Origin of the sequence: Arenibacter catalasegens (assembly GCF_002909235.1) — a bacterium.
GTDB lineage: Bacteria > Bacteroidota > Bacteroidia > Flavobacteriales > Flavobacteriaceae > Arenibacter > Arenibacter catalasegens.
In genome coordinates this window covers 1-57,671 of sequence record NZ_PHQQ01000024.1, presented here as the reverse complement: position 1 = coordinate 57,671, position 57,671 = coordinate 1, and the positions used below count along the sequence as shown (strand labels likewise).

The window sequence follows — 57,671 nt, the reverse complement described above, 5'->3', positions numbered from 1 at the left end:
GTGTGTATGTCATGTACAAGAACAATAAATTTTGAGTAGGACAACCTAAATAGATAAGTTGTGGATGGGGATTACTTCCCCTGGGGTTAAATTGGCCAATTTAATGTCCCCAATACGTATCCGAATCAATCTTAGCGTAGGAAAGCCTACAGCAGCTGTCATTTTACGGACCTGACGGAACTTTCCTTCGGTAATGGTGATGCTTATCCATGAAGTTGGCCTATGTCTCCCTATTCTCAATTTTTTGTCAGGTTCGGGCAAGTCGGGGATTATGGATAACTTGGATACGATTGTGGTTTTTGTTATATATTTCTTGCCGTGGAATCCTATTTCCACTCCATTCTGTATTAATTCGATGGCCGCATTGGTTATTTCTCCATCCAACTGTGCATAGTATTCCTTTTCTACACCTGAACGGTTTACTAAATCGCTCAGTTTTCCATTTGTTGTCAGTAAGAGTAATCCCTCCGATTTTTCATCCAAACGGCCAATGGGCATAATACCTTCGGGAAAATTATGGAGTTCACTTAAGAATCGTTTGTTGCGAGACTCTTTGGCGTCATTAGAATGCAACTGACTCAGCATTTCGAATGGCTTGTAAATCTTAAAATGAAGATGGGCAAGTTCCAGCATGTGCCAAAGTTACATTGTTTTAGCATGGATTAGAATCCCATAATTCTTATTCTTTCTGTTTACTACAATTTATAACAACAGTGTAAACTGCTATTCTGTGGCATATTTTCTTACTCCCCATGCCAGGCCTATAAGGACTAATTGTATGGGCAAGCGAATCATAGCTGCTTCCGGACTACCTATGGCAGGTTGGTCCGAAAATACATCCCAAATATGTATGGGTAGAAAAAGGAGCATGAGCCATAAAATACCGGTAGCTCCCAATTTAGCAAATTTGGGAAGGAGGAGAAGTATTCCCACAACCATCTCTAAAACTCCCGAAAAATAGATAACCCCCAATTTAAAAGGTAAAATTGGGGGCACGAAAGGCAGGTAGAAGGTGGGTTTTAAAAAATGTTGCACCCCTGCATATATCATAAAAAGGGCCAATAATATTTTAATAATTTTCCAGAATAGCCTCATTGCCTGATTGTTAAAAAAATGTGTATTATAATATATTGAAAATAGGGTTGAGTTTAAAACCCCCATTAGATGTTTTAGGGCGTTGGATTGGCATGTAAGAGCTCCATACCTGTTGAAGATCGCGGCTTAAATCCGGTCCAATCCTTTTCATTGGAATTTTCCTGTAGCTCCAAAAATTTCGAATAATCCTTTTGTTTTAAGTGAATACCTAAAAAGGCAGTCAGGAAATGTTGATTTACATTGTTGATTTTTCTTTGGTCCCAGCTAGGTTCTGCATATCTATAATATTCATCTATATGGTGGCCTGGCTCCAAGGATTCTTTTGGGGGTGGATTTGGAGCTACGTTGTGCCTGGCATTTTTATAGGTAAGTAAATATCTGTCAGCATTTACAGCACCAGTATAGATAGCCTTAATTCCTTTTTCGTAACCCGATATATCATCTTTGCTTCCTGCAACAAAAAAGGTGGGTACCTTTAGACCTTTTAAGCCTTCTGCATCCCAAATACCACGCTCCATTCCCCAAGGCGCAAAGGCCACAACCGCTTTTATTCTTGGGTCTACTTTTGGATATGCGGGATTGCTCATGGTTAGGTCCACTATTGCTTTACTGCCACCGGTCATGCCAGAAAAGAAACCTATAAGGCCATCGCTATAGCCAGCTCCTGCAACATTTAAGACACCATAACCTCCCATGGAATACCCTATAATGCCAATATTTTCGGAATCTATCAATCCCGACAAAAAGTTTTTATTCTTAGCCTTGCCTAGGTTCGCCATTTGGTTTAGAATAAATGTAATATCCTTAGCGCGATTCACTAAGGTACTTGGGAAAGGTGAAGCATCTTTAAAGGTGGAGTCTGTATGGTCTATAGCCACTACAACATAGCCTTTGGAAGCCAAATTCTCCGTTAGGTAGGTCATAAGGTATCTTGACCCAACATAGCCGTGTGCTACTACCAAAAGAGGAAAAGAACCATCTGTTGTCAAAGGAGAGGCATCGCGGGTAGCCCTACCTTTAAAGGTAAATGGAATTAAAGGTCTTAAGGTGTCATGCGCTGTTCCCATAACCTCGTTGTATAGAACAGATTCTTTTGTTCCTTTAGGCAATTGGGACGGATACCAGACTTCTACTTTTAACGGACGATTATAAATAGGGTCTACACCGTTTTTCGAATTTAAAACATCCACTTGTCCTTTATTAACAAAGTCCATAGTACGAACACCAACGCTATAGGTTCCGCGTGTGGATAATTCGGGTGCGTCCGGAAGTGCATCCCCGTAATGAAAGGATTCGGTTTGAGCATTTAAGACAGCATTGAAAATTAGAAAACAAAATAGTATTTGAGGATAAGTATGTCTGAGAAAAGTTGGTTTGATCATGAGTTTTTGGTTTAGATTAAAAATACAAAATATAACGGCAACTATTCAAACTGAAATAATTTTTGCAGAATTGAGAAAGGCCATTGGTATGTCGAGTAGTATTATGACCAGGTATTAGGAGTATTAAGCAAAAATAATAAAACTACTATGGATTGTGTTAAAAGAATACCATAGAAAATAATACCTTGGTGTTAATGAGAAGCTAGTTGGCAATGAACAATTAGAAAAGGATAGTTTACAAACGCTCACAGAGATTATGGAGGAAATAGAGATACAACTTAAGAAATTTGGAGTTAGACCTACAGCTATGCGCCTTTTGGTATATCAATTCATGGCCTCACAGAAGTCGGCTGTTAGTCTTACCACTGTAGAGGAGAATTTTGAAAAATCCGATAGGACTACCTTATATAGGACTTTAAAGACATTTGAAGAAAAGTGTATTGTTCATCAAATAGACGATGGGACAGGAATTCCCAAATACGCGCTTTGCGATCACGATGAGGGTATGGCAAGGCACTCGGACCTGCATTTACACTTTCATTGTACAAAATGTAATAAAACAACATGCTTAACTGAGCATAGGATTCCTCAAATTAATCTTCCTAAAAAATTTATTCCAGAAGATGTGAATATGCTGGTAAAGGGTATTTGTGAGCACTGTAACCAATAATGCACATACATTGCATGTACAATACGGTTAATTTTGCCTATAAATAACTTATCTATGAAGTCACATCAAGATTCTAAAAAGCATGACCATAATCACGACCATGGTGGAGTTTTTGGTGAAAAGACAGAACTTTATTTTGCAATTTTAAGTGGAGTGTTCTTTTTTTTAGGGTTGATTTTGTCCACCTTATTCCAGGCCCCGGAATGGGCTGTATTAGTGGGCTATATAGCCGCTTATTTCTTTGGAGGATATTTTACTCTTCTAGAGGCTATTGGCAAGATTCGGAAAGGGGAGTTTGAAATTGATTTTTTAATGATCGTTGCGGCAATAGGGGCTGCATTTATAGACAGTTGGGGTGAGGGGGCCTTATTGTTGTTTTTATTTAGTTTAGGGCATGCTTTAGAACATTATGCCATGAACAAGGCCACAAAATCCATTAAGGCCCTGGGAGAGCTTTCCCCTAAGTCCGCGTGGCTTAAAAATGGTCAGGATATTAAGGAAATTCCAGTTGAGGAATTGAAGTTGAACGATATTATAGTGGTAAAACCGAATACCAAAATATCGGCAGATGGGGTTATTGTAAAAGGGAGTAGTAGTATTGATCAGTCACCTATAACTGGTGAGAGTATTCCCGTAGACAAAACAGCGATTACCGATACCATTAATCTTCCAAATTTTAGTGAAATAAACCAGTCCCATGTCGTCTTTACAGGAACTATTAACGGGGATGCGATACTGGAGGTTCAAGTTTTAAAATTGAATGTGGATGCTACTATTTCCAGGTTGGTAAAAATGGTAAGTGAAGTAGAAACCAAAAAATCGCCCACACAACGATTGACCAAGAAATTTGAAAAATGGTTTGTACCTGCAGTTATTACTTTGGTGGTTAGTTTGTGTTTCGTTCATTTGATAATTGATGAGACCGTAAAAGAAAGTCTTTATAGGGCCATTAGTGTATTGGTAGCTTCAAGTCCTTGTGCTTTGGCCATTTCAACACCAAGTGCAGTCTTGAGCGCCATTGCTAGAGCGGCCAAAAAAGGTGTACTTATTAAGGGAGGGCGAGCCCTTGAAGATTTGGGAAGCCTAACTACCATAGCCTTTGATAAAACGGGTACGCTTACCGAAGGCAAACCAAGGTTGATAAATGTGCTTCCTATAAATGGATTTGATAAAAATGAGTTTCTGAATATGGTGGCTGACGTAGAGAGTTTAAGCAATCACCCTTTGGCGAAGAGTATTACAAAAGACCTTAAGGAGAAGTATGGCGTTGAAAACAAGCAGCGGTCCACTAATATGCAGGCCGTTCAAGGGAAGGGGGTAAAAGCAGAATATAACGATGGGTATATTTTAATAGGCAATGTACAGTTGATGAAGGATGCGGGAATCCCTATTTCTTCTGAAGCCCAAGACCAAATTAGCCAATGGCATAAGGACGGGCAGACGGTTATGTTGGTGGGTTATAAGCAAGTGCTTATTGGATTGTTGAGTGTTATGGATGTTCCCAGAAAAAGTGCCGCTGCAACCTTGGAGCGACTTAAGGAAATTGGGATTAAACAAATGATTATGCTGACTGGGGACCATCAAAACGTGGGCGACTCCATTGCAAGACAAATTGGACTTACCGAGGCCAAAGGCAATTTGCTTCCCGAGGACAAGGTAAAGGCCATACAAGAGTTTCAGAAAAATGGCGTAAAAATAGCCATGGTAGGAGACGGGGTAAATGATGCCCCGGCTATGGCTAGCAGTACGGTTGGTATTGCCATGGGGGCAGCAGGGAGCGATGTAGCTTTGGAAACCGCCGACGTGGCCTTAATGTCGGACAAGATAGAAAGCCTTCCCTTTGTAATCGGGTTAAGCAGAAAATCCAAAGCAATTATTAAGCAAAACCTATGGATCAGTATGGGCGTCGTGGCATTTTTAATTCCGGCTACGCTTTTCGGGTTTGCGAATATAGGTATGGCTGTAGCCATTCATGAAGGGTCTACCTTGTTGGTAGTCATCAATGCACTGAGGTTGCTAAGATATGATCTTGATTAAGCCTAACACATAATATAGTGTTGCAGCGGAGAGTTGAAAAACAAACGGCTACCATGGATAAACCCTGGCAGCCGTTTAGCTATAAAGAAACCAATTCATTTTCAACACCATTTTATAGGCAGTTGAAATTGGTTGGATTCTTATTTAAATCCTATTTTGATAATCCCCTTATGACTAATTTTTATAGCCTCCAAAGGTGTCATGTCAAAAGTTTTATCTTGTTCCACCATGTAGTATTTCATCCCTGATTTCTTTTTTTGTGCAAGGATCTCGGAAAAATTAATTTGCCCGTTACCCACAGGGGCAAACCTTCCTTGGTCGTCCATATCCTTTACATGCCACATTTTAAACCTCCCAGGGTATTTGTTAAAATACGTCACAGGATCTTGATTTGCTTTGGTTACCCAGTAAAGGTCCATTTGGAAATTTACATATTTTGGATTTGTATTTTCCAGTAAGTAATCATAGGGAACTACGCCATCACCCCCTTTTTCGAATTCAAAAGCGTGATTGTGGTATAGGAGTTTCAATCCAGCCTTATGACATTTTTCGCCCAGGATGTTCATGAAAGAAGCGAGTTGTTTATTGTCATCCCTCAATTCTTTGGGGGAAGAAGGAAGCACAAAGTATTTGAAGCCTGCCGCTTTAACATCGGCGATCATGGTATCTGCATTCTCTAAGGTAACTCCTCCCTGATGTGTGCTAATAGGAGATAGTCCCACTTCTTTAAGTAATTTGTTGAAATCCTTTGGGGCCAGATTATAAAATTTCCCATCCTTATACCCTGCAGCTTCAATATTTTTATATCCAGCCTCAGCAACTGCCATAAGTGTGGCTTTGGCATCCGCTCCCATATTATCTCGGACGGTATAAAGTGCCAGCCCACCTACCTTTTGTTGGGCATTGGCCATAAACATGCCAATCATCAACACTGGCAGAAATAATTTTTTTAACGTTAAGGTGAACATTGATTTTTTCATAATACGTTTTGAAATATTTTTTTTAAAAGTAATATATGTTTTGATAAATATCATGTAAATAATTTGATAAAAATTCTCAAGTACTATTTTATGGCATTTTCAACTAAGTGCTCAATCAATGTAGGTATATTGAAATATATTTTTAGGCTAATCTAAAAATATATAATTATCTTTATGGCAAAGTAAAAAAGAATGTTGTCTCAAGCGGAAGAGAATTATTTAAAAGAAATTTATGCTCTGCAAGAGGGTAGCCAAGATGAGATAAGTACCAACTCAATAGCAGAAAAAATGCAGACCAAAGCCTCTTCTGTAACAGACATGTTACAAAAGCTTTCCAATAAGGGTTAGTTAGATTATACCAAATATAAAGGAAGTCGACTTTCAAGAAAGGGAAGGGTCAAAGCTATTTTAATTGTTAGAAAACATCGTCTTTGGGAAACTTTTTTAGTAGAAAAATTGAATTTCCCTTGGAATGAAGTCCATGATATTGCTGAACAATTGGAACATATTAAATCGGAAAAGCTTACCAATAAATTAGAAGCTTACCTTGGAAACCCTCAGTTTGACCCTCATGGTCATCCTATTCCTAATGGAAATGGAGAAATTGCCAAAGTAAATAGTATTCGTCTTTCCGAGTTTAAAATTAAGGAAGAAGGAGTATTTGTAGGTGTAAAGGATTCTTCGGATAATTTTTTAAGATACTTGAATAAAAATAAAATAGCTATTGGGGATACCATGAAATTGCTGGATATTGAACCTTTTGACAATTCCTTCCTTATTGACATCAATTCCCAGCAATTTGTTATTTCAGAAAATGTGGCCAAAAATTTATATTTAAAAAGAGAATGAATACCTACAACCCTATAACCGCCCTTGCGGTATTTTCGGCATTATCTATTTTGGTGTATTTTCTTTTTAGACCCAATAAGGGGTGGTTCTGGTTGATAAAAAATAATTCAGTTTCCAACGATAAAATTGTTGTGGAGGATGTTTTAAAATTGTTATATCACAATGAGAATGCGGATAAGCATCTCAATGTGAACGATATCATTAGAACCTTAAAATACAATGACCATTTAATACTGGATTGTATTAATAAAATGTCGGACCATGAATTAATAGGTCTGCAGGGAGATACCGTAAAACTTACAAAATCTGGGAGCGATTATGCCTTGCGTATTGTTAGGGCCCATAGGCTCTGGGAAAAATTTTTAGCTGAAAAAACAGGATTTAAAGAAGCGGAGTGGCACGAAAGAGCGGAAAGAATGGAACACGAACTTTCCAAGGTGGATACTGATATTTTGGCCTCCAAATTGGGCAACCCACAATTCGACCCCCATGGAGATCCCATACCAACAAACACTGGAAAGATTGCAAAAGTCAAAGGGATTCCAATATCCCAGTTGCCTACCGGAACTATTGGGAGAATTGTCCATATTAAGGATAAACCCGAAATAATTTACAAGCAGATCCTGGCAGAAAATATACATATTGGTTCCCAGATACGGATAGTAGAAACAACAGCCGCCCGAATTGAATTTCACTCGGAAGGGGAGGCTTTTGTATTAGCGCCCATTATGGCCGGTAATATTACAGTTTCTGTTTTGGAAAAAGACAAAGTCTATGAGGAAGATTTAGCAAGATTGTCAATTCTAGGAGAAAATGAAACTGCCAAGATTATTGGGATATCCAAAGAAATTAGGGGAGATAGCCGAAGAAGGTTGTTAGATTTGGGTTTTGTTAAAGGAGCGGAAGTCAGTATAGATCTTTTAAACCCATTGGGCGACCCCAAGGCCTTTCTAATAAAGGGAACTAGTATTGCCCTGCGCCAAAATCAAGCCTCGAAAATTTTAATTAAGAAAGATTAGATTATGGAAGTTAAGCCCAAAAGTGCCTGTGAGACATGTGCTCAGTTCAATGCCGATGGACTAAAAAAATTAGGGGTCAACACCAGTGATTTTGACTTTGTTGTGGCTTTGGCCGGTAATCCAAACACAGGGAAGAGTACTGTTTTTAATGCCATGACAGGATTACGCCAGCATACGGGCAATTGGCCCGGTAAAACAGTAACTAGGGCTGAAGGTGCTTTTGAATACAATAATGAGAAATTTAAGTTGGTAGATTTACCGGGCACGTATTCCTTGCTTTCTACTTCTGAAGATGAAGAAGTAGCCAGGAATTTCATTCTTTTTGGTAAGCCCTCGGTAACAGTAATTGTAGTGGACGCAAGTAGATTGGAAAGAAATTTGAACCTCGTATTGCAAATTTTGGAAATTACTAATAACGCTGTCCTCTGTTTAAATTTAATGGACGAGGCGGAAAGAAATAATCTGGAAATTGATACCCGTACCCTATCAAGGGATTTGGGAATTCCTGTGGTGCCCACCAGTGCTAGATATAATAAGGGAATTCCAGAGTTGATCCAAACTATAAGTGAATTGGCGAATGGTAAAATTGTGTGTAATCCACACCGAATAAAGAATATACCTAAAAACATTGAGGAGGCATTGGAGAGGTTAAGTACAGAAATAAAGCAAGTGTATCCTAATATTGCAAATAGTAGGTGGATAGCCTTAAGGTTATTGGAGGGAGACAGCAATATTATTGAAACCCTTAAAACGGGTGAATTCGTATAAATAAGATTGATGGAGACTAAAAAAATAGATAATATTATTTCCCTTTCCAATGACCTTCGATGGCAAATTGGTGATGAATTTCACGACAGTCTGGCCGAAGGAATTTATGCCGATGCCGCGGAAATCGTTAAGGGCTCGGTTCACAGAAAAGATGAAAAAGGTACTTATAGGATAGATGCTAAAATAGATAAGATTATCACCAGTAAGATTTGGGGTTTCCCCCTAATGTTTTTGATATTAGCGTTGATCCTGTGGTTAACAATTGTTGGGGCAAATTATCCTTCAGCCATGCTAGCGGAATTGTTTCTGGATGCGGTTCATCCTGCTCTAAAAGGATTTGCCGCCAGCATTGGTATGCCTTGGTGGTTGGATGGTTTTTTAATTGATGGTGTATATTTGGCCGTAGCCTGGGTTATTGCCGTTATGTTGCCGCCAATGGCTATATTTTTTCCATTATTTACCCTTTTGGAAGACTTTGGATATTTACCAAGGGTAGCTTTTAATCTGGATCATTTATTCAAATTATCAGGGGCCCATGGCAAACAGGCATTGACCATGAGTATGGGTTTTGGTTGTAATGCGGCAGGTGTGGTTGCCACTAGGATAATAGACAGCCCAAGGGAGCGGTTAATCGCCATAATTACCAATAATTTTTCACTTTGTAATGGCCGTTGGCCCACGCAGATACTAATTGCCACAATTTTTGTAGGCGCCCTGGTTCCGGCTTCATTTTCAGGGTTAATTTCCTTGGCGGCCGTTATAGGAATAGCCGTGTTGGGAATGATATTTATGTTTTTGGTTTCGTGGGGCCTATCCAAAACGGTCTTGAAAGGAGAGGTGTCTACCTTCAATTTGGAATTGCCTCCCTATCGTCCACCAAGATTTTGGAAAACCATATATACTTCCATTATTGATAGGACCTTGATCGTATTGTGGCGGGCAATTGTTTTTGCCGCACCTGCAGGAGCAGTTATTTGGCTAATTTCAAACATTTATTTGGGAGATGAGAGTGTGGCCGTATGGTTAATTGGTTCTTTGGACGGATTTGGTTTTCTTTTGGGTCTTAATGGCGTAATTTTAGTAGCCTATATTGTAGCCATTCCTGCCAATGAAATTGTAATTCCTACTATTTTGATGTTGACTGTGTTGGTTACTGGTATTACGGCAGGAGCGGGAGCTGGTGTCATGTTCGAATTGGATTCGATAACGGCAACAGGAGATATCCTTAGGGCAGGGGGGTGGACCTTATTAACAGCTATTAATCTTATGTTATTTAGCTTATTGCATAATCCGTGTAGCACCACGATATATACTATTTACAAGGAAACAAAAAGTGTTAAATGGACCATTGTAGCCTCCATATTACCGGTTATTATGGGATTTGTGGTAACTTTTTTGGTGGCGCAGATTTGGAGACTGTTGGCATAGGCGTACAATCTGTGTTTTTGGACTTAGGCAATAGTGCATTGGTTCTAGATCATTTCAAAACATCATTTGGATGTACTTGTGCTCAGCCAAGATTTGAGATGTACCAAATAGCATACTTCACAGAGCAATAGTTTTTAAAAGAAGTAAATCATAGTCCTGTAGGTTTTTAACGGAACCTAAGTATTACGAAATTCGCGTACGAGCTTATAACTTGATTAAAATCACTAACTTGTTATAAAATTTACCGCTATGCCAATTTATATGGATCGTCACGATATTCCCGAAGAGATAACTGCGGCACATGTGGCACAAATGCATCGGGAAGATTTAAAGATAGAGCATCTTTACGGTTGCAAGGGTATGACCTATTGGTGCGATGAAAAAAGACGCACGGCTTTTTGCCTTATTCAAGCGCCGAATAAAAAGGCTATCCAGGATATGCATAATCATGCTCACGGAGAAGTTCCGCATAGGATTATTGAAGTAGAGGGATCTATAGTAGAATCGTTCTTAGGTAGGATCGAAGATCCAGAAAAATCACAAAAGACAGAATTGAATATAATTAATGACCCTGGTTTTAGGACTATAATGGTCATTGGTTTAAGTCAGGAGTCTTTGACAGGTGTGGACCATAAGCCAGTGAACAGGGACTTTTTTCCCTATAAAAAAGCAATTCTTTTATCCATTGAAAATTTTTTGGGGCGGGTTGTAAGGCAAAAAAACGATTATTTATTGTTGTCTTTTAATTCGGTTACCAATGCTGTACTTTGTGCACAGGAAATTCATTCCAATAACTTAAATACGAATATCCAATTAAATATTGGATTGCATGCTGGGGTTCCCGTGACAGAGAAGGATGGTATTTTTGAGGATACCATTAAAGTAGCGGAACGCTTTTGCCAAATGATTCAGGGTAAAATCGTTATTTCCCCAGAAGTAAGGGATTTGTATGAAAGTGAGAACTTGAACGTTAAATTGAATGCTGAAAATATAAGGGCCCTTAATGTTGGAGAGGAAAAGTTTGTACATCTATTGATGGATTATACAGAGAAGGAATGGACCAATGCTGCTTTCAATTCCCATGATTTTAGTAACAGTCTTGGATATAGTAAATCACAATTGTACAGAAAAATGATTGCTCTCACAGGAAAGTCCCCTAATAGCTTTATCAAAGACTATCGATTGGGAAAAGCTTTGCAGTTGTTGAACAACAATGCGAATAATATTTCTGAAACTGCTTTTAGAACCGGATTTAACAGTCCTGCCTATTTCTCAAAATGCTTTATGGACAATTTTGGAATTCTCCCCTCAGCGTATATAAAGAACTATGTTGCTTAAGGATTTTTCAATGGAAAATAAATCTATGCTTGAATTTTGTAATTAATTGAATCAATTTTAGATGTCTATTGTTTTATCCTCCCTTAATTTTATAAGAAGTAAAAAGAACAATTACAGCAAGTTCAAATTACCTGTGTGATTATAAGCAGACCAGAACAGCTGCCTGGTACTACTTGAGTTCTTGCATACTGAAACATACCCCCACCATTTGTGCCTTAAGGCATCGTAATTACTATTTCCCCCAATTAGCACCTTTATTTTATATCGTGTATATGCGATAGGATGAATTGTGCATAGCTCATAGATACAAAATAGTTGAACAGATAATGAAAAATAGGAATCCCCCTTTTAATAAAAAACTGATTAGTCACCTTTAAGAATTAAAGCCATGAAAAACAATGTAGATTTTTCTAAATTAAAAGTTGCTGTATTCATTTGCATTGTCTTGAGCGTCGGTCCTTTTTTTGGCCAAAATGACCTAAATGAAGACATGGAGAATTCATTGGTCAGAACACATACGGACAAAGATTTGCAATGGGGGCCTTGCCCATCTTTTATGCCAACGGGATGCACAATATCGGTTTTGCACGGCGATCCAACCAAAAACAACCTCGATGTCTTTTTTAAAGTGCCTGCCAATTATGAAATACCCGAACACTGGCATAATTCCGCGGAGCGTATGATTCTGGTTTCTGGCGAATTGCAAGTAACCTACGAGGGAGAAATAGAGAATACCATGAAAGTTGGCTCTTATGCTTTTGGCCCATCTTCTAAGCCTCATAAGGCCAAATGTGTGAGTGCTGATCCCTGTGTGCTTTTCATTGCCTTTGTGGATCCTTTAGATGCTTTTCCAATAGTAATAAAAGAATAGTAGGAGATAGGTTTTAATCTAGAATCTAGAATAAGGAGTTTTATAAACAATTTAAAATTAGAATTATGGAAATGGTTATAGGAGTGGATGCCGGTCAAATAGTATCCTTTAAAAAGCAAATAAAGGGAGAGGTAATAATGGTATCAGATAGTAATTACAACAGCTCTCGAAAGGTTTATAATGCCATGATAGACAAACGCCCTGGAATGATCGTGAAGTGCGCAGAGGTGGCCGATGTAATAGCTTCCGTTAATTTTGGACGGGAAAATGATTTGCTGATTGCTGTCAGGGGCGGCGGACATAATGGCGGTGGATTAGGCTTGTGCGATGATGGGATGGTCATAGATTTATCTGGATTAAAATTTATTAATGTGGATTCTTCCAATAATACAGTAAGTGTCGGTGGAGGTAATATTTGGGGCGAAGTTGATCAAGCTACCCATGCCTTCGGATTGGCAATTCCCAGTGGTATGATTTCTACAACAGGTGTAGGAGGGCTAACGCTGGGTGGGGGAGTAGGTTACCTTACTAGGAAATACGGACTTACCATAGACAATCTATTGGAGGCAGATATGGTATTGGCAGATGGTTCCTTTGAAACCGTGAACGCAAAACAGCATCCTGATCTTTTTTGGGCCATTAGGGGAGGGGGAGGTAATTTTGGTATTGTAACCTCTTTTAAATTTCAAGCCCACCCATTAAAAACTGTAATTGGAGGCCCTACCTTATGGCCAATAGAACAAACTGAGGAAATAATGGCTTGGTATGATGCATTCATTCATAAATCAACGGAAGATTTAAATGGGTTCATTGCCACAATGGTTATTCCAGGGCCACCTTTTCCCGAACATTTGCACAATAAGCAATTTTGTGGAATTGTATGGTGTTACACTGGCCATCCGGACAAATTTGAAGAATTATTTAAGCCCGTCCTCGATAAAAAACCCTTGTTTCAACATGTGGGTGAAATGCCATATCCCTCAATCCAAACCATGTTTGATGGTTTAATGCCCCCTGGACTGCAATGGTATTGGAGGGCCGACTTTTTTGATAAATTAGGACCGGAAGTTAGGGCGGGCCATTTGAAATATGGTTCAAAAATTCCGACGCCGCTTTCGCAAATGCATTTATACCCAATTAGTGGTGCCGCAAGTAGGGTTGGGAATACAGATACCCCATGGGCCTATAGGGATGCAAAATACGCAGGTGTTATTGTAGGGGTAGATCCTGATCCTGCCAATGCTGATAAAATCACAAATTGGTGCAAGGATTATTATAATGCACTGCATCCACATTCCTCGGGAGGAGCCTATTCCAATTTTATGATGGATGAGGGACAAGATCGGGTCATGGCAAGTTACAAGGATAACTACAAGCGTTTGGCGCGAATTAAAAAACAGTATGATCCCAATAATTTGTTTAAGGTAAATCAAAACATCAAACCGGGTAAATAAAGACGTTGGATTAAGCTTTGGAGACCAAAATAATTCTAGATTTGAAGGCAATGATGGATGGAAAATGGAAAAGAACCGGTATATATGTATATTTTCTGAGGACAATTTAACCAAAAAACAGTATAAAGTAACCTTGACAGACGGGAACAAGAAGAAAAAAATGATATTGAACTTTGATGAATAAATTCTTAATACTTGATCAATTTGTTAAAACCTTATTCCTCCGATAAGGTTTTTTTATGCATATTCGTCAGCTTCTTCAAGTTAATGCGAGTATGGTATTAGAGTTATTAAGGCTTTGTTCGAATAGAATTTATTGGAAGTGCCAAGTAAATAAAATTCTGCCAGTTTGATTACTTTTGCACACAAAATACCAATTGCCCGATATATGAAAAATGTTTGTTCATTATTACTATTAATAATTATATTTTCCGCCTGTAAGGATTCCAATAACAATAATAATTCAACCTCTCAAAACGCTATGATTACCATTAATAATCCACTGCTTGCTGAAAGTACTTTACCATATGGTGTGCCCGATTTTACAAAAATTAAAAACGGTCATTTCCAAGATGCATTAATGCAAGGAATGGAAGAAAAAAGAGTAGCCATTGAAAACATTGCCAATGAGACCGAAGCGGCTACTTTTGAAAATACCATACTGGCTTTGGAAAAAAGTGGCAGTTTATTAGAGCGGGTTCAAAACGTTTTTTCTGCTCTTACAGGTGCACATACCAATGATACCTTGCAGGCCGTACAAGAAGAAATGGCGCCTAAATTCTCGGAACTTAGTGATGCCATTTATCTCAATAAAAAATTGTTTCAGCGTGTAAGAACCTTACACAGTAAAAAAGAAAATTTAGACTTGGATGCGGAATCCTTGAAATTATTGGAAAACTATTTTGAAGATTTCGAAATTGCTGGAGCCAACTTATTAGCAGATGACAAGGAAATTTTAAAAGCTTATAATTCTCGCTTGGCTACACTGAGCAATACTTTCAATAAAACCCTCTTGGAGGCCAATAATGCCGGAGCCTTATTGTTTAATGATAAATTGGAGCTAGCCGGAATTTCGGAATCTGAGCTGAAATCCTTAAAAAATGGAGAAGATAAGGGTTGGAAAATACCACTTCAGAATACTACCCAACAACCATTGTTGCAAGCGTTGGAAAAAAGAGTGATTAGGGAGAAGTTATTTAATGCGGCATGGTACAGGACGGATGGTTCCGCTCATGATACCAAGGCCATTATTACGGAAATTGCGGAATTACGTGCTAAAAAAGGAGCGTTATTGGGCTTTGCCAATTATGCCGAATGGAGTCTGCAAAATACCATGGCCAAAAAGCCAGAGAATGTGAATAAATTATTCAGTGGACTTATTCCTGCTGCCACGGCCAAAGCAAAACAAGAAGCAGCGGAAATTCAGCAAATGATACTGAAAAAGGGCGGGGATTTTACCTTGGCCCCTTGGGATTGGAACCACTATGCCGAAATGGTACGTAAAGCAAAGTATGATTTGGATGAAAATCAGATAAAACCTTATTTTGAATTAAAAAAGGTATTGGAAAGAGGGGTATTCTATGCTGCAGAAAAATTATACGGAATTACCTATAAGGCTAGGACCGATATCCCTACCTATCATGAGGATGTCTTGGTCTACGAGCTATTTGAGGAGAACGGAGACCCTTTGGGCCTTTTCTACGGGGACTTCTTTTCACGCCCCAGTAAGCGAGGTGGGGCCTGGATGAGCAATTTTGTTACCCAATCTAAATTGTACCATAAAAAACCTGTAATTTATAATGTCTGCAATTACCCTAAACCAACAGAAGGGGAACCAGCACTGCTGACATATGATGAGGTCGAGACGATGTTCCATGAATTTGGACATGCCCTACACGGGTTTTTTGCCGATCAACACTTCCCATCCTTATCAGGTACTTCTGTGGCGCGCGACTTTGTGGAGTTTCCTTCCCAATTTAATGAAAATTGGGCCTTGTATCCAGAAATCCTTAAGAACTACGCTCTGCATTACCAAACTGGGGAACAAATTCCACAAGAACTTATTGATAAGATAAAAAAATCGGGCACTTTTAATCAGGGGTATAGTCTACTAGAGAATTTGGCAGCTTCCAATTTGGATATGCAATGGCATACCATTGGATCTGACACGGCAATAAAGGATGCAAATGCCTTTGAAAAGGAAGCCTTACACAAAACTAAATTGGATGTGGTTTCGGCCGTTCCCCCACGTTACAGATCTACTTATTTTGCCCATATCTTTGGTAGTGGCTATGCCGCAGGCTACTATTCCTACCTGTGGACAGAAATGCTGCACCACGATGCCTACAATTGGTTTGAAACACATGGCGGACTTACTAGGGAAAACGGTCAACGTTTACGGGATATGATTCTTTCCCGCGGTAATACCTTGCCCTTGGAAGAAATGTACAAGGAATGGAGAGAAAGCGATCCAAAAATTGAACCTATGCTAAAAGCCAGGGGTCTGCAATAATATAGGAATTAAATAAGTTATAAATCTAAATTGGAAAAGGCCCCTGCTAAGGGGCCTTTTCTATAACCATTATTTAAGAACTTATAAATTATAGCACCTTAAAAATAAGTGCACATTAGGTTTTTGAACCCCCGAGGGTATAAGAATCGAATGTATTTCATCGAAAAAACGATAAAAAATTAAGAATGTGGTAGGGTAAACGCCATCTTTGGTTGTTGTTATATATAGCCTCTAAATATGGAGGTAAACCAATAATTACTTATTATTAAAATTTATAACTATGAAATTTAAACTATTTACAAGTGCATTGCTTGTTGCATTTACCGTTTTCATCTCGTGTACGGACAGTGATGATAAGAACAGTGATTATGGACGTCTTTCCGTAAATTTAACTGACGCTCCTTTTCCCCATGATCTGGTAGCAGAAGCGAACGTGACCATTTTTAAAATAGAAGCCCGTTACAAAGGGGATATGGACATTAATTCTGAGATTGATGATAATTCGGATTCTTCTATGGAAACTGAGGAAAAAACTTCCTTTATTATACTGATGGAAGAAGAAATAGAGGTGAACCTTTTGGACCTTACCAATGGAGTTACCAAGAATTTAGCCGACCTTGATGTCCCTGTGGGTACATACGACCTGGTAAGGGTTTATGTTAAAGGGGTTAATGTAGTATTAACGGATGGCTCAACATATGACCTAAAAGTGCCAAGTGGGGAACAAAGCGGTATTAAAATCTTCATCAAACCCGGTCTTGTAGTTAATGGTGGACTAAGTGCTGATTTATTGTTGGACTTCGATGTAAGCAAATCTTTTGTAGCCAAGGGCGGCGGCAGTAATTTGGAGAATATAACAGGCTTTAATTTTAAACCAGTCATAAAAGCTTGTAATATGTCCACGGCAGGAACCTTGGCCGGAATGGTGACAACCCTTCAGGAAGTTGCATTGGAAGGGGCACAAGTGGCAGTGTTTGCAGCTGATACTTTAAATACAACAACTTTTACGGATGTCGACGGAAAATACATGGTAATGGGGCTATTGGCAGGAACCTATGATGTAGAGGTAGAATTGGGTACCTACCAAAAACAAAGGGTTGCCGATATTGAAGTAGTTGCAGGAAATAAGACCTCCCAAGATTTTATTTTGGTGGCAGGGGAATAAGAATATTTTAAATAGAGTGGAAAAGGTGGGTGTAATAGCCCACCTTTTTTTTTGATAGTAATAAGATAGACTGGATTTTCAAGACTTGGGGATTCAGTTTATGACATACTTCAAGATCAATGGTAGTTAACTTAAATAAATAGAAAACTTAAACCGTTAATAAAAAAAGCCGAACAACTATAAACAGTCATTCGGCTTTTATATACTAAAGTTGATTCTCTAATTAAGTGATGCCAGTAATTTTTCGGCAACCAATTCCGAGGATGCGGGATTTTGTCCTGTAATCAAATTACCATCCTGCTCCGCATAAGGAGCCCAATCCGATTCTTTGGAGTAGATACCGCCATTTGCTTTAAGCATATCTTCCACTAAAAATGGAACTACGGAGGTGAGTTGAACGGCTTCCTCTTCGGAATTTGTAAATCCGGTTACTTTTTTACCTTTTACCAAGGGGGATCCATCTTCATTTTTAACACCTTTTAAGGCGGCAGGAGCGTGACATACAAAAGCGATGGGTTTCTGCTGTTTATTAAAGGTTTCAATTAGACCAATCGAGGTGGCATCGTTTGCCAAGTCCCACAAAGGCCCGTGTCCTCCTGGATAAAATATGGCATCGAAATCATTCGGGTCAATCGCTGTTAATGCTAAGGTGTGTTTTATTTTATTTTGTGCTACGGCATCATTTTTAAACCGCTCAGTATCTTTTGTACTGGCATCAGGGGTATCACTACTAGGGTCTATTGGTGCAGCACCACCTTTTGGTGTAGCCAAGGTAATATCCGCCCCTTTATCCAATAGGGTATAATATGGATTGGCAAATTCCTCGATCCAAAATCCCGTTTTCCTTCCAGTATCTCCTAATTTATCATGAGATGTTAATACAAATAATATATTCATTCGTTTTTGCTGTTTTAATGTTAATTAATAATAGAATATCGGCCCTAGTAATTAGGCCTTCACAATCATTTTGCCTTCATTTTTACCTTCAAATAAATCTAAAAATGCTTGAGGGGTATTTTCAAATCCTTCTACAACGGTCTCTGTGTAGGTTAATTTGCCTTCCGCTAACCACCCTGAAAGGTGCTTCATGGCTTCTGGAAATTTATCCATATAATTCGAAACTATAAAGCCCTGCATCAATGCGCTGTTTTTAATCAAAAATGGCTGAACACTGACACTCTTTGGCGCTTCAGTATTGTTGTATACGGAAATGGCCCCACAGATAATCATTCTGGCAAATTTGTTAATATTGTAGAGTACGGCATCCGAAATAGGGCCTCCCACATTGTCAAAATAAACGTCCACACCATCGGGACATGCAGTTCTAAGGGCTGCTTTCATATCATCTGTGGTATTGTAGTTTATGGCATAGTCAAATCCAAATTTAGAGGTAAGCATTTCTACTTTTTCATCTGTACCGGCAATACCTACCACGTATAGCCCCAAAATTTTCCCTATTTGTCCTACAACACTACCCACGGCTCCAGCTGCTCCTGAAACTACCAAAGTCTCCCCGGCTTTGGGTTTACCAATTTGGGTGAGCCCACAATAGGCAGTTAATCCTGTCATTCCCAAAATACCTAAATAAGAACTGAGTGGAGCTCTGGCCTTGTCTACTTTTAATAGTCCTTCACCTTTTGAAATTTGTTGGGTTTTCCAATCCATCATTCCGGAAACAAAATCACCTTCGTTAAATTTGTCATTCTTGGAGGCGATTACTTTTGCTATTATCCCAGAGGTAATAGGCTTACCCAATTCAAAGGGCGCTACATACGATTTGGCATCGCTCATTCTTCCTCTTAAATAAGGGTCTACAGAGATGTAAGTGGCCTCCAAAAGTATTTCACCTTTTTCAATATTTAAATCTGTATCCTCTTTAATAAATTCGAAATCCGAAAGGGTAGGTTTTCCTACGGGTCTTTGTTTTAATATTATTGTCTGAATCATAATTTGATATTATTTTATTGAGTTTTATTTTTTTATACTGTCCCAAGCGGCTTGGTAGGCGTCTTCCAAATGATTCTGGTTTAATTGAAAAACACCGCGTTGCTGCATTACCATTAGAAAGGAGAGGGGATTTATAGAGTACGCATATAAAAGATAAGGCGACAAAGGTTTTATAATACCCTCTTGCTTGCCTCGTTCCCAGAGGTCAAGTAATGGTTGTAGGTGTTTTAGCCCTTCTTGTCTGCTAGCTTCATCGATCATGGGCGTATTGTCGCACTGGGCCAAAAACATAGCTTCCTGCACTTCTTTTAATTTAAAATCGGCAATGCGTTTCCAAATTATCTCAAAACCTTCCGCTACCTGGATATCCGTATTAAAATTTTTGAAGGCATAAGCCGTAAAGGCGGCCTTTACCTCTATATATACTTTGTTTACCAAATCTTGCTTATTGTCAAAATACAAATAAATTGTTGCAGGGGAAACACTCGCCATTTTCGCAATTTTCGACATTGGCGTGGCGTGAAACCCGTTATTGTTAACGAGGTTAATGGTAGCCTTTACCAAAGCATTTCGCTTTTCAATACTTTTTTGTAGTTGTGCCATTAGTTGCTTTAGGTTAATAAATGGATGCCGTTCAACACCCATGATAAAATCATAGTACAAAGATAGGGTAAAAAATGAATGTTCATTCTCTTTTAACAAATAATTAATTTACGATGTTAGCTGAGGTAGGGGTGTATGCCTTTTCAAATATGCTGGGCCGCTGCCATCAGCTATTGGATAGTAGGTGGTACAAAGGGATTAGAGCCCTATTTACTAGTTTAAGTCTTGCACGCAAAGATATAAGTAGTAGCTCTCTAAACCACAATTGTTTTTAACAGGGTGTACCCGTCCGCGGTATTGCCCGTAACGGAGTCGGCCATATTGCCCTCAATACTGTTAGAAAACACATTATCACTTGAATTCAAAGTGTCCGCCTCACCTTTATAGTTTGAAGAGCTATAAACGGTATCACATACGGATTTTGGAAAGGCAATTTGGGTTGTTCTAATAGATTTTTCACTGGAATCCAACACTTCAAGGTGTATATGGGGAGCCCTACCATTATACCAACCTGGGAATATACTGATAAAGGAAGCGTTTCCGTTGGCATCCGTAGTCTGTCGTCCCCTTAAAAAATGGACGCTGGTTAAATCGGTTGGTTGCAAGGCAATTCCACCATATTCGGAATAATAACCTTCAGCATCGCAATGCCATACGTCTACAAAAGCACCGGAAAGAGGTTTGCAATCTTCGCTTTGATCCAGCACCTTAAATGTTATAAGCAGTGCCACCCCGGTTCTATCTGAGACAATATTGGCCCTCATTAAATCCGCAGGAGTCTTTATTGGAAAAGGTCCGGCCGTCTCACTAGGCGATAACTCACAGTCCTCCGTAACTTCTTCATCATCCTTGGGATTACTATTTTTGGAACAGGCCTGTACAACCGTAGGAACGGCAACAAGGGTTCCTATTCCCAACAACCCTTTTTTAAGAAAATCGTTCCTATTCATTTCCAGTGAAGTTTAAACTTTACTAAAGTTATTCAAAAAGTAGGTCTTACTAAAGGAAATACTTGGAATTATGCATAAGATAGAATTATGGCAATCTAAAGCTAAATTTTCTCATTGGTTCCCAGTAAAAGAACCACATTATTGATAATACCGAGAACCTAGTCGGTTCAAAATAGGAATATATATCAATTACTGGCATTCCCTAGAAAACTGTGGCTATCTTTGCCGAAAATTATTATATGTCAAAGCAGTTTTCCGATTTAGGAATTAACGAACACCTACTTCAAAGTTTAACAGACCAGGAAATATCAGTGCCCTCAGATATTCAGAAAAAGGTTATTCCTGTGATTTTGGAGCAAAGCAAAGATGTAGTTGCTCTGGCAAAGACTGGAACCGGTAAAACAGCTGCTTTTGGGTTGCCTTTATTACAATTAATAGATACTGGCAGTACCAGTATTCAATGCGTAATATTGGCTCCAACAAGGGAATTGGGACAACAGATTTATGCGAATATGGTTTCCTTTTCTACCCATAGTCCGTCTATTTCCATTGCCTCCATTTGTGGAGGAATTCCTATTAAACCTCAAATTGAACGTTTAAAGACTGCTACACATATTGTCATAGCCACACCAGGTCGCCTGGTGGATTTGGTTAAAAGGAAGGCTATCAATATAAAAGATATCAAGTATTTGGTCTTGGATGAGGCCGATGAAATGGTAACTGCTTTAAAGGTGGACTTGGATAATATTATTTCAGAAATCCCAAAGTCGAGAAGAACATTATTGTTTACGGCCACCATGCCGGGAGCCTTAAAACAATTGGTCCAGAATTATATGTCCAAACATGTGGTCCAGATCGAAGCGGACATGGCTACGGTAGGGCACCAGGGCATAGAACATAGGTATGTTGTAGTAGAACCCATAGAAAAATTGGAAATTCTGCTTCATTTTTTAAAGTCCAGAGAGGGAGAAAGAGGAATTATTTTTTGCAAGACGAAGGCGGCCGTTAATAAATTGGGAAAAAACTTGGCCATCAATAAATTCCGATCAGGTGCCATCCACGGTAGTTTAACCCAAGGTATTAGAGATCGGGTGATGGGACAATTTAGGGAAGGTAATATAGATATAATGGTAGCAACCGATTTGGCTGCACGTGGTATCGATGTTAAGGAAATATCCTATGTGGTAAACTATCACTTACCCGACACCTATGACACTTATGTCCACAGAAGTGGCCGTACCGCTAGAGCAGGGGCAGAGGGATTTTCATTGAGTGTTATTCAAAAGGAGGAAGTTGAGGACATTGCCGATTTTGAAAAGGAGTTGGGAATAAAATTTAAAGAATTCCAAAAGGCGGATGCCCAAAGTATCGAAAAGAACAATGTCTTGATTTGGGCGAACAAAATATTCAAAACCAAACCCAATCGAAGTATGTCCCAGGAGTTTAGGGAAGAAATAAGAACAGTCTTCCATCACTTAACCAAAGAGGAGCTAATAGATAAGGTAGTAGCGAATTACTTGACAAAATCAACTACTTCCATCCCAAAAGAAGAAGCACCTAAAAAGAAAAAAAATAAATAATCAGCAATGGCAAATAACATTAAAGCACAGGAGGATGTTTTAGCAAAACTAAATATCCATCAGTTGAACCCCATGCAGGAGGAGGCTATTGCCATTATTGGAAAAACTACCAACACTATACTTCTGTCCCCAACGGGTACAGGAAAAACTTTGGCGTTCCTATTACCATTAATAGATACGCTTAACCCCCATATTGAAGAGGTACAGGCCTTAATTTTGGTTCCTACCCGCGAATTGGCGATACAAATAGAACAAGTGGTAAGAAATATGGGAACTGGTTATAAGGTGAACGCTGTTTATGGTGGTCGCCCTATGTCCAAGGATAAGATAGAAATTAAACATAATCCCGCTATTTTAATAGGAACACCTGGGCGTATTTTGGATCATTTTGATAGTGACCGATTCTCAAGGGAAAGTATTAAAACATTAGTGCTGGACGAGTTTGATAAGTCTTTGGAAATTGGTTTTGAAGAGGAAATGGTCGGAATTCTCAATGAACTGCCCAATATAAATAAACGCATCCTGACCTCCGCTACACCGGGAGTTGAGATTCCAAGTTTCGTAAAGTTGGATCAGCCCGTCCTTATCGATTATTTGGAGGAAAAAGCAACATCAAAATTAGCGATTAAAATTGTGTTGTCGACTGCCAAGGACAAATTGCCAAGGCTTTTAGAGCTGTTACTACACTTAGGAAATCAGCCCGGGATCATTTTCTGTAATTTTAGGGATAGTATAGAAGAGGTTAGTGCATTATTGTCGAAAAATAGAATTGGTCATACCTGCTTTTCCGGGGGAATGGAACAAAAGGATAGGGAGCGTTCCCTTATTAAATTCAGAAATGGAACCAGTCAAATTTTAATCGCTACGGATTTGGCGGCTAGGGGGATAGATATCCCTGAGCTAAAATATATTATTCATTACGAGCTGCCACATTCTTCAGAGGAGTTTATCCATAGAAATGGAAGAACAGCAAGGGTAAATGCCAAAGGTACTGCCTATGTGTTGAAATGGGATAAGGAGCGATTTCCGGAGTTTATAAAAGATTCAGGGAGCTTGGATATTTCCAAAAAAGCGGCACCAATGAAACAGTTTTGGGAAACCTTGTTTATTTCAGGAGGAAGAAAGGATAAAATTTCCAAGGGTGATATTGCCGGGCTTTTCTTTAAACAAGGGGATATCAACAAGGACCAATTAGGGGAAATAGAGTTAAAACAGGACTGCGCCTTTGTGGCCGTTCCATTATCCATAGCCAATCAATTGGTGGAAAAATTGAACAATACACGCTTAAAAAAGAAAAAAGTACGTATTACAATTCTTTAATTTATTAGGGTAAGGGCTAGATTTTATCCGCTGGAATGTATTAAAAATGAAAGAAGATCTAAAAGGGAATAAAACTACAATATCTCTTGATGAGATAGATAACTGTATTGCTCTCCTGCAGCAACTAGTGGACCATACCGATCAGATATTTGATATTCCCAAGGAAAAAAGAACTGCTTTAATAAAAGTATCGGGTCAATTTTCCAGACCCAGTAGGGAAGAATTTGCGAAAAGAAAAAAGGACGGGAAGAAAAATGCCCAAAGGAAAAAAGCGGTAAGGGATAAACATGCCCGAAAGGATACAGGTATTAGAAATGCACGTGAGGGCCACATATTTGTGGCCCCCAAACTATTGCCTTTTGCTGCATTGGTAAACCACAAAAAACAGGAATTGGAAGTTCCAAGAAATTGTTATGTCTGCAAAACGGAGTTTACCCAATTGCATCATTTTTATGATACTATGTGTACCGAATGTGGTGATTTCAACTACGCCAAACGCTTTCAAACGGCAGATGTAAAAGGGCAGGTTGCCGTTGTAACTGGCTCCAGACTAAAAATTGGATATCATATTACTTTAATGTTATTGCGTGGTGGGGCTACCGTGATAGCCACAACGCGATTTCCTGTCGACTCGGCACTCCGCTTTTCCAAGGAAGATGATTTTATGGAGTGGGGGCATCGATTAAAAATACACGGTCTGGATTTGCGGCATATCCCAAGTGTAGAAATATTTTGTAATTATATAGAGCGCCAATATGACCGCTTGGATATTCTTATCAATAATGCGGCCCAGACGGTACGAAGGCCCGCTGGATTTTACCATCATTTGATGTCCAACGAAGAAAGCCCTATTACTTTACTTCCTGCAGACGCTCAAAAAGTTTTGAGCGATCATACCAGTTGCTTACGGGAACTACAAGAATTAACCTCGGGTGCATCTCCCAATCAAAACATGCCGGTTACTTGGCATGGACCGGAAGCGGGAATTGGAATAAGAGCTTCGGCTAAGTTGTCCCAAATTCCCTATAGTTTTGATAATGTCTTGGTAGCAAAAGAGGTATTTCCTACCGGGGAATTGGATGCCGACCTTCAACAGGTAGATTTACGAAAAACCAATAGTTGGCGACTAAAACTAGGAGAAATTGAAACTACCGAAATGTTGGAAGTACAATTGGTAAATGCCGTAGCCCCTTTTGTATTGTGCAACCGTTTGGCGGAATTAATGAAGAAGGAGAACACCGGACAAAAACATATCATTAACGTTTCGGCAATGGAAGGGAAATTTCATCGTGCTTTTAAGGAATCACGTCACCCACATACCAATATGGCCAAGGCCGCACTAAATATGCTTACGCATACCTCTTCAGGAGAATTGGCCAAAGCAGGTATATTTATGAATGCCGTAGACACCGGATGGGTTACTGATGAGGACCCCGCCGAACTAGCTAAAATGAAGCAGGAAGTTTACGATTTCCAACCGCCTTTGGATATAGTGGATGGTGCTGCCCGAGTGCTGGATCCGTTAATTGACGGAATTAATACCGGAAAACATTGGTCCGGTAAATTTTTGAAGGATTACTTTCCTATTGGCTGGTAATTGTATCCAGCCAAATTACAGCTTGAATTTACTCACTAAGGGAGATTTGAATGCTCCGACGCTTGCCTGCCGGTTCCGTTCAGGCGGGCGTCGATATATTATAAGATGTTTCCTTTCGATGTCTCATGGGCTTGCCCTGAGGTAATTTACTTCGATCTGAAAAAAGCATACCAATTCACGGAAATACAAATTCTATTGTACACCATTAACTTTTTTTATCTTCGTGCTTATGAATTCTATTGATATAAGAACAGTTGATGTAGTACAATATATAAAACCATTACGGGAAGGTGGTTCCCTGCCAGCTATTGTAAAAGCTGATGATGGATTCTTATATGTTTTAAAATTCAGAGGGGCAGGACAAGGTAAGAAGGCGTTAATAGCCGAACTGATAGGAGGCGAGCTAGCGCGGGCTATTGGTCTCAAGGTACCTGAATTGGTATTCATGAACCTTGATGATTCCTTCAGCAAGACAGAGCCAGATGAGGAAGTTCAAGATTTACTTAAATTTAGTGTAGGTCTTAATCTTGGCTTACATTTTTTATCCAGTGCCATTACGTATGATCCATTGGTTTCCAAAGTAGATGCCTTGATCGCATCAAAAGTGGTTCTCTTGGATAGTATCATGAGCAATATTGACAGGACGGCAAAAAACACTAATTTATTACACTGGAATAATGAATTGTGGGTAATAGATAATGGCGCAAGTTTTTATTTTCACCATAATTGGGAAACATGGAAGAATCATCTTACAAGAACTTTTCCTCTAATAAAAGACCATGTGCTTTTAGAGTTTGCCACTGAGTTAAATATGGCGGCAACTGTGATTAAGGGTTCACTTAATACCGATAAAATTGTAGAAATCATTGGATTAATACCAGAAGAATGGTTGTTGGACGTGGCAGATGATCTAAGTCCATCTGAAATTAGAGCGGCCTATATTGAATATATAAATGCCAAACTTGCTATGATCGATACATTAGTTAAAGAGTCTGAAAATGCAAGATAAAGACAAATACGAATACGCAATTATTAGACTTGTTCCTAAAGTGGAGCGTGCAGAATTCTTTAATATTGGGGTTATACTTTTTTCAAGGCGGAAAAAATTTTTAGATGTAAAATATTTGGTAGACCCCATAAAATTACAGTGTTTTTCAAAGGAAGTTGATATTAACGCTATAGATGAATATTTAAAGGCCTGGACATTGGTATGTAAAGGGGCACCTTCCGGAGGAGCTATCGGTAAACTGGATTTAGTTGATAGATTTCGGTGGTTAACGGCCTCCAGGAGTACAATGATTCAGAGTTCAGAAACGCATTCGGGCTTATGCCATGATCCTAAAAAAGAACTGGAAAATCTATTCGAAAGTTATGTTTTGTAAGGCAATTGCATTGGGCGAGCCTTTAGTTAGGCGATATTTGAAAGAAAAATAGTAAGTTCTTCATAACCAAAAATAATGTTAATAAATATTATTAGACTAATCCGCTGTTTTCTAAATTATTAGCACGACATTTGCGAAATAATATTATAATAAATTTAATTACATTACGATGAGTAGTAAAGGAACAGTAAAATTTTTCAACGACACTAAAGGTTTTGGTTTTATCACTGAAGAAGGTGTTGAAAAAGATCATTTTGTACACATTTCAGGTTTAATTGATGAAATTCGCGAAGGCGATGAAGTATCATTTGACCTAAAAGAAGGTAACAAAGGATTAAATGCAGTAAACGTACAAGTTATATAATATATACTTCCATGTTTAATGAAAAGGCCCATCATCTCTGATGGGCTTTTTTATGTTTAAAATTTAACGAATTGTAAGAAATAAGGCGTAATTTCGCGCCCTGTAAAATACCCTGTATGAAGCGCATAAATGAGTACAAGAAATTATTTGGAATCGAAAAGGAAATCGAGCTAAAGTTGCTTAAGAAAAGTTACCGTGACTTGGTAAAGGAATGGCACCCGGATAAGTTTCAAGAAGGAGATAGTAAGCGTGAAGAGGCAGAAGTAAACAGTCGCAAGATTATTGATGGGTACCATTTTTTAGTAAGTATTGCTCCTGAAACCAAAGCATCGAACCTAGAAGCCTATACAGAAACGATCACTAATTCTGGGATAGCCGATTACCATCACAAAGGACTATTATTGGAAATTACATTTGTGGATGGATCTACTTACGAGTATTTTGGTGTTACCAAACAAGTTTATATCAAAATGGTCAATTCCAATACCGTTAATCGTTTTGCCAAACGCATGATCTACCCAAAATATACCTATAGACAATCCAAAAAACAGCTTCAGGAAGCATAGCGCTTTCTAGATTTAAAGATTCTTGGTGGTCAAGTTGGCCGAAAATAAAGAAATAAGTGAAAGCCCTTTGGGCTTTTTCTTTTTTATAATGGTCTGTGGAGAGTAGAACGGCTTTTAACCTCGATACTCTCATATACGGTCATTGGGCTGGGGTAAATTCATTTATTTTATCAATAACGAATATTTATTCGATTTTAGTATTTATATTTGCGCTATGAGAGTCAAGGATGCAACCAAACAATTAGCCATTATGGAGAACACCCTGGATGTAGTTTTCGAAAGGGGCTTTGCTGGGATTAAGATGGCGGATCTAGCCAAACGCCTTGGTCTTTCTGTTTCTACCTTGTATGTTTATTATAAGAATAAAGAAGATTTAATAGTTTCCATTGCCGTTGATCTAATAGCTAGGGAGACCCAGAGAAGCGAACAGGAGATATCGGAAAACCTGCCATATAAGTTAAAATTAAAAACATTATGGTTATTCTGGATCAACTTCAGTATCAACCACAGAAAGGAAAAGAGTTTCTTGGAACAGCTCAAGAAATCGCCCTATTACGATAAAGTACCAGTGTCCGTAAAGGAGAATAAAAGTAAGTTGGCCATGCAGCTCATAGATATGGGTAAGCAGGAAGGTTTACTTAAGAATATTGATAACAATATCCATTTTGCAGTTATCGGGGCAATAATAAGGGAAACAGTAAAGTTGATTATGGATAAAAAACTGGAATTGAACAAAAAAGATATGGACCTCATGTTTGCTACAGTTTGGGATGCTATTAAAAGTTAATTATTTTTTGGATTATAATAGAATATATATTCGATAATAAAGCAAAAGTGTCGCCAAGGGGACAAAAAGTATGAATCAATTAAAGAAAATAGTAAAGAAAATGAGCATAATTATTGGCAGTGGACTTCTTTTAATAATCGTGATTGGGGTTCTATTTTTGTATTTAAGCCCTGAGTTTGGAGGCTCACCTACCATGGAGAAGAAGGCAATCTATCTTAAATCGCCCAATTATAAGGATGGAAAGTTCATCAACAAAGGCCATGTAAAATTGGATATGAGTATGCGGGATATGGGCAAAAGTTTGGTGGGTTATTTTGGTGCTTCACCACTTACCAAACCCAATGGGGATATTCCTGTAAAGAAATTGGATTCAATGGACATTGTAAAGTACAAAGATAGCACTCGCCTTATTTGGTTTGGTCATTCCGCTTTCCTATTGCAAATGGACAACAAAACAATTTTGATCGATCCCATGTTCGGGAAGGTAGCCGCACCGCATCCCATGTTGGGGAGCAACAGATTTAGCCGAGAATTACCTATCGCTGTAGAAAAACTTCCATCTATAGATGCGGTGATTATTTCGCACGATCATTATGACCACCTGGATTATGGTTCCATCCAGAAATTAAAGGATAAGGTTAAGATGTTTTATACCCCTTTGGGTGTTGGGGCGCACTTGCAAAAATGGGGAGTGGAAAAAGAACGTATTGTGGAACTGGATTGGTGGCAGGAAGTTAGTCAAGACGGTTTAATATTCAGATGTACTCCCGCTCAGCATTTTTCTGGAAGGGGATTTTCCGACAGGGCCAATACCTTATGGAGCTCTTGGATAGTAAAATCAGAAATCGATAATATTTTCTTTAGTGGCGATAGCGGTTATGGGCCACATTTTAAGGAAATAGGGGACAAATATGGTCCGTTCGATTTTGCAATGATTGAATGTGGACAGTATAATGAGATGTGGCCCGATATTCATATGTTTCCAGAGGAGACCGCCCAGGCAGGATTGGATGTACGGGCAGAACGGATAATGCCAATTCACTGGGGAGCCTTTAAATTGGCAATGCATCCTTGGACAGAACCTGTGGAACGTCTTTCTAAAAAAGCTAAGGAACTGAACTTGGGTTTAATAACACCAAGAATAGGGGAGCCCATTAATATAGATAAACAAAAAGCTCCCACCACAGAATGGTGGAAATAATATTAATATAGGCATGATAACAATTTTTAGGACAGATATAAGTCAGGAACAGGAATCCCGAGTAAGACAATTTTTGGATCTATTTAAGGAAATATTAAAAATAGATTTCGATTTTGAGGATTGTGATAATGTACTGCGAATTGAAACCATTGGCAATATCACATCCCATGTAGAAATCGTCTTAAATTCCAACGGTCATTTCTGCAAAGAAATTTTGTAGGGAAGTACGGTACTGTATAAAGGCTCTTATAGTGCCTAAGGCAATAGATTTATCAGGATTCAAGGAAAAAGAGAAATATATTTGGTAAGATAATGGTAGTGTTTAACTTAGTTGCCAAATTTAATTTACTATGAAAAGATTCAAAGCACTTGATGTGTTTCGGGGGTTGACTATTTGCCTGATGATAATAGTTAATTCAACTGGAGACTGGGACTTAACCTTTTCACCTTTGTTACATGCCAATTGGCATGGTTTTACTCCTACGGACTTAGTATTTCCTTCTTTTCTTTTTGCGGTTGGAAATGCTTTTGCATTTGTGAAAACCCGTTGGAATGATAAACCCCTCTCCGAAGTTTTTCAGAAAATTATTAAAAGGACTTTAATTATCTTTTTACTAGGGTATATAATGTACTGGTTCCCCTTTGTATCATGGACAGAAACTGGTGATCTTGCCTTAGTTCCTTTTAGCGAAACGAGGATATTGGGGGTGTTACAGCGAATAGCGATTTGTTATTTTATTGGGGCCACCATGATTTATTTTCTTAGCAACCGTCAGCTAATTATAGCTTCTGCACTTATCCTACTTGGGTATTGGGGGCTGTTAAGTGGCTTTGGTGACTATACCTTGGAGGGCAACCTAGTTAGAACCATTGACAGGCTTCTTCTTGGAGATGGTCATTTATACGGAGGTGATGGAATTCCGTTCGACCCTGAGGGTTTACTGAGTACATTACCGGCGATTTGCAATGTTATTGCGGGATATCTTATAGGACAATTTGTTATTCAAGGGGGAATCAATTATGAGAAGTTAGCAAAAATGTTCATGGTAGGAGCTGGCTTATTGGCCGCCGCTTATTTTTGGGATTTAAGTTTTCCTGTAAATAAGAAATTATGGACGAGTTCATTTGTGATTCTAACCATTGGCCTTGATATAATTGTGTTAGCCATACTGATCTACTCTATAGATTTTATTAAAAAGCCTGTAAACTATAATTTTTTCGAGGTTTTTGGAAAAAACTCCCTGTTCATTTATTTATTATCAGAATACCTGGCCATTACTTTACTTTTTCTTCGTGTTGGTGAGAATCAAACTTTGTACAGTTATATCTATGAAAAAGGCTTCAGTTGGATAGGACCTTATTATGGATCATTGGCCTTTGCCCTTATTTTTATGTTATTTTGTTGGCTTATTGGGTTTTGGATGGATAAGAAGAAGATTTACATTAAAGTATAGTAGAGCTGAACTATTTTTGGTTAGGCTAAAAAAACCTTCCATTATTTCAGCTATCTATCAAACTATTCTTGTAAAGGTTTACTCAATAAGTGAGATTTGAATGCTCCGACGCTTGCCCGCCTAAACGGAACGGAACTGGCGGGCCTGCCCGTTCAAGCGGGGGTCTAATATTTAAGTAGATTCCTTTCGATGCATCGTGAGCTTGCCCTGAGGTAATTAGCTAATATTATATTTTAATAATATCGGTCGGGGTTACTATTAAAATAGTTTTTTTGCCACGTAGTGCTATTGGCTGCTTCATGATTTCAGGGTTGTGTCTTATCATTTTTATCCAGTCATCGGTAGAAAAATCATGGTGGTCAAAATGTGACCTATAGGATGGATGTTCTTGATTTATCAAGTCCTTTACCTCCATATTTAAATTGTCGGCCAACTCTACAATTTGGGTTCCGGTTAGGGGTACTTTTAAAATGTCAATTTCCAATATAGGTAATCCCTCTGATTTGGCATAGGCCAAGGTTTGCTTGGCCCTGGAGGACTTGGAACTGTAATACAATGTAATCTGTCTTTCCGATGTGGCTATTTCTCCCATATTCTTTGTTTTAGGTGCATTACCCATTTTTACTATGGGTCTCTAAATGATGTTTTAATAATTGTTTTAAGCTCTGCAAATAATCCTGTAAAGCTTCCTTGTCTACATGGGGATGATCTTTTGCAGGAATGGTCAAAGGGTTTTCATCCAGAGAACGATATAATTCGGGGTAATTGGTCTCGATATTGGAAGTGATCTGGGTAATCTCACCTAATACTTTTCTTAAATCATTCATTTTAAAACAGTATTGATTACATACTATAAATATAAAGAAGTTTTATGCTAATATGCTGATGATGTTCATATAAATACAATTACAAGTCCAATAATTATGAAATGTATCCGTAGTCCGGCCGAATTTTAATTGACACCGGCTACAGGAATAAACTTAGGACTTGTTGTCAACCTAACTATTGCAAATTTTGTTTCCCAAAGTATTTCGATATCCTGTACTTCCCAATCCAGGTATTTTTCGGTAAAACGATATATTAGGGTCATTTCAGTTATATTTATGTATTAATAGTCTATAAATGACCCATAATACCCATTAATTTCACTAAATAGGGCTCCTTGTGGATAGCTATTTTTGCGATACAATGTACAGCGACAACAAAATAATATAAAAGAAAAAAATGAACGCAATAGGATTTAAACGATCACTACCCATTTCTGAAAAAGATAGTTTTATAGCTTTCGACACGGAAATACCGACCCCAACAGGATACGATCTATTGGTTAAAATAGAAGCAATTTCGGTAAACCCGGTAGATTATAAGATTAGGCAAAATGCGGCAAAGGATACCGTGTTGGACAGTCCAAAAATAATTGGTTGGGATGCTGTGGGAATCGTAGAGGCTGTAGGCGATACCACTTCAAAATTTAGCATAGGAGACCAGGTGTATTATGCCGGTGACATAACCCGAAGTGGGAGCAATGCGGAATACCAATTGATCGATGAGCGCATTGTTGGTCATAAACCAAAAAATATAAGTATTGCCGAAGCGGCGGCAATGCCGCTAACAAGCCTAACGGCCTATGAGGCGCTTTTTGATCGAATTAGAATAGATGCGGAGAAGGACAAGGGAAAATCTGTCTTGATCTTGGCAGGGGCTGGTGGAGTTGGCTCTATAGCCATACAATTGGCCAAGAAGTTAGCTAACCTAACCGTAATAGCCACAGCGTCTCGTGAAGATTCTATTAAATGGTGTATAGATTTAGGGGCCGATTTTGTGGTAAATCACCACAACCTAAAGGAGGAATTGGAAAAAATCGGGTATAACCAAGTCGATTATATTCTGGATTTTGTGGATTTGGAAGGTTATTGGGAAATGGCCACTGAAATCATCAAACCTCAGGGACATATAGTTTCTATTACGGGTAGTAGTAAACCTTTGAATCTAAATTTGCTAAAAAATAAGAGCGTAACCTTTTCATGGGAATTAATGTACACGCGTTCCATGTATACAACTGAAGACATAGAAAGGCAGCACGACATTTTAAATCATGTAGCCCAATTGTTGGACGAGGGAATTTTGAAATCTACGTTGAATACTACACTTTATGGATTTACCGTAGAAAACTTAAAGTACGCCCATGAAATGCAAGAATCTGGGAAATCTATTGGTAAAACGGTAATACTTTATTAGTTAAATCCATTAGTGTTATTTACCAGTGATAGTGATATTTATTAAGCGTTTAGCAATTAAAAAAACAATCAGTATAATTTATGACCATTGAAGAGAAATTAGATAGTTTGGGCATTGTGGTACCCAAAATAGCCCCAAGAGGGGTAGGGAATTATGTTTCTTGGACAATTAGTAATAAAACCCTATACACCTCTGGGCAATTACCTTGGAAGGATGGAGAATTTGGTGTTTTGGCATATACTGGTAGGGTAGGGAGCGACCTGGATATTAAACAGGGATATGATTGTGCACGTATTTGTGCCATCAACGCCATTGCACAATTAAAGGATGCTGTTAAAGATCTGGATCGGGTTAAAAAAATTATCCGCTTGGATTGCCATATTCAGGCCGCTGAAGGCTTTAAGGATCACTCCGATGTTTTGGACGGTGCTTCAGATGTCATGAACCAAGTATTTGGGGAAAGAGGTATCCACACCAGATCGGCAATCGGAATTTACCAATCACCACTGAATGTCCCAGTATTGGTATATTTAATTGCCGAAGTAGATTAGGTAGTGTTTTAAATAAATTTAAAAATTAAATTATTGGATTTAATATAATGCAGTAATACATTACAAATCAACCCTTTGGCCCGTTTTTGCCGCTTTGTAAATGGCATCTATGATTTTTAAATCCTTTAGGCCTTCCTCCCCATCTATAGGAACAATTGGTTGTACCCCCTCAAAAATAAGTTGAGCCATACCCTCCATTTGAAGGGTTTGATGGGTTATATGCGGCTGGGTCAATTCACCCTTATGTGTTCTGCCCTTAATAGGACCATAGCCTGTTGAGGGCTGCATTTCGGCATAACCCTTTTCTCCGTTAAGGAAGAATCGGTCCAAATGGCCCATAGCATATGTAGAAAGGCATGAGGCAGTTGCTCCACTGGGAAAGCCCATCTGAAATTGTATGGTTTCATCCACGCCTTCCTTAAATTTTACAGGATCGGTTTTGGTTTCTTGTGCCGTTACCCAAATAGGTTCTTCACCCAGCATATATCGGGCTCCATTAATAGAATAAATACCAATATCCATCATAGCACCGCCACCGGCCAGTTTTTTATTCAATCGCCATTGGGTGGGGTCACCGATGTTAAATCCGGATAATCCTTGAAAGAACTTGAGCTTTCCAAATTCGCCTGCCTTGCGCATTCGAATCACCTCCACTGTTTTCGGTTCATAATGCATGCGATAACCCACCAATAATTTTACGTTGGCATCTTTACAGGCATCTACCATTTCTTGACCCTCTTGGGCATTGATACCCATAGGCTTTTCACAAATTACATGTTTTCCCGTCTTGGCTACCCTAATCACCTGATCTTTGTGCAATCCGTTTGGGGTAATGACATAAACGGCATCGATATCTGGGTTGTTCTTGATTTGGTCAAAATTATCGTAATTATAACAATTCTTTTGCGGAATGTCATACTTGGCACGCCAATCGACCACTTTGGATGGGGTACCACTTATTAAACCAACCAACTTGGCTCTCTTACAGGATTCCATGGCTTTAGCCACTCGTGAACCGTAACTTCCGAGACCCATTATGGCAACCCTTAAAATAGGTCCTTCATAGGGTTCGCTAGAAGCTGCAAAAAGCTTTGTTGGACTATATAAAATTGGTAAACTAATAGCTGAAACGGTCAATTTTCCCAAAAAATCTCTTCTAGAACCCATAGTAATCGTATTTGTGTGTCCTAAAAATAGTTAAAATGGAGGTATGCTGCCAGTAGTTAACTATATGTTTTGTCAATAATAATCCAATAACAGAAATCTTTGTTCAATAATATGGGAGGATAAGTCGCTTAACCTGGTCCATAACAGCTTTAACCGTTATATCACCTTAGCTTTTTGATTGTTTTTGATTGTTGGGGCTATAAAGGTGAAGAATTCCCAATAAGAAACCTTATATACTAAACATGGGCTACAAAACAGCTGTGACGTTTATGCAGTACAGGCATTACGCGTTAAAAGCCTATATTCTCCATTATTTTTAAACTCGCGTATGGAGGTGCCTGCATACTTTTTAAAAGTTTTTGATAGATGGCTAACATCTGTAAAACCTAATTCATCGGCAATTTCGGTCAGGGTGAAATCGGAGTTCAATAAGCGAATTTCCACCAATTTTAATTTTGCTTTAATGATGTATTCGCGCAAGGGCATATTCACTTGCTTTTTAAAATATTCGCTTACATAGGTGGTAGACATCATAAAAACATCGGCCAGATTCTCCACCTTTAAAAGCTCGGTTTTATCAATATTCTCATTTATATAGGTGAGCATCTTTGTAATTCTTTCGTCAAAGTTTTTTTTGGGAAAATCAAAATAGCTAGTTTTTTTAATGTTCCTTATCAGTATTTCCAAAATGCTGGTCATTAAACTGGTGATCAAGTTAACAGACTCTTGTCCATAATCCCTGGATTCCTGCAAAATCATGGATATTAAACTATCCATATGCCGTCTATCCAAATCGTTCTTAATTATATCCCCAGGCAATTGATTGTAATTGGAAAGGATATAGGAAGCTTCTTTGAACCATTCGTTCCTATCAATGGACAAACCATTCATATTCTTAAAAAATGAATCAGTAAACTTTAAAAAGACAAACTTGGTGGGTTTTTTAATGCTAAAAGAATGACACTTTAAGGGAGGTAACAAAAAGATGCTACCTTTAGAATAGGCAACTTCATTATAGTTAATACACTGACTACCTTTACCTTCATTTATTAAAACCAATTCAAAGAAGTTGTTTTTAACCGGGCGTTGTTTCCATTCTGATAATTCCAGTTCTTGTATTTCAAAAGGTTTATAAGTCTCTATTACTTGCATTTTAGGCTAATTTTTAAGTAAAACTAGATAAAATACCATTAACACATCAATTATTTGGCCCATTAACCTTTAAAAATACATAAATACCCATTTTTTATACCACAAATAAGCGGTGACACCCAATTAACTTTGCCACAGAATTTAATCTGAAACAAAAAATATAAAAAATGCTGACACCAAACATTTCAAAAAAAGACATTATCAACGCTTTTCAATTTAGACATGCTACCAAGGAATTCGATGCCACTAAAAAAGTATCGGATGCCGATATGAATTTCATTTTGGAAACGGCACATTTATCCCCTAGCTCTTTTGGTTTTGAACCATGGCATTTTATAGTGGTCCAGGATAAGGAATTAAGGGAAGCTTTAAAACCTGTGGCTTGGGGCGCACCGGTAAAATTGGATACCGCGAGTCATTTTGTACTGGGATTGAGTATGAAGGCGTCCATGACCAAATGGGATTCGGCCTATATTATGTCCATGATGAAAGATGTAAAGAAATTACCTCAAGATGTCATAGAAATGTATTCCAAATTTTATAGGGAATTCCAGGAGCGGGATTTTAACTTGGACAACGATAAAAAATTATTCGATTGGGCTTCAAAACAAACTTATATCGCCTTGGGAAACATGATGACCTCAGCGGCTTTAATAGGTATAGACAGTTGTCCAATTGAAGGTTTTCATCAAGAAAAATCGGAATTCCTCTTGAAGGAAAAATTTGGGGTAGACACGGATAAATATGGATTATCGTATATGGCGGCATTTGGCTATAGAAAGGAAGAACCCGCTTTTGCCAAATCGAGAAGGAACAAAGAAGATATAATTACCTGGTTGTAGTATTCTGCTCATCAAATGTAAAAATCATAAACACAAATGAATTCAATGGCCGTTAGTAAGTATTAAATACAGTGAATAGCGGCCTCTAAATTTTCCTCATAGAATTTATCTCCAGTTTCACTTAAAAGATTAGGCCATTCACTGATTCCTTAAAATTCATGTTGTTCTAACCCACATATTTGTAGGGTAATAATAACCTAAAATGAATTTTATAATGAAAAAAGTAGGCATACTGTTTTTTATAGCAATGCAACTATTGCTTGTGTTTTCCTGTTCCGACGATGTTGCAGAAACAACGGGAGATGTTGTAGAGGTAATAGACAGCGAAGCATATGTTGAAACCTATGGGGATTCAGATTTTGAAGCTCTTGATTGGACGGGCGATACCCATAGTAAATCGGCTGACCCCAACTTTGATGAAGTTTTTGAGGATGAGGCCGTAAAGCGATTGGATATTGTAATTACCGAAGAACGTTGGCAGAGTATGTTGGATGATATGACCTCTCTTTATGGCGTATTCGGTGGAAGCGGAGGCCCTGGTGGAGGTGGTCCTGGCGGAGGAGGATTGGTAGAGGTTGATGAGGATCCTATTTTTGTACCCGGAGAGGTGTTGTACAATGGTAAGGAATGGTACAGGGTTGGAGTGCGCTTTAAAGGCAACTCGAGTTTACAGTCCAGCTGGTCGGGAGGTATCTTAAAACTATCCTTTAAGTTGGATTTTGATGAATTTGAAGATCAATACCCTCAAATAGACAATCAGCGTTTTTACGGATTTAAGAAATTGAGTTTAAAAAATAACTACAATGATAAATCCATGTTACGGGAAAAGGTTGCTACCGATATTTTTAGGGATGCTGGTTTAGCAAGTTCGCACGCAGCATTTTATACTGTTTATGTGGATCATGGCGATGGACCCACTTACTTTGGAGTATACACTATGGTGGAAGAAGTGGATGATACGGTGATCGATACCCAATTTTCCGATAATGATGGTAATCTGTACAAACCTGATGGAGACGGAGCAAGTTTTGCATTAGGTACCTTTTCCGAAGAAGTGTTTGTGAAGAAAACAAATGAAGATGAGGCCGATTATAGCGATATTCAAAGTGTCTTCACGGCCTTGCATGCAGCAAATAGAACTACGGCCCCAGAAGACTGGCGAGCCAATTTGGAGACCGTTTTTGATACCGATACCTTCTTAAAGTATTTAGCTGTTAATACAGTAATTCAAAATTGGGATACCTATGGTAGAATGACACACAATTATTATCTGTACAACAACCCGGATACGGAAAAATTATCATGGATACCTTGGGATAATAACGAGGCTTTGCAAGAGGGCAATATGCAAGGATCTTTGGCCTTGGATTTCTCGGACTTAAATGATTCAGAATGGCCATTGATCGGTTATATATATGAAGATGCAACTTATAGGGCACAGTACGATGCCTTTGTGCAGGGTGTGGTGGACAACGCTTTTAATGTTAGTACCATGCAAGCAAAATATGCAACATATGGGACATTGGTAGAACCTTATGCGAACCTTGAAGTTTCGGGTTATACATTTCTAAGTTCAAGTTCGGATTTTCAGGCTGCCATAAGCCAGTTGAATAGTCACGTTAGCGCACGTGCTACAGCAGTGAGTAATTATTTAAATAAATAGTTTTTTTGAGTTGATGAACCTGTAGGTTCATTAATTTTTATTCTAGAGGGGTAAATACCCCGAGGCTTGCCTCGCACGAAAAAAAGCAGTAAACTTGAGCGTGAGCTCAAGCACCCATATACATAAGAGCCACAACGTTTCGTTGTTACTCTATCATTTGGTTTGTTCGACCAAATACCGTCGATTGGTACTAAGTCCTAAAGTTGAAAGGATTCTGTATCATACGTGTCTAGATATTCAGTACAGGTATGAGATCCATTTTTTGGAGATAGGAACGGACAAGGATCATGTTCATTTTTTGATACAGAGTGTTCCTACGTACAGTCCGACAAAAATAGCAAGGACGGTAAAGAGTCTTATTGCTCGTGAGATATTCTTACATGCCCCAGGAGTAAAAAGGGCATTATGGGGAGGTTCTTTTTGGGGCAGTGGATTTTATATCAACTCAGTCAGTCGCTATGGTAATGAAAAGACTATTGCGGAGTACGTGAAGAACCAAGGAAAGGAAAAGGAATATGAAGTTTTACATAGAGATGGTCAATTGAGATTATTTTGAAAAATAGAATAATGCCCCGTGGGCTTGCCCCGGGGATTATTTACTGTTCCCCCGATTAAAATCCGGCTACTTACAAAAGTGGCTGGATTTTTTAGTTTTACCTTACCCTAAAAAATGGTTTCCTACTATATCAAAATAATAAAAGTAATTTTTGTTGATCCTCTGGTTTCATGAAACTTTCTTATTAGTTCTTTACGGACAACTTATAATACACTATACAAAGTGACCGACCCTATAATTTGTTTTACAGGTTATGGGGATATATGGTATCCGAATAATCAAACCAAAATAAATAAAGTCCTTATTAACAATTCGCTACCCTTTTGTGCTCAACTTTCCCTTTAAATCTGTTAAATCCAATTATTCATAGATAGAAAACCGGCAAACGTCTATTTGCTTTTATTTATCTGTAGGGCAACTATACCTTTAAACTATTAATACAAAATAGAGTCAAAGTATAGAAAGCAAGTTGAATCTTAAATCTTAGAAATCATGAAAACATTTATTAAAAGATACGCCTTATCATCATTAGTTATAATAGCTTTTGTTACACAAGCTTCAGGGCAATCGCGTGGTAACTCAAATTCAAGAACCACAAGTGTTACCAAGACCACCACAGTCAAAAAGACGGTAAGCAAAAGGGTGCCTAGTACAAAGGTTACCTATAAAACTCCAACGCGGAAAGTAGTTTCAGTGCGTTCGGTACCGAATAGAAAAATTATTAAGTATAGCGGTCAGAACTACTACTATGCCAACAACAAATATTATACGCAATCTAGAGGCCACTATATTGTAATTGCTCCAAAAATAGGATTTAGATTGAACAGCTTACCGCCAAATTATAAACGGGTTAGGTTCAATAGTTATAATTATTTTAATGCTCAAGGGATATTTTATATTCAAATAAATAATGAATATGAGGTTGTTGAGCCAGAAATAGGAACCATAGTCTATGAATTACCGGAAGATTATGAAAAAATCGCCATAGATGGATTGGCCTATTACGAATATGCGAACATAATCTACGAAAAAATACAAGTGGATGGCACCCGGGCCTACCAAGTTGTGGGCATTATAGATATGGAATAACGATAGTTAGATTGGTTGATTAGTGGAGAAAGGAGGGTAATTATTTTATAGTTATCCTCTTTTTTATTGTTTTGCATTTAAGCCAATAGATCAACACACATATGTAGTTCTTTAAGTTCGAAGTACTTATTTGTCAACGCACATACAGATTTCTAAGCGACGTTGAAAATCGATAATTCAGAAATTTTTAATGACAATTAAATTATTATTCCCATCTTTCCAGAAGAGATTTAGAAGTTGGCAATGGAATTTGTTCTTCTAAACTTAAAACCAACCGAAACCTACTATGAGAACAGTACTATTTCTTTTCATTCTTTCTATCAACGTACAGTTTGCCAATGCCCAGGCTTATAGAAACTTATTGAGCGGTAACTATTCCTACGACACCATTAAAAAATATGTGGTAAAGGACCAATCCTGGGTACCTTATCCAGAATATAAGAATCGTGAGCAATGGGAAAAGATTCCCCAAAACCTGAGAGAGGCTTACATAAAGGAAGGAGAAAGTTATTTGGAGTACAACTGGAAATATATTCCCGTTTCACACTATTTGGAATTTACCAAGAGCGGAAGTAGAACCATTATGGAGAAACCGTATAGGGAAAACATTCAGGCATTTGAAGCGCTGGTCTTGGGTGAATTGGTAGAAGGAAAGGGTCGATTTTTAAAGGATATCATAAACGGTATATTCTACTACAGTGAGCAAACTTATTGGGGCAATTCGGCCCATTTAGGACTTCAGCGTGCCGGTGCAGGATTGCCCGATGTGCTTGAACCTACGATTGACCTGGGAGTAGGCAAAGTGGCGGCCAACCTGGCATGGACACACCATTTTCTAGAAGAGGAAATAAATAAGGTTAATCCATTGATACTAAAGAGGTTAAGATTTGAAATTGATAAGAAATTATTAAAACCTTATTACACCAGAAATGATTTTGGCTGGATGGGCTATACCAATGAGAGTGTAAACAATTGGAACCCTTGGTGCAACTATAATGCCCTAAACTGTATTCTACTATTGGAGAATGATTCCATAACCCGAAGTATAAATGTGCAAAAGAGTATGCTCTCGGTTGATGAGTTTATGAATTATTACAAAGATGACGGGGGCTGTGAAGAAGGTCCATCTTACTGGAGCCATGCGGGCGGTAAGCTGTTCGATTATTTAGAACTGTTGTATAAAGGAAGCAAAGGTAAAATAGATATCTACAATGAAGAACTTGTACAGAATATAGGAAAGTATATTTATAAGGCCTATATAAACGGGGAGTATTTTGTAAATTTTGCAGATGCTTCGGCCAAACTAAAATCACGGCCGGGTACCATTTACCGCTATGGGAAACGCATTAACGATTCCATCATGAGTAGTTTTGGGGCTTTTTTGGCCCAAAAACAGCATTTTGGGGAAAGTACTTTCAAGGGTAAAATAGAATTAGCATTGGATGACCTGTTTAATTTGGATGAAATTAAAAATGCTGTGGCCAAGGAACCGCTATTGGAGGATTTATATCTGCCGAACACACAGATAATGGCAGCCCGGGAACAAGCGGAAACCCATGATGGTTTTTATTTTGCCGCAAAAGGTGGCCACAATGCCGAAAGCCATAACCACAATGATGTGGGCACATTTATTTTATACTACAATGGGAAGCCAGCCCTGATCGATGTTGGGGTAGACACTTATACGGCCACAACCTTTGGAAAGGACAGATATTCTATTTGGACCATGCAATCCGGTTATCATAACCTGCCGACCATAAACGGAATGGACCAAAAAGACGGTTTGGAATACAAGGCTCAAAATGCTTCCTATTCCGCTGAGAAAGGTAAAGTTTCGTATTCCCTCGATATCTCCGGTGCATATCCCAAAGAAGCCAGAGTGAAGCAGTGGCAACGCAGTTATACTTTGCTTAGGGGCGAAAAATTTGAAATTTCCGATTCGTATTCCCTTTTGGAAAATGTGGGCGATACACAACTTAATCTTATGGCAGCGCTAGAACCCAAAATTATAAAGGCCGGACACATAAGACTTGGGCAGCGGAAAGGCGGGTTGTTGTTAAAGTACGACCCGGAAATTTTGATACCTACAGTAGAAAATATAGCTATTGAAGCCGATTCAAAATTGTATTCTACTTGGGGTGAGCAGCTTTATCGTATAAGGTTTCAAGTATTAGGCAACAGTACTGTGCAGGAGGTAAATATTACGGTACAACCAGAAATATAACTAAAAACTTACGGTGTTGCACTCAGAATCGGCTATCATTCTGGTTCTAAGATGCCATCGAATGGGGGTTATAGGCGGAAATTTATTGGGTTTAGTGAAAGTGTTACCCGCGTTTCTTTTTATATGCTTTCAAGTGGATCGTAAACTGTAAGGAAAGTGTTTTTGGATTGAGGTAATACCAAACTATTTTCCATTGTGGGCAGTTGCGAACTTTCCGTATCGCTTTTATCGAAAGCGGTAAATATGCCCGGCGTCTTCTTGGATCGCACCATTCTATATGACTCAATAAACGTTCTTGTTCTAAATGAATCCGCATCCACATTTACTTGTTTTAGGTTGATATTAAACCACTAATTGCTTTACCGGAATTAACCGTTTATATACTTTTTGACAGCTTGTTAAACCTTATTGGTTCTTCCGTTTATTAGAGATATTATTACCAATACTAAGAAGACAAAGAATAGAATTTTGGCTATAGTTGCCGTAGCGGCCGAAATTCCACCGAACCCGAAAATTGCGGATACAATGGTGAGTATTACAAAAATAATAGTCCATTTTAACATGGTATAAATTTTAAGTTCTTGTTTCTGTAAACTTCTTACGCTTTGTCTAATTTATTCTTTAATAATTATATAATTTACCATTATCAATTTGAAAATTAGCTCAATACAATAAAAAACCTAAGTATAATAAAATAAGAGTTGGCGTAGATTATTGAAAACGAACAATACTGATTTCCTTTCTTCTAAAGGCTAGCTTTTAAACCACAAAATTGTCTTGATATTATAATTGGTTTTGCAGGGCGTCGGATTTATTAAATTTCGGAATACATTCCTTCTTACGGTAATTACTAGTAATTGGCTTGTAGCCTTCCCAAAAAAGGTAAAATTATAACTCAAAAAAAAATATTTGCTCAAATGTTATAATCCCTAAAAAGTAAGGAAATATATAAACCACCATGGATATAAAATCCATAGTGGTTTATATGTAATTAATGAGAAGTTCTAAAACTACTTATAGCATTAAATTGTCCTATGGCCATATTTTCTGCGGATTTTTTTGCTCTATTGGCAAGCACCCCTTCAAATAAAGAATCTATGGTATACTGCCATAAGGCCACCCATTGCTGAAAATGATGTTGGGCAATGGAATGATTCAAATTCTTGTCTACTGTTCTGTGGGCTAGTGTCGGATTGCCTTTAAAACACATAACACCAAAAAGCGCAGTTACCCAAAAATCAGTAAGTTTCTCTAAATGTGCAGGCCATTGTCCTTCGGTTATATGCCTATTAAAAATGGGTCCCAATAGTGCATCTTTCCTGATGCCTTCATAAAAGGTATTTACCAATAAGCTAACATCTTCTCTATCTTCTATATGTTTCATGCTATGAATTAATTTTCATGTTTTCTTTTGTAATTATATAAAGTTTCAGAAATGGTAAACCAACAGAAATAAAATATCCCAATCGAGAAAATTACATCCCCGATCATTCGAAGCCATTTTAAGGTTTGTACTACTGGTGAATACAATAGATCTGAATCCCTGGCAAAAGAATATCCTTTGGTTATTGATGTGTATGCCTGAATGATTCCTATAGGAAGTAAACTGAAAAGAACCATGGCTACCAGCCCAATATTTAATAGCCAAAATGCCCTGTAAAGCTTTTTACTTTCCCACACTCGATTTGAATAAAATCGCAAACAGATTAAAATGAAGCCCATGCCCAACATACCATATACACCAAACAAGGCGGTGTGCGCATGAACAGCGGTAGTGTTGAGTCCTTGGATATAATATAAGGCGATAGGAGGATTAATAAGAAAACCGAAAACACCGGCACCAATAAAATTCCAAAAGGCCACAGCTATAAAGAAAAATATGGGCCATTTGTATTTTTGCATCCATTCTTTGCTCTTTAAGAGATTCCAGTTTTCTCTAATTTCAAACCCCATTAGGGTTAACGGTACCACTTCCAGTGCACTAAAAGTAGCTCCCAAGGCTATGGCCTGTATGGGCGTGCCGGAATAATATAAATGATGTAATGTCCCTATTATTCCTCCAGCCAAAAAGATGGCGGCCGAAGCTACGGATACCCTACCAGCTGTTTTTTCTGAAATTATTTTCATTCTTGAAAAAATGAAGGCTATAATAACGGTTGCAAAAACCTCAAAGAACCCTTCTACCCAAAGATGGACTAGCCACCATCTCCAATAGTTGATAACTGGTAGGCTACTATTCTCACCGTACATAAGCCCGGAGAAAAAGAACATTCCAATGGCCATAACAGAAATTAAAAGAATAATTAATAAATGTTTTGAAGAGTCGTTCTTGCGGATGGCATATATAATATGTCTGCTTACCATAATAACCCAGAGTACTAATCCAACTGCTAAAAACAGCTGCCAGAACCTTCCAAGATCCATATATTCGTATCCTTGATGTCCAAAGAAAAAATTAGTGGTTAAATCCAAGAATTGATGTACACCTAACCATTCACCCAACATAGATCCCAAGACAATAATTAGCAATGCTCCAAACAAGAAATTAATGCCAAAAACTTGATATTTCATTTCTTTGCCTGAAATCATGGGCGCCAAAAATAAACCGGTAGCCAGCCAGGTAGCGGCTATCCAGAATACGGCCAATTGCGTATGCCAAGTTCGAGTAATAGAGTAAGGTAAATAGCTTGCCAGATCAAATCCGAAGAATGCCTGACCCTCCACGGTATAATGTACTGTTATAACTCCTAAAATGACTTGTAAACCAATTAAAAGCGAAATGACAATAAAATATTTTAGTACAGCCCTTTGCGATCTTACAAATTTCATTCCCGTTAAAGGATCGGTATTTGGTTTGCTGATACTTTCTCCCTTTTCATGATTTCTTAAATAATAAAAAGTAAGTATTCCAATGAACAGGAGCAACAACACGATGGATAGCCCAGACCATATAAGGGAATCTTTTGTGATAAGGTTATCAATTAAAGGTTCATGAGGCCAGTTAGAGGTATAGGTGTAGTCTTTACCTGGCCTGTTGGTACTGGCCGCCCAGGAAGTCCAGAATAAAAAAGCATTGAGTTGTTCCAATTTAACTGCATCGGTCAAAGCACCATTAGGAATGGCATATTCTTCTTTCCCTTCGGAAAAAATAGTGGTATAGTGTTCAATATTCGCTTTAATGGCGGTTAAACGCTCTTTGGAAATGGTAATAGTTTTGTTCTTTTTACTAAATGTATTAGTTTTAATATCCCTGATCAAACGCGCCTTAATTGCAGCCTTATTTTCTACATCCAAGTTGTTATAGGGCGTATTAAAATCTTTTTCGGACCAATGCTCCAATAAGAAAACAGCTTCTCTATGAAGCCAATCCGCAGTCCAATCCGGAGCAACGTAACTACCATGTCCCCAAATGGAACCCACTTCCATACCTCCAATAGATTCCCAAACGTTTTGACCAATTTGAATATCCTCTTTGGTATAAACGGTATGGCCTGTATCTTCAACTAATACCAAATCGGGAATAGGGGGTTGGGTTTGATAAACTTCAGTTCCAACCCATATTAGTACAATAAATGAGAGTACTACAACACTAATAAATGCAATCCATGTTTTTTTCATTTTGTAAATTTTATGGGGAAATATTATTGGGAAACTTGGTTAACGCGTTCTACTTTATCGAGTACAGAAATAGACAAGCGAATAATACAGTCTGTTATACAGGTCAGATCATGGGGGATATTCCCTTCTAAAGCAATGATATCACCTCTTTTTAGGGTTTGATGTTCTCTGTTTATGCCAAATTCTATTTCTCCTTCAAACAATTCAATAATTATAGGAAAGGGGGCTTTGTGTTCTTTCATGAATTGCCCTTTTTTCATTACTATTCGTATTTCTTTGGTGTTGGCCGTTTTCAGTAAAACTGTAACCACGGGCTTGTGGTCTTCGTTATAGGTGATACTCTCAATTAAAGATGCTTTGTTCATAAGGTTGTGTTTTTTAGTGTTTCTAAGTTTAAAGGGCAAACTAGGCCCATCCAAAAAGATGTTATCCTAATTGCTGATTTATATTAAAAGATATTCGGGTCTTTTTATCCATTATAAATTGATTTTCCTTCATTGATTATAAATTATGTGGCAAATGTAATCCCTAATTTAATAAAAGACTAATTTGTCCGCTATAAAAATAAATATTTCTTTTAAGTAAAAAATCCCCTTCATAATGTACATATCATTATAAGTTTAAGAATATGCCATGGCTTTGAATACAGTAGGGGTATAGAGTAGTGATTGACATAGTTTGCTGGGGGTGAAATTTAATATTCCTGTGGCAACCCTCGGGTAATGCCACGTATTCATGTTTATTCATTAAGTAAGATTTGAATGCTCCGACACTTGCCCGCCTGAACGGAACGGGCAGGCCTGCCCGTTCCGTTCAGGCGGGCGTTGAAAAATTATAAGTTGTTTCTTTTCGATGCCTCATTGGCTTGCCCTGAGGTAATTGACTAAAAAAATAGAAATCTTGGGATAAACACCGCATAATACAAGCCGACAAGATTGTCTATCGCTGTCTTTCTTGGCAAACGCCGATGGGAGGGAAGCACAATAAGTGAAAACTTAAATACAAAATTGAAAATCAATTATTCAACTATTTAACATGCTTTTCTACCAACCAACGCCAATTTAGCCTACTTTTGGAATATTCAGTATTTAGATAGCTCTTCTTTTTTTAATTTCTTACCATTTTAATCAATCTTTTGCTTTCTTCATTTTTTTTAATAGATGTAGTTGGGTCTATAAAGTGTGTGCGGTTATATCGCTTCAATATAATAGTAAGCGGTTTAAGCATCGCAACACTTCTCCTAATAGGAATGATATGCTGTTTTTGAATAAGCATTAATCAAATAAAAAGTCATATCAGAGTCAATCCAAAATTTTCAAGAGACATTAACCCCAGCTTTTCGAAAACGTTAAGAAAAAGGGTAAACACCTATTTTAAAACACATAATAAAAGTCGAAACGCCAATGCCACTATGGTGGTAAAAACGGTAATTATGTTGGCCTTATTTTTTCTCCCCTTAATAATACTGGCATCAGGTCTGGCCACAACCGTTTGGTTACTTTTTTTGCTGTATATATTAAGTGGATTAGGAATGGCAGGAATTGGCATGGGCGTTATGCATGACGCAATCCATGGTTCATATTCAAAAAATAAAAGAATTAATACACTGTTAGGCTATTCGTTCAATCTAATTGGGGCCAATGCATCTGTTTGGAAAATACAGCACAATGTCCTACATCATACCTATACCAATATTGATCATGCAGACGATGATCTTAATGCACCATTTTTCCTGAGATTCTCTCCACATGCCAAGCACTATTGGATACACCAGTATCAGCACATCTACATATGGTTTTTTTACGGAATATCAACATTATCATGGATTACCACCAAGGATTTTGTGCGCTTAAAGCGCTATAAAAACATGGGATTTTTGGACAAGAAACACGAATATGTAAAGAAATTGATCAGTATGACGGCATGGAAATTATTTTATTATTCTTATGCGCTGATACTTCCAATGATTATGTTGCCATTTTCATGGTGGGTAATATTACTGGCATTTTTAAGTATGCATTTTGTAACGGGCCTATTGGTGAGCATTGTTTTTCAGATTGCACATATTATGCCTGTCAACGAGTTTCCGCTTCCTGATGAGCAGGGTGTAATAAATGATAACTGGTATGGACACCAATTTGCCACCACTAGTAATTTTTCTCCGAATAGCAATCTTATATTTTGGCTTATAGGTGGGTTAAATTACCAAGTAGAACATCATGTACTACCGGATGTATGCCACGTTCATTACAAAAAATTAACGAAGATCGTATCAGAAACAGCGGAAGAATACGGTATGCCCTATAATGTTAAGAAATCGATCGTTCATGCCATTTGGGACCATATGAAGATGCTGCGCTTGTTGGGAAAGAAGGAAGAAGTAATTGCTATATAAGATAAATAAGCATAAATTTGAAAAAAATTAAGGAATAATGATTAAACAGTTTTTTTATAAATTATTGAATATTAATAAAGGAAGTGGTATTAAAGAGGGTACGGTAAAATTTTACAATAAAACCAAAAAATTTGGTTTTATAAGCCTTAAGGATTCGGAAGAAGAATTCTTTGTACACGCATCAAATGTTGTTGGCAAGATTAAAAAAAACGATCAGGTAACATTTGAGATAGAAAAAGGGGATAAAGGGCTATGTGCCGTAAACGTACGTACGAAGTAATACATCCAACTCGAAATTATACTTAAAAAAAACCATCTATCAAGATGGTTTTTTTTGTTTTAATATTTGATAGGCTCAAGGAACAGATCAAGTAATCATATCCACTTATGAAGGGCAAATGAAAGGCGTTATGGGTAATTTTGATGTAATCATAGACACTGTGCCCTACGCACATGATTTAAATCCGTATATCGGGACTTTAAACACCAATGGAACTTTGGTGGTTGTTGGCTATTTGGGACCTTTGAACCCAATGTTGATGACGGTGCCTATGATCATGGGGCGAAAGTCTGTTGCAGGTTCCTTAATTGGTGGGATTGCAGAAACTCAAGAATTATTGGATTTCTGAGGAAAACATAACATTACTTCAGATGTTGAAGTCATTGAAATTCAAGATATCAATAAGGCCTATGAACGTATGTTAAAGAGTGATGTACATTATCGGTTTGTAATCGACATGAAATCACTTAAAGCCTAGGTGTCACGGCCATTGAAACCCTCCTTTGCCATATATCTTTGGTGCATTCCCTCTTTATTGAAGATTGGGAAAGCCATTGGTTATAGCTTTAATTAATTACAGAATAAAATGTACTGCCTAGGCGCTGTCGGAGAGATAGGAGGGGAGTGTTCTTGTTTATGGAATTATTGATTATTTGATGGTAAGACCTTAATCAAAATGAAGCCTATAAAATAGCTCTACTTTAAAAATAGCACCATCCTTAAAACGTTCATTTAATTGGGTTCTATTATCGCCAAAATAAAAAGAACTTAAAGCCAAATCAATTTTATCATTAGCATCGAATACTTTATAATTCCTACTGATGGCATAGCATATTTTTGTGTTTAGATAGATGGATTTAATCAACTTAAACCTCAAATAGCTTACCAATTCATTGGAAGTTTTAGAAACATAGGCTCCATTGGCGCTATAGCTTTGATCATTTAAACTGTAGGTAGTGCCCAGTCCATCAAACCGCATTCCGAGCCAAGCATTATTATTTATTTGATAATTGATATCTCCAATAATTGGTAAATTTAGATTCGCTACAAATTTCTTGTTGTCGCTCATATAATATAAACCCAAAATAGGAACTACAATTAATCCGTATTTTTCGGTATTGGCATATACACCATATCTGTATTTTAGATCAGTGCTTTTTTTATTGGTGAATAGGGATAATAATCCCAGTTGAAAGTTTTCATTTGAGAGCTTAATTTTATCCGAAGCTATTTTAGAAAACGCCATAAATGTAGCGGACCATTTATCATCAAAAGTTCTATTGACACCAAAATTCAACCCCAAAACATCTAAGCTAGATCTGGGCATATCAGCATCTAATTTCACTTGTGTTTTATTTGCGACAAGCCCGGTAAGTAAAATAGTTTTGTCATTTATTAGAACGGGAAAGTTAAGTTCCAATGCCAATTCTTCCACAGTGGACCTTTTATCTGAAACTTCAAAATCGTTTGGTGTGGTATTGGTATAGGTTAAATTGAGAATATCAAAATAGTTTTGGGAGAAGCTTTGAAAAAAAATACAACTAAAGATGCCACACAAAAAATATTTCATTTTTTTTATTTTATAAGGAGTAGTAATGTACGCTATTCCATGATTGCATATTTTGTTAAATAGGCAATCTTTTTGGAGAAAATAGTCTAAACGAGTATATGATTTCCTATAATAAAGTGAATGAACCTTTATTGTTTCCAGAATAGTTTGAGATTTTTCTATTAAAATAGTTCTATCTTTGTTATCGATGCAAAAACAAATTCACATAAAAGCACTTTTCTTTTTAGGGATATTCAGCTTTATGATGTTGCATCAAGCCTTTCCTCATTTGCATCATCAACATGAGGAAACACATTCACATTCAGATATTGCACATAAGGGCGAACACCATCACAATGATGATCATTCCCAAGAAGACGAAAATTCACCTTTAGGTTTCTTTGGATTCTTTTTGGATATGCACGTCCATTCTACGGTGTCGAGCGAAATTGGCCTATTTAACAGAGACATTGTTGAAAAACAGACCATTATTGGTAAAGAGATTGCTAATGGTGTTTTTGATATTCAAGGTCTTTTTTTAATTGATGATGGGCAAAATAGAGCATCTCCTATTTATCATCCACCGAATACTTATTTTAATTCTTATCTCTCCTCCCTCGATACGCGAGGTCCCCCATCTTTAGGTTAATCGATTAGGAATACTTGCCGGAACGGTAGTAATCCTTTTTAAGATTTCAGACCTGTCTGCCGACAGGCAAGATTAAACCTAAAATTCACACACAATGAATAAACATATAGTATTCGCTATTTGCGGATGCCTGTTTTTTGTTAGTGGTTTCTCTCAAACTCGAAATTTGGCGGAATTACTTCTTAAAATAGAACAGAATAATACCGAGTTACAAGGCTATCAATCCTATATTGAAAGTCAACAGCTCGAAAACAAGAGCACCAACAATTTGCCGGACCCACAGCTCTCTGGCTATTATCTGCCCTTTGGCGATAATACCACGGATACCTATTCGGAATATCAAATATCACAATCTTTTGAGTTTCCAACGGTATATGCTGCAAGGGGTAAGTGGAACGATTTAAGATCGGAGCAACTACAAACTGTCTATACAAAAAAGAGACAGTTGGTGCTATTAAATGCGAAGGAGTTTCTTATAGAACTTGCTTACCTAAAGAAGCAAAAAGGAATTGAGGCCGAAAGAAGAGCTCAGGGCAAACAGGTATTTGATCAGATTCGAGAGCTCTATAATAAGGAGCAAGTAGGCATTTTAGATTTGAATAAAGCCAAAGTTGCCTGGATTCAGGAACAATTTGTGCTGGAACAGATCGAAAATGACATCCAAATCCTAGTATCTAAACTAAAGACCTTAAATGGCGACAAACCTTTGGATGGACTTTCATTGCTAATTGATTTGCCTGTAGAAATAGGAAGTAGGGACAACCTTTGGCGGGAAAAATTAGTACAAGACCCTGCCCTACTGGAATTAAAGACAAATGAGGTTGCTTCTTTGCGAAAAATGAAATTGGAGCAAAACAAGCTACTTCCCAATGTTGCCCTAGGCTACAACTATCAGGGTGTAAATGGCAATAATTATTCGGGATTTTACGGTGGACTTTCCATTCCCTTATGGGGCAGTAAGAACAAAGTAAAAGCTGCACAAGCAAACCATGAGTATCAGCAATCCAATTCGCAAGTAATCTTAACTACGCTTTACGCCCAATTTCAAGAATCTTTTAATCGCTACCAATTAATGCGCTCAAAGTACAATGAGTATCAAACTACGATGGGCAATTTGGAAAGTGAGAAATTACTTTTTAAGGCCTATATGTTGGGTGAGTATTCTTTTATGGATTACTATGTAGAGTTGCAGTTTTACCGAAATGCCTTCGATAAAATGCTGCAAATGGAAAAAGATTTGCATTTACTTCAAGCAGAATTATTAAAACATCAATTATAAATTTTAAAACAGAACATTATGAAAATTTCAAAAATAGTATACGCAGTAGCCTTAATTTCAACAGTGGCCTTAACTTCTTGTAGAGACACAAAATCTAAGACAGAAAGTACAGAAGAGCACGGTCATGAACACGATGCAGATGGAGGCCATATGCACGAGGAAACTATAGAACAAGAAGAGTTCCATGTTGATAAGGATTCTATGGAAATTAAACCTGAAACCCATAAACATGATGATGGTTCTGAGCACCACAATCATTAATATATAAATAGTTGTAGCAAATGAAATATATAATTATAGTGCTTGCCTTTTTGGCAATGTCTTGTAATGACAAGGCAGAAAATGCACACGCACATAATGCCGATGGTAGTCATGTTGGAGAAGAAATTCCCCGATTGGACCATACGATCTGGACGGACAAAACAGAACTATTTGTTGAGTTTCCGGCACTAATAGTGGGTCAGGGAAGTAGATTCGCCGCTCATTTTACCGAAATGGACAAACACCAGCCTGTTAGGGAAGGTTCGGTAACCGTAAGCTTAATAAAAGAAGGTAAGGGCATCAGGAATACGGTGGATGCACCTTCATCACTTGGGATATTTTCACCTGCCATTCAGCCCAAAGAAGGAGGGAACTATCAGTTGGTCTTTGAATTAAATACGCCCGGATATTCAGATAAGATCGTTATTGATGATGTTACTGTATTTGCCAATGCAGATGAAGCCATAAAGGCCTTGGGTGCAGCTAAAGATGATGGGAGCATTTCATTTTTGAAGGAACAAGCTTGGAAAATAGACTTTCAGACAGCTGCTGCGGTCAATGGTAAAATCTATGATGTTATAAATACCTCAGGTGTTTGGATGCCTTCGCCAGGCTCCGTTATGACAATGGTTGCAAAATCTAACGGTGTGGTGGATTTTGCAGTTGGCAATCTTACCGAGGGTACGCCAGTTAAAAAAGGCCAGTTATTGATCAATGTAAGCAGTCAAGGTTTGGCATCCAATAATTTGAGTATAGAAATTGCAAAGGCACGTTCCAGTTTTGAACAGGCAAAGTCCGAATATGAACGTAAAAAGCAATTGTACGAATCGAAAATTGTTCCTAAAGCAGAGTTTGAAAAAGTAGAAAGCAATTTCAATATCGCCCGATCCAATTATCAAGGCCTTGCGGCAGGAGTTGCTGGTGACAGAAAGCAAATTCGGGCACCATTTGATGGTTATATCACAGCGATAAATGTTGCCAATGGGGATTATGTAGACCAAGGCGCTGCAATGGTAACGGTAGGAACGCATCGGTCCAGGGTTTTAAAGACCCAGATTGCACCTTCTTATGGACTTACCGTGGAGAATGCACAAAGCATTTGGTATCAAACCAAGGATGGCCAATGGCGTAATGCTGCATCTTCTGGAGGTTCGATTCTTTCCATTGCTAAAGATGTAGATAACAACAGACCGCTAATTTCTGTATTTGCCCAGGTCAATGACGATATTGAAATGCCGGAAGGGAGCCTGACCCAGGTTCAAATTGCAATGGGCAACGCAACCCAAAACACAATGATTCCTGTAAATGCTCTGTTGGAAGATTATGGTAGTTATTCCGTTATGGTACAACTTTCAGGAGAAAGTTTTGAAAGAAGGCCTGTAAAAATTGGAAAGCGCAATGGGGAAAATGTAGAAATACTCCAAGGTCTAGAGATTGGGGAAGTAGTAGTAACCACAGGAGCATATCAGGTTAAAATGGCTTCAATGTCCGGTTCAACACCTGCACACGGTCACGAACATTAAAAAATCGAAGAGAAATGTTAAACAAAATATTATCAATTTCACTTCAAAATAGATTGCTCATTCTATTGGGAGCGGTTGCATTGAGCATGTTGGGTATTTACTATGCCAGGACAATGAACGTCGATGTATTCCCAGACCTTACGGCACCTACGGTAACCATTCTTACCGAAGCCCATGGAATGGAATCTGAAGAAGTCGAAAAATTAGTAACCTATCAACTGGAAACAGCCTTGAACGGCTCGCCAAATGTTCGAAGAATCCGTTCTTCATCGGCAGCAGGTATATCCATTGTTTGGGTAGAATTTGATTGGGGAACCGATATCTATCGTGCACGCCAAATTGTGAGCGAACGGATCCCAATGGTAAGGGAAAATTTACCAGAAGGAATAGGTGCGCCGACTATGGCTCCTATTTCATCCATTATGGGCGAAATAATGCTCCTGGGAGTTACTTCGGATAGCCTTTCGGCAATGGAGCTCAGAACCCTTTCCGATTGGACCATTCGACCACGTATAAAAGCAATTGGTGGTATCGCCAATGTGGTGGTTATTGGTGGTGATTATAAGCAATACCAAGTATTTGCGAACCCTGAAAAGATGAAACATTACAACGTAAGTCTTTCAGAATTGGTAGAAAAGGTTAAAGAGGCCAATACCAATGCTCCAGGTGGTGTTATCAACCAATATGGCAATCAATACATCATCAAAGGGAGTGGTAGAGCTTATGCTTTGGAGGATTTACAGGAAGCAGTTTTAAAACAAGTCAATGGTCAAACCATCAAAATTAAGGATGTGGCCACGGTGCAAATTGGAGCTGCCGATAAGATCGGGGATGGTTCATTGAATGCGAACCCGGCGGTGATCTTAACCATTTCAAAGCAACCGGATGTAAACACATTGGAACTTACAGATCGTTTGGATGAAGCTATTGCCGATTTACAAGCAACTTTGCCAAAAGGTGTAAACATCAAAAGTCAAATCTTTAGACAATCCGATTTTATTGATGCCTCGATCAGTAATTTGAATCAAACCTTAATGGAAGGTGCATTCTTTGTAATGATCATCCTTTTCATCTTTTTAATGAATTGGAGAACAACGGTAATTTCATTGCTTGCCATTCCTATTTCCTTATTGGTGTCCATTATCATCTTAAAATGGCTGGGTTATACCATTAATACCATGAGTTTAGGCGGGATGGCAATTGCTATAGGCGCCTTGGTGGATGATGCTATTATTGATGTGGAAAACGTCTTTAAACGTTTGCGCGAAAATATTAGAAAACCAAAGTCGGAACGGCAATCGACAATTACTGTTGTGCGGGACGCTTCCGTAGAAATACGAAGTTCTATTATTATCGCCACCTTGATTATCATTGTATCATTTATACCGCTGTTCTTTTTGAGCGGGATGGAAGGTCGATTATTGCAACCGTTGGGCATTGCGTTTGTAACATCTGTTCTAACTTCTTTGATCGTGGCTGTAACGGTAACCCCAATATTATGTTCCTATTTGTTGGATAATGAAAAGCTTTTGAACAAACAAGCAGAGGGCACACGGGTGGAACGTTGGTTACAGAAACATTATGGACATATTTTGGAACGTGCCACAAAAATTCCAAAAGCTGTCATTGGTGTAACGGTCATTGCCTTTATGGTAAGTCTTTTGGTTTTAACACAATTGGGAAGAAGTTTTCTTCCAGAATTTAATGAAGGTTCTTTGGTAATTAATGTGGTAGGACCACCGGGAATGTCTTTGGAAGAGAGCAACAAAACAGGAAAATTGATAGAGACGATATTACTGGATCTGCCCGAAGTTGAAGTGGTTACCCGAAGACAAGGACGAGCAGAACTGGATGAACACGCACAAGGTGTAAATGCTTCAGAAATTGATGTGCCCTTTATTTTGAAAGACAAAACCAAGGAAGAATTTTTTGAAGAAGTCCGAACCAAATTAAGCATTGCCCCAGGGGTAAATATTACTTTGGGGCAACCCATCGCACACCGGATAGATCATATGCTATCAGGTACACGTGCCAATATTGCGATCAAGATTTATGGTTCCGATCTACAACGTTTATTTGAAGTAGGCAAGAGTGTAGAGCAGAACATCAAAGATATTGATGGCTTGGCGGATGTAGCGGTAGACCAACAAATAGAAGTTCCGCAAATACGCATCAAGGCTAAACGTCAAATTTTGGCAGCCTACGGAATGACAGTTGGCAATTTAATGGAGCAGTTAGATATCGCTTTTGCCGGTGAAGAAGCGGGTGAAATTTATGAAGGTCAACAATATTTCGATCTGGTTGTGCGCTACGAAAAACCATTTAGGAATGACATTGAGAACATCAACAATACATTAGTAAGCCTTCCTAATGGCGGATACACAATATTAGGTGAATTGGCAACCGTTCAATCCGTGAGCAGTCCAAACACTATTAACCGAGAGGATGTGCAACGTAAAATTGTAGTCGCTGCCAATGTACAGGGCAGGGATTTACGAAGTGCCGTAAACGAAATAAAGGATGTTGTTGCCAGTAATGTAACAATGCCGGAAGGTTATCGGGTGGAATATGGAGGACAGTTTGAAAGCGAGTCCAAAGCATCCCAATTACTTATGTTAGCTGCAATCATTGCAATAGCTATCATTTTCTTGCTATTGTATTATGAATTTAAAGATGTAAAACTGGCATTTGTAGTATTGATCAATCTGCCTTTGGCTTTAATCGGTGGTATATTGATCGTGTACTTCACTTCCGGAATTATCAGTATCGCAGTGACCATAGGTTTTATTAGCCTTTTCGGTATCGCAACCCGAAATGGAATCCTATTGGTATCCAGATATGAGGATTTGCGAAAGGAAGGAATGAAAGGTTTTCAATTGATAAAAACAGGAGCATTAGATCGGCTAAACCCGATCTTAATGACAGCCTTTACAACAGGTTTGGCTTTAATACCATTGGCTCTAAAAGGTGAGGAGCCTGGTAGTGAAATACAAAGCCCTATGGCAGTGGTTATTCTAGGAGGATTATTATCTGCGACTATTTTAAATTTGGTCGTAATCCCTTGTGTGTATCAATTAGTGGTTAAAAGATCATTAAAAACGAATAAGTAAATGTGTGCGTTTTAGGGGAATTAGGATTTCTAGAAAAAAAGAAAGCTTACAATTTTGTTGTAGGCTTTCTTTTTTTCGAACTTGTCCCGTCCTGAAATAGTGATACACTAAAAACTTAGTGTAATGAAAACATCAGAAAATGTGGGGTATACCAGGCGTACCCAAAAAGATTACTCCATTTCTTTTAAGCTTCAATTAGTTGAAGA

51 protein-coding genes and 3 pseudogenes are annotated in these 57,671 nt (G+C 38.2%); 36 read left to right on the top strand and 18 right to left on the bottom strand.

Annotated elements, in window-relative coordinates:
- Positions 1-45: 45 nt before the first annotated feature.
- The 3 genes from CWD90_RS17255 to CWD90_RS17245 all read right to left on the bottom strand — a co-directional run bounded on the left by CWD90_RS17255 (position 46) and on the right by CWD90_RS17245 (position 2,477).
- Positions 46-633, bottom strand: a complete 588-nt coding sequence (locus CWD90_RS17255; protein ID WP_103477310.1) for a pseudouridine synthase — start codon at positions 631-633, stop codon at positions 46-48.
- 90 nt (positions 634-723) lie between these two features.
- Positions 724-1,095 carry a DoxX family protein gene (locus tag CWD90_RS17250; RefSeq protein WP_103477357.1) on the bottom strand — a complete coding sequence of 124 codons (372 nt, stop codon included), beginning with the start codon at positions 1,093-1,095 and terminating at the stop codon, positions 724-726.
- A 74-nt stretch (positions 1,096-1,169) separates the two neighbouring features.
- A complete protein-coding gene (locus CWD90_RS17245) occupies positions 1,170-2,477 on the bottom strand; it encodes an alpha/beta hydrolase family protein (RefSeq protein WP_103477309.1) in 1,308 nt (435 codons plus the stop codon).
- Positions 2,478-2,733: 256 nt separating this feature from the next.
- On the opposite strand from CWD90_RS17245, the gene CWD90_RS17240 reads away from it, so the two are divergent.
- Both CWD90_RS17240 and CWD90_RS17235 read left to right on the top strand, forming a co-directional pair.
- Positions 2,734-3,147: a Fur family transcriptional regulator gene (locus CWD90_RS17240; RefSeq protein ID WP_103477308.1), complete on the top strand. Its 414-nt coding sequence runs from the start codon at positions 2,734-2,736 to the stop codon at positions 3,145-3,147.
- A gap of 54 nt (positions 3,148-3,201) precedes the next feature.
- Complete coding sequence (locus CWD90_RS17235) at positions 3,202-5,184, top strand: heavy metal translocating P-type ATPase (RefSeq protein ID WP_103477307.1); 1,983 nt, start codon at positions 3,202-3,204, stop codon at positions 5,182-5,184.
- A 140-nt stretch (positions 5,185-5,324) separates the two neighbouring features.
- Here the strand turns inward: CWD90_RS17235 and CWD90_RS17230 are convergent, their stop codons facing one another.
- The gene (locus CWD90_RS17230; protein WP_394335826.1) at positions 5,325-6,164 is read right to left on the bottom strand and encodes a sugar phosphate isomerase/epimerase family protein; all 840 of its coding nucleotides are present in this window, start codon (positions 6,162-6,164) and stop codon (positions 5,325-5,327) included.
- 192 nt (positions 6,165-6,356) lie between these two features.
- Here CWD90_RS17230 and CWD90_RS17225 point away from each other — a divergent pair.
- The 8 genes and pseudogenes from CWD90_RS17225 (at position 6,357) to CWD90_RS17190 (ending at position 17,568) form a co-directional block, all read left to right on the top strand.
- A pseudogene (locus CWD90_RS17225) lies at positions 6,357-7,013 on the top strand (metal-dependent transcriptional regulator).
- A complete protein-coding gene (locus CWD90_RS17220; RefSeq protein WP_103477306.1) occupies positions 7,010-8,032 on the top strand; it encodes a metal-dependent transcriptional regulator in 1,023 nt (340 codons plus the stop codon). The pseudogene CWD90_RS17225 and the gene CWD90_RS17220 overlap by 4 nt, the downstream one beginning before the upstream one ends.
- A 3-nt stretch (positions 8,033-8,035) precedes the next feature.
- Positions 8,036-10,228 (top strand): annotated as a pseudogene (gene feoB / locus CWD90_RS17215) (ferrous iron transport protein B).
- Positions 10,229-10,477: 249 nt separating this feature from the next.
- Positions 10,478-11,566 (top strand): nickel-binding protein, encoded by a 1,089-nt coding sequence (locus CWD90_RS17210; protein ID WP_103477305.1) that lies wholly within the window; start codon positions 10,478-10,480, stop codon positions 11,564-11,566.
- Positions 11,567-11,954: 388 nt separating this feature from the next.
- Positions 11,955-12,437, top strand: a complete 483-nt coding sequence (locus tag CWD90_RS17205) for a cupin domain-containing protein (protein ID WP_205161266.1) — start codon at positions 11,955-11,957, stop codon at positions 12,435-12,437.
- Between the two features lie 65 nt (positions 12,438-12,502).
- Positions 12,503-13,891, top strand: coding sequence for an FAD-binding oxidoreductase (locus CWD90_RS17200; protein ID WP_103477304.1), 1,389 nt, complete (start codon positions 12,503-12,505; stop codon positions 13,889-13,891).
- Positions 13,892-14,279: 388 nt separating this feature from the next.
- Entirely contained in the window at positions 14,280-16,403 is a 2,124-nt protein-coding gene (locus CWD90_RS17195; protein ID WP_103477303.1) for a M3 family metallopeptidase, read from the top strand.
- Between the two features lie 280 nt (positions 16,404-16,683).
- Positions 16,684-17,568: a DUF4382 domain-containing protein gene (locus CWD90_RS17190; RefSeq protein ID WP_103477302.1), complete on the top strand. Its 885-nt coding sequence runs from the start codon at positions 16,684-16,686 to the stop codon at positions 17,566-17,568.
- A 219-nt stretch (positions 17,569-17,787) separates the two neighbouring features.
- Here CWD90_RS17190 and CWD90_RS17185 read toward each other — a convergent pair whose 3' ends face one another.
- The 4 genes from CWD90_RS17185 to CWD90_RS17170 form a co-directional block, all read right to left on the bottom strand.
- Positions 17,788-18,465, bottom strand: a complete 678-nt coding sequence (locus CWD90_RS17185) for a type 1 glutamine amidotransferase domain-containing protein (RefSeq protein ID WP_103477301.1) — start codon at positions 18,463-18,465, stop codon at positions 17,788-17,790.
- Between the two features lie 51 nt (positions 18,466-18,516).
- Entirely contained in the window at positions 18,517-19,515 is a 999-nt protein-coding gene (locus CWD90_RS17180; protein WP_103477300.1) for an NADP-dependent oxidoreductase, read from the bottom strand.
- 24 nt (positions 19,516-19,539) lie between these two features.
- Positions 19,540-20,118, bottom strand: a complete 579-nt coding sequence (locus tag CWD90_RS17175; protein WP_103477354.1) for a TetR/AcrR family transcriptional regulator — start codon at positions 20,116-20,118, stop codon at positions 19,540-19,542.
- Positions 20,119-20,372: 254 nt separating this feature from the next.
- Positions 20,373-21,068 carry a dioxygenase family protein gene (locus CWD90_RS17170; protein WP_103477299.1) on the bottom strand — a complete coding sequence of 232 codons (696 nt, stop codon included), beginning with the start codon at positions 21,066-21,068 and terminating at the stop codon, positions 20,373-20,375.
- A gap of 239 nt (positions 21,069-21,307) precedes the next feature.
- Here CWD90_RS17170 and CWD90_RS17165 point away from each other — a divergent pair, with 239 nt between their 5' ends.
- The 11 genes from CWD90_RS17165 to CWD90_RS17115 all read left to right on the top strand — a co-directional run bounded on the left by CWD90_RS17165 (position 21,308) and on the right by CWD90_RS17115 (position 31,319).
- Positions 21,308-22,648: a DEAD/DEAH box helicase gene (locus CWD90_RS17165; protein WP_103477298.1), complete on the top strand. Its 1,341-nt coding sequence runs from the start codon at positions 21,308-21,310 to the stop codon at positions 22,646-22,648.
- Between the two features lie 6 nt (positions 22,649-22,654).
- Positions 22,655-23,968, top strand: coding sequence for a DEAD/DEAH box helicase (locus CWD90_RS17160; protein ID WP_103477297.1), 1,314 nt, complete (start codon positions 22,655-22,657; stop codon positions 23,966-23,968).
- Between the two features lie 46 nt (positions 23,969-24,014).
- Positions 24,015-25,565, top strand: a complete 1,551-nt coding sequence (locus CWD90_RS17155; protein ID WP_103477296.1) for an SDR family oxidoreductase — start codon at positions 24,015-24,017, stop codon at positions 25,563-25,565.
- Between the two features lie 229 nt (positions 25,566-25,794).
- The gene (locus tag CWD90_RS17150; RefSeq protein ID WP_103477295.1) at positions 25,795-26,574 is read left to right on the top strand and encodes a HipA family kinase; all 780 of its coding nucleotides are present in this window, start codon (positions 25,795-25,797) and stop codon (positions 26,572-26,574) included.
- Entirely contained in the window at positions 26,564-26,947 is a 384-nt protein-coding gene (locus CWD90_RS17145) for a DUF3037 domain-containing protein (protein WP_103477294.1), read from the top strand. The genes CWD90_RS17150 and CWD90_RS17145 overlap by 11 nt, the downstream gene beginning before the upstream one ends.
- Positions 26,948-27,116: 169 nt before the next feature.
- Positions 27,117-27,311, top strand: a complete 195-nt coding sequence (locus tag CWD90_RS17140) for a cold-shock protein (protein ID WP_031444295.1) — start codon at positions 27,117-27,119, stop codon at positions 27,309-27,311.
- Between the two features lie 116 nt (positions 27,312-27,427).
- Positions 27,428-27,877 (top strand): KTSC domain-containing protein, encoded by a 450-nt coding sequence (locus tag CWD90_RS17135; protein WP_103477293.1) that lies wholly within the window; start codon positions 27,428-27,430, stop codon positions 27,875-27,877.
- A gap of 214 nt (positions 27,878-28,091) precedes the next feature.
- A complete protein-coding gene (locus CWD90_RS17130) occupies positions 28,092-28,664 on the top strand; it encodes a TetR/AcrR family transcriptional regulator (RefSeq protein ID WP_103477292.1) in 573 nt (190 codons plus the stop codon).
- A gap of 70 nt (positions 28,665-28,734) precedes the next feature.
- Positions 28,735-29,865 carry an MBL fold metallo-hydrolase gene (locus CWD90_RS17125; protein WP_239986552.1) on the top strand — a complete coding sequence of 377 codons (1,131 nt, stop codon included), beginning with the start codon at positions 28,735-28,737 and terminating at the stop codon, positions 29,863-29,865.
- 13 nt (positions 29,866-29,878) lie between these two features.
- Positions 29,879-30,085: a hypothetical protein gene (locus CWD90_RS17120; RefSeq protein ID WP_103477290.1), complete on the top strand. Its 207-nt coding sequence runs from the start codon at positions 29,879-29,881 to the stop codon at positions 30,083-30,085.
- Positions 30,086-30,215: 130 nt separating this feature from the next.
- The gene (locus CWD90_RS17115; protein ID WP_103477289.1) at positions 30,216-31,319 is read left to right on the top strand and encodes an acyltransferase family protein; all 1,104 of its coding nucleotides are present in this window, start codon (positions 30,216-30,218) and stop codon (positions 31,317-31,319) included.
- Between the two features lie 226 nt (positions 31,320-31,545).
- Here the strand turns inward: CWD90_RS17115 and CWD90_RS17110 are convergent, their stop codons facing one another.
- The 3 genes from CWD90_RS17110 to CWD90_RS23105 form a co-directional block, all read right to left on the bottom strand.
- Complete coding sequence (locus CWD90_RS17110; protein WP_103477353.1) at positions 31,546-31,911, bottom strand: arsenate reductase family protein; 366 nt, start codon at positions 31,909-31,911, stop codon at positions 31,546-31,548.
- Positions 31,912-31,930: 19 nt separating this feature from the next.
- Entirely contained in the window at positions 31,931-32,146 is a 216-nt protein-coding gene (locus CWD90_RS17105; RefSeq protein ID WP_103477288.1) for a hypothetical protein, read from the bottom strand.
- 125 nt (positions 32,147-32,271) lie between these two features.
- The gene (locus CWD90_RS23105; protein ID WP_157941263.1) at positions 32,272-32,409 is read right to left on the bottom strand and encodes a hypothetical protein; all 138 of its coding nucleotides are present in this window, start codon (positions 32,407-32,409) and stop codon (positions 32,272-32,274) included.
- Between the two features lie 134 nt (positions 32,410-32,543).
- Between CWD90_RS23105 and CWD90_RS17100 the strand changes: the two genes are divergently transcribed.
- Together CWD90_RS17100 and CWD90_RS17095 are read left to right on the top strand one after the other, a co-directional pair.
- Positions 32,544-33,557: a zinc-binding alcohol dehydrogenase family protein gene (locus CWD90_RS17100; protein ID WP_103477287.1), complete on the top strand. Its 1,014-nt coding sequence runs from the start codon at positions 32,544-32,546 to the stop codon at positions 33,555-33,557.
- Positions 33,558-33,637: 80 nt separating this feature from the next.
- Positions 33,638-34,108, top strand: coding sequence for a RidA family protein (locus tag CWD90_RS17095; RefSeq protein WP_103477286.1), 471 nt, complete (start codon positions 33,638-33,640; stop codon positions 34,106-34,108).
- 60 nt (positions 34,109-34,168) lie between these two features.
- Here CWD90_RS17095 and CWD90_RS17090 read toward each other — a convergent pair whose 3' ends face one another.
- Positions 34,169-35,275 carry a Gfo/Idh/MocA family protein gene (locus CWD90_RS17090; RefSeq protein WP_103477285.1) on the bottom strand — a complete coding sequence of 369 codons (1,107 nt, stop codon included), beginning with the start codon at positions 35,273-35,275 and terminating at the stop codon, positions 34,169-34,171.
- Positions 35,276-35,542: 267 nt separating this feature from the next.
- Positions 35,543-36,427, bottom strand: a complete 885-nt coding sequence (locus tag CWD90_RS17085; RefSeq protein WP_103477284.1) for an AraC family transcriptional regulator — start codon at positions 36,425-36,427, stop codon at positions 35,543-35,545.
- Positions 36,428-36,594: 167 nt separating this feature from the next.
- Here CWD90_RS17085 and CWD90_RS17080 point away from each other — a divergent pair, with 167 nt between their 5' ends.
- The 5 genes from CWD90_RS17080 to CWD90_RS17060 all read left to right on the top strand — a co-directional run bounded on the left by CWD90_RS17080 (position 36,595) and on the right by CWD90_RS17060 (position 42,801).
- Complete coding sequence (locus tag CWD90_RS17080; RefSeq protein WP_103477283.1) at positions 36,595-37,269, top strand: NAD(P)H-dependent oxidoreductase; 675 nt, start codon at positions 36,595-36,597, stop codon at positions 37,267-37,269.
- 214 nt (positions 37,270-37,483) lie between these two features.
- Complete coding sequence (locus tag CWD90_RS17075; RefSeq protein ID WP_103477352.1) at positions 37,484-38,932, top strand: CotH kinase family protein; 1,449 nt, start codon at positions 37,484-37,486, stop codon at positions 38,930-38,932.
- Between the two features lie 100 nt (positions 38,933-39,032).
- Positions 39,033-39,488, top strand: a complete 456-nt coding sequence (tnpA, locus tag CWD90_RS17070; RefSeq protein ID WP_103477282.1) for an IS200/IS605 family transposase — start codon at positions 39,033-39,035, stop codon at positions 39,486-39,488.
- A 492-nt stretch (positions 39,489-39,980) separates the two neighbouring features.
- Entirely contained in the window at positions 39,981-40,577 is a 597-nt protein-coding gene (locus CWD90_RS17065) for a DUF6515 family protein (RefSeq protein ID WP_103477281.1), read from the top strand.
- A gap of 286 nt (positions 40,578-40,863) precedes the next feature.
- Entirely contained in the window at positions 40,864-42,801 is a 1,938-nt protein-coding gene (locus CWD90_RS17060; RefSeq protein WP_103477280.1) for a heparinase II/III domain-containing protein, read from the top strand.
- A 398-nt stretch (positions 42,802-43,199) separates the two neighbouring features.
- Here CWD90_RS17060 and CWD90_RS17055 read toward each other — a convergent pair whose 3' ends face one another.
- The 4 genes from CWD90_RS17055 to CWD90_RS17040 all read right to left on the bottom strand — a co-directional run bounded on the left by CWD90_RS17055 (position 43,200) and on the right by CWD90_RS17040 (position 46,784).
- Positions 43,200-43,364, bottom strand: a complete 165-nt coding sequence (locus CWD90_RS17055) for a DUF1328 domain-containing protein (protein ID WP_103477279.1) — start codon at positions 43,362-43,364, stop codon at positions 43,200-43,202.
- A gap of 428 nt (positions 43,365-43,792) precedes the next feature.
- Positions 43,793-44,185: a group III truncated hemoglobin gene (locus tag CWD90_RS17050; RefSeq protein WP_103477278.1), complete on the bottom strand. Its 393-nt coding sequence runs from the start codon at positions 44,183-44,185 to the stop codon at positions 43,793-43,795.
- A gap of 8 nt (positions 44,186-44,193) precedes the next feature.
- On the bottom strand, positions 44,194-46,419 hold the full coding sequence (locus CWD90_RS17045) for a nitric-oxide reductase large subunit (protein ID WP_103477277.1): 2,226 nt from the start codon (positions 46,417-46,419) through the stop codon (positions 44,194-44,196).
- A gap of 23 nt (positions 46,420-46,442) precedes the next feature.
- Entirely contained in the window at positions 46,443-46,784 is a 342-nt protein-coding gene (locus tag CWD90_RS17040; RefSeq protein ID WP_103477276.1) for a cupin domain-containing protein, read from the bottom strand.
- 1,067 nt (positions 46,785-47,851) lie between these two features.
- Between CWD90_RS17040 and CWD90_RS17035 the strand changes: the two genes are divergently transcribed.
- From CWD90_RS17035 to CWD90_RS23490, 3 genes and pseudogenes are all read left to right on the top strand, one after another.
- Complete coding sequence (locus CWD90_RS17035) at positions 47,852-48,814, top strand: fatty acid desaturase family protein (protein ID WP_103477351.1); 963 nt, start codon at positions 47,852-47,854, stop codon at positions 48,812-48,814.
- 37 nt (positions 48,815-48,851) lie between these two features.
- Positions 48,852-49,094, top strand: coding sequence for a cold-shock protein (locus tag CWD90_RS17030; protein ID WP_285901364.1), 243 nt, complete (start codon positions 48,852-48,854; stop codon positions 49,092-49,094).
- A 91-nt stretch (positions 49,095-49,185) separates the two neighbouring features.
- Positions 49,186-49,443: pseudogene (locus CWD90_RS23490) on the top strand (zinc-binding dehydrogenase); the annotation flags it as partial.
- A gap of 318 nt (positions 49,444-49,761) precedes the next feature.
- On the opposite strand, the gene CWD90_RS17020 reads toward CWD90_RS23490, so the two are convergent.
- Complete coding sequence (locus CWD90_RS17020; RefSeq protein ID WP_103477275.1) at positions 49,762-50,664, bottom strand: DUF6268 family outer membrane beta-barrel protein; 903 nt, start codon at positions 50,662-50,664, stop codon at positions 49,762-49,764.
- Positions 50,665-50,851: 187 nt separating this feature from the next.
- Here CWD90_RS17020 and CWD90_RS17015 point away from each other — a divergent pair, with 187 nt between their 5' ends.
- The 5 genes from CWD90_RS17015 to CWD90_RS16995 all read left to right on the top strand — a co-directional run bounded on the left by CWD90_RS17015 (position 50,852) and on the right by CWD90_RS16995 (position 57,465).
- Positions 50,852-51,292: a hypothetical protein gene (locus CWD90_RS17015; protein ID WP_103477274.1), complete on the top strand. Its 441-nt coding sequence runs from the start codon at positions 50,852-50,854 to the stop codon at positions 51,290-51,292.
- 94 nt (positions 51,293-51,386) lie between these two features.
- Positions 51,387-52,571, top strand: coding sequence for a TolC family protein (locus CWD90_RS17010; protein WP_103477273.1), 1,185 nt, complete (start codon positions 51,387-51,389; stop codon positions 52,569-52,571).
- Positions 52,572-52,589: 18 nt separating this feature from the next.
- Positions 52,590-52,832, top strand: coding sequence for a hypothetical protein (locus CWD90_RS17005; RefSeq protein ID WP_103477272.1), 243 nt, complete (start codon positions 52,590-52,592; stop codon positions 52,830-52,832).
- Between the two features lie 20 nt (positions 52,833-52,852).
- Entirely contained in the window at positions 52,853-54,355 is a 1,503-nt protein-coding gene (locus CWD90_RS17000) for an efflux RND transporter periplasmic adaptor subunit (protein ID WP_103477271.1), read from the top strand.
- Between the two features lie 14 nt (positions 54,356-54,369).
- A complete protein-coding gene (locus CWD90_RS16995; RefSeq protein WP_103477270.1) occupies positions 54,370-57,465 on the top strand; it encodes an efflux RND transporter permease subunit in 3,096 nt (1,031 codons plus the stop codon).
- Positions 57,466-57,671: the final 206 nt, after the last annotated feature.

Coding starts and splice junctions, on each gene's coding strand:
- CWD90_RS23105 (WP_157941263.1), bottom strand. CDS start 32,409: ATGACCCTAATATATCGTTTTACCGAAAAATACCTGGATTGGGAAGTA.
- CWD90_RS17110 (WP_103477353.1), bottom strand. CDS start 31,911: ATGGGAGAAATAGCCACATCGGAAAGACAGATTACATTGTATTACAGT.
- CWD90_RS16995 (WP_103477270.1), top strand. CDS start 54,370: ATGTTAAACAAAATATTATCAATTTCACTTCAAAATAGATTGCTCATT.
- CWD90_RS17145 (WP_103477294.1), top strand. CDS start 26,564: ATGCAAGATAAAGACAAATACGAATACGCAATTATTAGACTTGTTCCT.
- CWD90_RS17040 (WP_103477276.1), bottom strand. CDS start 46,784: ATGAACAAAGCATCTTTAATTGAGAGTATCACCTATAACGAAGACCAC.
- CWD90_RS17185 (WP_103477301.1), bottom strand. CDS start 18,465: ATGAATATATTATTTGTATTAACATCTCATGATAAATTAGGAGATACT.
- CWD90_RS17015 (WP_103477274.1), top strand. CDS start 50,852: ATGCAAAAACAAATTCACATAAAAGCACTTTTCTTTTTAGGGATATTC.
- CWD90_RS17210 (WP_103477305.1), top strand. CDS start 10,478: ATGCCAATTTATATGGATCGTCACGATATTCCCGAAGAGATAACTGCG.
- CWD90_RS17250 (WP_103477357.1), bottom strand. CDS start 1,095: ATGAGGCTATTCTGGAAAATTATTAAAATATTATTGGCCCTTTTTATG.
- CWD90_RS17010 (WP_103477273.1), top strand. CDS start 51,387: ATGAATAAACATATAGTATTCGCTATTTGCGGATGCCTGTTTTTTGTT.
- CWD90_RS17075 (WP_103477352.1), top strand. CDS start 37,484: ATGAAAAAAGTAGGCATACTGTTTTTTATAGCAATGCAACTATTGCTT.
- CWD90_RS17160 (WP_103477297.1), top strand. CDS start 22,655: ATGGCAAATAACATTAAAGCACAGGAGGATGTTTTAGCAAAACTAAAT.
- CWD90_RS17020 (WP_103477275.1), bottom strand. CDS start 50,664: ATGAAATATTTTTTGTGTGGCATCTTTAGTTGTATTTTTTTTCAAAGC.
- CWD90_RS17230 (WP_394335826.1), bottom strand. CDS start 6,164: ATGAAAAAATCAATGTTCACCTTAACGTTAAAAAAATTATTTCTGCCA.
- CWD90_RS17150 (WP_103477295.1), top strand. CDS start 25,795: ATGAATTCTATTGATATAAGAACAGTTGATGTAGTACAATATATAAAA.
- CWD90_RS17195 (WP_103477303.1), top strand. CDS start 14,280: ATGAAAAATGTTTGTTCATTATTACTATTAATAATTATATTTTCCGCC.
- CWD90_RS17245 (WP_103477309.1), bottom strand. CDS start 2,477: ATGATCAAACCAACTTTTCTCAGACATACTTATCCTCAAATACTATTT.
- CWD90_RS17135 (WP_103477293.1), top strand. CDS start 27,428: ATGAAGCGCATAAATGAGTACAAGAAATTATTTGGAATCGAAAAGGAA.
- CWD90_RS17165 (WP_103477298.1), top strand. CDS start 21,308: ATGTCAAAGCAGTTTTCCGATTTAGGAATTAACGAACACCTACTTCAA.
- CWD90_RS17055 (WP_103477279.1), bottom strand. CDS start 43,364: ATGTTAAAATGGACTATTATTTTTGTAATACTCACCATTGTATCCGCA.
- CWD90_RS17000 (WP_103477271.1), top strand. CDS start 52,853: ATGAAATATATAATTATAGTGCTTGCCTTTTTGGCAATGTCTTGTAAT.
- CWD90_RS17105 (WP_103477288.1), bottom strand. CDS start 32,146: ATGAATGATTTAAGAAAAGTATTAGGTGAGATTACCCAGATCACTTCC.
- CWD90_RS17125 (WP_239986552.1), top strand. CDS start 28,735: ATGAATCAATTAAAGAAAATAGTAAAGAAAATGAGCATAATTATTGGC.
- CWD90_RS17050 (WP_103477278.1), bottom strand. CDS start 44,185: ATGAAACATATAGAAGATAGAGAAGATGTTAGCTTATTGGTAAATACC.
- CWD90_RS17255 (WP_103477310.1), bottom strand. CDS start 633: ATGCTGGAACTTGCCCATCTTCATTTTAAGATTTACAAGCCATTCGAA.
- CWD90_RS17240 (WP_103477308.1), top strand. CDS start 2,734: ATGGAGGAAATAGAGATACAACTTAAGAAATTTGGAGTTAGACCTACA.
- CWD90_RS17120 (WP_103477290.1), top strand. CDS start 29,879: ATGATAACAATTTTTAGGACAGATATAAGTCAGGAACAGGAATCCCGA.
- CWD90_RS17030 (WP_285901364.1), top strand. CDS start 48,852: ATGATTAAACAGTTTTTTTATAAATTATTGAATATTAATAAAGGAAGT.
- CWD90_RS17085 (WP_103477284.1), bottom strand. CDS start 36,427: ATGCAAGTAATAGAGACTTATAAACCTTTTGAAATACAAGAACTGGAA.
- CWD90_RS17060 (WP_103477280.1), top strand. CDS start 40,864: ATGAGAACAGTACTATTTCTTTTCATTCTTTCTATCAACGTACAGTTT.
- CWD90_RS17170 (WP_103477299.1), bottom strand. CDS start 21,068: ATGAATAGGAACGATTTTCTTAAAAAAGGGTTGTTGGGAATAGGAACC.
- CWD90_RS17080 (WP_103477283.1), top strand. CDS start 36,595: ATGCTGACACCAAACATTTCAAAAAAAGACATTATCAACGCTTTTCAA.
- CWD90_RS17200 (WP_103477304.1), top strand. CDS start 12,503: ATGGAAATGGTTATAGGAGTGGATGCCGGTCAAATAGTATCCTTTAAA.
- CWD90_RS17095 (WP_103477286.1), top strand. CDS start 33,638: ATGACCATTGAAGAGAAATTAGATAGTTTGGGCATTGTGGTACCCAAA.
- CWD90_RS17035 (WP_103477351.1), top strand. CDS start 47,852: ATGTTGGCCTTATTTTTTCTCCCCTTAATAATACTGGCATCAGGTCTG.
- CWD90_RS17205 (WP_205161266.1), top strand. CDS start 11,955: ATGAAAAACAATGTAGATTTTTCTAAATTAAAAGTTGCTGTATTCATT.
- CWD90_RS17180 (WP_103477300.1), bottom strand. CDS start 19,515: ATGATTCAGACAATAATATTAAAACAAAGACCCGTAGGAAAACCTACC.
- CWD90_RS17155 (WP_103477296.1), top strand. CDS start 24,015: ATGAAAGAAGATCTAAAAGGGAATAAAACTACAATATCTCTTGATGAG.
- CWD90_RS17235 (WP_103477307.1), top strand. CDS start 3,202: ATGAAGTCACATCAAGATTCTAAAAAGCATGACCATAATCACGACCAT.
- CWD90_RS17005 (WP_103477272.1), top strand. CDS start 52,590: ATGAAAATTTCAAAAATAGTATACGCAGTAGCCTTAATTTCAACAGTG.
- CWD90_RS17140 (WP_031444295.1), top strand. CDS start 27,117: ATGAGTAGTAAAGGAACAGTAAAATTTTTCAACGACACTAAAGGTTTT.
- CWD90_RS17130 (WP_103477292.1), top strand. CDS start 28,092: ATGAGAGTCAAGGATGCAACCAAACAATTAGCCATTATGGAGAACACC.
- CWD90_RS17065 (WP_103477281.1), top strand. CDS start 39,981: ATGAAAACATTTATTAAAAGATACGCCTTATCATCATTAGTTATAATA.
- CWD90_RS17045 (WP_103477277.1), bottom strand. CDS start 46,419: ATGAAAAAAACATGGATTGCATTTATTAGTGTTGTAGTACTCTCATTT.
- CWD90_RS17090 (WP_103477285.1), bottom strand. CDS start 35,275: ATGGGTTCTAGAAGAGATTTTTTGGGAAAATTGACCGTTTCAGCTATT.
- CWD90_RS17175 (WP_103477354.1), bottom strand. CDS start 20,118: ATGGCACAACTACAAAAAAGTATTGAAAAGCGAAATGCTTTGGTAAAG.
- CWD90_RS17100 (WP_103477287.1), top strand. CDS start 32,544: ATGAACGCAATAGGATTTAAACGATCACTACCCATTTCTGAAAAAGAT.
- CWD90_RS17220 (WP_103477306.1), top strand. CDS start 7,010: ATGAATACCTACAACCCTATAACCGCCCTTGCGGTATTTTCGGCATTA.
- CWD90_RS17115 (WP_103477289.1), top strand. CDS start 30,216: ATGAAAAGATTCAAAGCACTTGATGTGTTTCGGGGGTTGACTATTTGC.
- CWD90_RS17190 (WP_103477302.1), top strand. CDS start 16,684: ATGAAATTTAAACTATTTACAAGTGCATTGCTTGTTGCATTTACCGTT.